We start from the raw sequence: 56658 nt of genomic DNA on the forward strand, positions 1-56658 counted from the left end.
ACCGCGTTCTACACGACCGGTAACAACGGTACCACGACCGGAGATGGAGAATACGTCTTCGATCGGCAGCAGGAACGGCTTGTCAATCGCACGCTCTGGTTCCGGAATGTAAGAATCCAGGAAGCCAGCCAGTTCCAGGATTTTCGCTTCCCACTCTGCGTCGCCTTCCAGCGCTTTCAGAGCAGAACCACGAACGATCGGAGTGTCGTCGCCCGGGAAATCGTACTGAGACAGAAGTTCACGAACTTCCATTTCAACCAGTTCCAGCAGCTCTTCGTCATCAACCATGTCGCATTTGTTCAGGAACACGATGATGTACGGAACGCCTACCTGACGACCCAGCAGGATGTGCTCACGAGTCTGCGGCATCGGGCCGTCAGTCGCAGCAACTACCAGGATCGCGCCGTCCATCTGAGCAGCACCGGTGATCATGTTTTTAACATAGTCGGCGTGCCCCGGGCAGTCTACGTGTGCGTAGTGACGGGTCGGGGTGTCATATTCAACGTGAGAAGTGTTGATGGTGATACCACGAGCTTTTTCTTCCGGCGCGTTATCGATCTGGTCGAATGCACGAGCAGCACCGCCGTAGGTTTTAGCCAGTACGGTGGTGATTGCAGCGGTCAGAGTAGTTTTACCGTGGTCAACGTGGCCGATAGTACCAACGTTAACGTGCGGTTTTGTACGTTCAAATTTTTCTTTAGACACGGCTATATTCCTTACTATAGTGCTCTCCCCTTCAGGAGAGAGCACGGGACTTTGGTATTAACCCTTAGGCTTATTTACCACGGGCTTCAATTACGGCCTGAGCAACGTTACTCGGCGCTTCATCATACTTCAGGAATTCCATGGTGTATGATGCACGACCTTTGGTCAGAGAACGCAGCTGAGTTGCATATCCGAACATTTCAGACAGCGGTACTTCAGCGTGGATCTTAACGCCAGTAACTTCAGATTCCTGACCTTTGAGCATACCACGACGACGGCTCAAGTCACCGATAACGTCACCGGTGTTCTCTTCCGGAGTTTCTACTTCAACCTTCATGATCGGCTCAAGCAGAACTGGTTTCGCTTTCTTAAAGCCTTCTTTAAAGGCGATAGAAGCAGCCAGTTTAAACGCCAGTTCAGAGGAGTCAACGTCATGGTAAGAACCGAAGTGCAGACGAATACCCATGTCTACTACCGGGTAGCCTGCCAGCGGACCTGCTTTCAGCTGTTCCTGGATACCTTTATCAACGGCCGGGATGTATTCGCCAGGGATTACACCACCTTTAATGTCGTTGATGAACTCGTAGCCTTTCGGGTTTGAACCCGGCTCCAGCGGGTACATGTCGATAACAACATGACCATACTGACCACGACCACCAGACTGTTTCGCGTGTTTACCTTCAACATCGGTAACTTTCTGGCGGATAGTTTCACGGTAAGCAACCTGCGGTTTACCTACGTTCGCTTCAACGTTGAATTCACGCTTCATACGGTCAACGATGATGTCGAGGTGCAGTTCGCCCATACCCGCAATGATGGTCTGGTTAGATTCTTCGTCAGTCCATACACGGAAAGACGGGTCTTCTTTAGCCAGACGGCCCAGAGCCAGACCCATTTTTTCCTGGTCAGCTTTGGTTTTCGGTTCAACTGCGATGGAGATTACCGGCTCAGGGAATTCCATACGTTCCAGAATGATCGGCGCATCCGGGTCACACAGGGTGTCACCAGTGGTTACGTCTTTCAGACCGATAGCAGCAGCGATGTCGCCCGCGCGAACTTCTTTGATCTCTTCACGTTTGTTAGCGTGCATCTGAACGATACGACCGAAACGCTCACGTGCAGCTTTCACGGAGTTCAGTACGGTATCACCAGAGTTAACCACACCGGAGTAAACACGGAAGAAGGTCAGGTTACCAACAAACGGGTCGGTAGCGATTTTGAACGCCAGTGCAGAGAACGGCTCGTCATCACTTGCGTGACGTTCAGCCGGAGTGTCTTTACCGTCGTCCAGGATACCGTTGATCGCAGGTACGTCAACCGGGGATGGCAGGTAATCGATTACCGCATCCAGCATCGCCTGAACACCTTTGTTCTTGAACGCAGAACCACAGGTTACCAGGATGATTTCGTTGTTCAGAACGCGCTGACGCAGAGCACCTTTAATCTCTTCTTCAGTCAGTTCTTCACCACCCAGGTATTTTTCCATCAGCTCTTCAGAAGCTTCAGCTGCGGACTCGATCAGGTTCTGGTGCCATTCGTTAGCCAGTTCAACCATGTCTGCCGGGATATCTTCGTATTCGAAGGTTACGCCCTGGTCAGCGTCGTTCCAGTTGATAGCTTTCATTTTCACCAGGTCAACAACACCGGTGAAATGTTCTTCAGCACCAATCGCCAGCTGCAGCGGAACCGGGTTCGCGCCCAGACGGGTTTTGATCTGGTTAACAACTTTCAGGAAGTTCGCACCCATGCGGTCCATTTTGTTAACGAACGCAATGCGCGGAACTTTATATTTGTTTGCCTGACGCCATACGGTTTCAGACTGCGGCTGAACACCACCAACTGCGCAGTAAACCATTACCGCACCATCGAGAACACGCATGGAACGTTCTACTTCGATTGTGAAGTCAACGTGCCCCGGGGTGTCGATGATGTTGATGCGATGCGGCTCATACTGCTTAGCCATACCAGACCAGAATGCAGTAGTCGCAGCGGAAGTGATGGTAATACCACGTTCCTGCTCCTGCTCCATCCAGTCCATGGTTGCAGCGCCGTCATGAACTTCACCGATTTTATGGTTTACACCGGTGTAGAACAGAATACGTTCGGTAGTAGTGGTTTTACCGGCGTCGATGTGCGCACTGATACCGATGTTACGGTAGCGTGCGATGGGTGTTGTACGAGCCATTTGTTTCCTCGTTTATCTTTTAGGCGTTCAATTTAAGTAGCCCAAAGCGGGCTGCTTACTGGAAGCGCCCGCCTGGTGACTAAAACTCCGAAGGGATTACCAACGGTAGTGTGCGAACGCCTTGTTGGCTTCGGCCATACGGTGAACGTCTTCACGTTTCTTAACTGCAGTACCTTTGTTTTCTGCAGCATCAGAAAGTTCGTTCGCCAGGCGCAGAGCCATGGATTTATCACCGCGTTTACGAGCAGCTTCAACGATCCAACGCATTGCCAGAGCATTACGACGAACCGGACGGACTTCAACTGGTACCTGATAAGTAGAACCACCAACGCGGCGAGACTTAACTTCTACAGTCGGGCGCACGTTTTCGAGAGCTACTTCGAATGCTTCCAGTTCAGATTTACCAGAGCGCTGAGCCAGGGTCTCCAGCGCGCTGTATACGATAGATTCAGCAGTAGATTTTTTACCATCTACCATCAGGATATTTACAAATTTAGCCAGCAGTTCTGATCCGAACTTCGGATCCGGCAGAATTTTACGCTGACCAATGACGCGACGACGTGGCATGGAAATACTCCGTTGTTAATTCAGGATTGTCCAAAACTCTACGAGTTTAGTTTGACATTTAAGTTAAAACGTTTGGCCTTACTTAACGGAGAACCATTAAGCCTTAGGACGCTTCACGCCATACTTGGAACGAGCCTGCTTACGGTCTTTAACGCCGGAGCAGTCAAGCGCACCACGTACGGTGTGGTAACGAACACCCGGGAGGTCTTTAACACGACCGCCACGGATCAGGATCACGGAGTGCTCCTGCAGGTTGTGACCTTCACCACCGATGTAGGAAGTCACTTCGAAACCGTTAGTCAGACGAACACGGCATACTTTACGCAGCGCGGAGTTCGGTTTTTTAGGAGTGGTAGTATATACACGAGTACATACGCCACGTTTTTGCGGGCATGCTTCCAGCGCAGGCACGTTGCTTTTCGCAACTTTGCGAGCACGTGGTTTGCGTACCAGCTGGTTAACTGTTGCCATTAAATAGCTCCTGGTTTTAGCTTTTGCTTCGTAAACACGTAATAAAACGTCCTCACACAATATGAGGACGCCGAATTTTAGGGCGATGCCGAAAAGGTGTCAAGAAATATACAACGATCCCGCCATCACCAGGCCATCTGGCTGGAGTGCTTAACCGTAAGTCTGACGAAATCAGTATAGTCAATGGGAATGATGTCGTTCGAAATTTGACCAGTCAAACCGCGGGCAATAAGGTCTTCGTTCAGGGCATAGACCTTAATGGGGGCATTACGCAGACTTTCAAGGTAGCGGTTACCGTCAACTGCGGCAGTTACACCATCTTGCAATAATAGCAGTTCGTCGCCTTCACTGAGTAGACGCAACAGCGCAGCAAAATCCGTCAGCCAGGGTGAACGATGTAATGTGTGCAGCATAAACGCCTCAAAACCTCAAAATAACATCGTAGTTGGCGAGTTCGCGGCGTAAGGCATCTGCTTCGAGCGGCGTGGCTTCGACAACAAAGGGTGTCTGCGGATCTAACCCGCGTTCGCGCAGTGAAGCCGCACAAACCCAGCACTGTTCAATGTCGTACAGACCCAACAATTTAAAAGTGGCAATGTAATCACGCGCCAGCACTGCATCGGGCTTTTGTCCTGGCAGCAGCTGAAAAACGCCATCAGCAATAAAGAAGACGGCCAGATCGTCAGTTAATGCGGAAGTTGCCAGTAAAGCATCTAAACCTTCCCGACCAGCAGCTGTACCATGAGGTGCAGTAGAAAAAACAAACGCAATTCGTTTCATCAGAACTGTACCACCCTGTCACAGGTCAGCGAGGCTTCCGCCAGCGCGCCAAGTCCGCTTAAGGTAAATCCCGACTGAAGATTTGACGAAGCCAGCCCCAGCCTTCCTGCTTCAGTTTCATCGACGATACCGCGGCGTAACGCTGCCGCTACGCAGATATTCAGCGCCACACCATGTTGCGCATTCAACTGTTGCCAGCCGCGCACAAGGTCAAATTCATCGCTTGCCGGTGAGGTCAATTGGTTAGCGTTATAGACCCCTTCCCGATAAAAAAAGACGCTGCTTAACTCATGGCCTTCTGCAATCAGCGCCTGCGCAAACTGAAAAGCACTACTCGCCTGTTGCGTACCGTATGCTGGCCCGGTCACCACGATGGCAAAACGCATTACTTATCTTGCCCCTGGAAATCACCGCTCTTGAACTGGCGGATGTAGAGATAGACAGTGTGTTTGGAGATGTTCAGGCGGTCAGCAACCTGGTTGATCGCATCTTTAATATCGAAGATCCCTTTCTCGTAGAGATTCAGCACGATCTGACGATTTTTGGCGTTATTAGAAACATTGCGATCGGCATTCACTTCTTCGATGGTGAACTCCAGCGTTTGGGTAACCAGATCTTCAACAGAAGAGGCAAAGTTGACGCTTGAACCGACATCCGGGGTTTCTGGCGGCACAAAAGTGCTCATAATCTGCGAGAAGGGAACATCAAGATTCATATTGATGCACAGCAGACCAATTACACGCTGTTCGCGGTTACGAATCGCGATAGTCAGGGACTTCATTAATACGCCGCTTTTGGCGCGAGTAAAGTAGCATTTAGAAACGCTGCTATCCGCTCCCGTCATATCGTGCAGCATACGTAGCGCCAGGTCAGTAATTGGCGAACCAATCTTCCGGCCTGTATGTTCACCGTTAGCAATGCGAATGGCTGAACATTTTAGATCCTGCAAAGAGTGCAAAACGATTTCACAGTGGGAGCCAATAAGCATCGCTAACCCGTCCACCACCGCTTCGTAGGATTTCAGAATATCAAAATCGGTCTGGTCGAAAGGACGTTGATCCAGTAAATCCAACTCACTGGTTTCGTTGGTTAAAAGCGACCTGGACATGAAAAAAACACTCCTTTTCAGGAGCCTGTCGTTAACTTTTCAGGGCAGGCTCATTAATGATGCGGGTAACTAAATTAATACAGCGGAGGTTCCGCTTTCCAGCACTAATTATATCCGGCCTGTAATAAAAAAACCGCCGCCTGGTCAGGCGGCGGTTCTTAATGCTTATTTTTTAGCAGAATCTGCGGCTTTCGCATCAGCTTCCGGCTTTGCATCAGCCTTCGGCGCTGGTTTCACATCCAGCAGCTCTACGTCAAACACCAGGGTAGAATTCGGTGGGATCCCCGGAACACCCGCTTTGCCGTAAGCCAGTTCTGGTGGAATAACCAGTTTGATCTTACCGCCTTTCTTGATGTTCTTCAGACCTTCTGTCCAACCCGGAATAACACCGTCCAGACGGAAAGAGAGCGGTTCACCACGGGTGTAAGAGTTGTCGAACTCTTTACCGTCGATCAGCGTACCTTTGTAGTTCACGACAACAGTATCGCTGTCTTTCGGTGCTTCGCCTTTACCGGCTTCGACTACCTGATAAACCAGACCAGTTGAAGAGGTTTTCACACCTTTCTCTTTGGCAAATTTCTCGCGGTACTCTTTACCTTTCGCTTCGTTATCTGCCGCGTCTTTTTCCATCTTCGCCTGAGCAGAAGACTTCACGCGAGCTTCGAATGCTTGCAGTGTCTGTTCGATCTCTTGGTCGGAGAGTTTGCTCTTATCAGCAAATGCATCCTGAACACCAGCGATCAGCTGATCTTTATCCAGTTTGATGCCCAGTTTTTCTTGTTCTTTAAGAGAGTTTTCCATGTAACGACCCAGCGAAGCACCCAGTGCATAAGCTGATTTCTGATCGTCATTTTTGAACGCTGCTTTGCTGTCAGCAGTTGTAGCAGGTTTTGCAGCTTCAGCAGCAAAAGTGATCGGTGCATGCAGGGCAACGGCCATTGTGGTCGCCAGCAGCGTTACTTTAAACAGTGATTTCATCCATATCTCCAGGATCGGGGCATCTCACCCCAGGGTTAACTATTATCAGAAGGGTACTATAAAGCGTTGTCGAACAAATCTACATACAGACACGCCCTATTATCATCTATTTTCAGACTCTTTTTGTTTAAATTAGTTTCGATGACCGCGAAATGAGTGCTGTCTCGGGCAGCAAAGTTAAGTAGAATCCGCGGCGACCATTCGACAAAAGAGGTGAATCATGCAGGATTTATCATTGGAAGCACGCCTGGCAGAGCTGGAGAGCCGACTGGCTTTTCAGGAAATCACCATTGAAGAACTGAACGTCACGGTGACCGCTCATGAAATGGAGATGGCGAAACTGCGCGATCATCTGCGTCTGCTGACCGAGAAGCTAAAAGCCAGCCAGCCGTCGAACATCGCGTCGCAGGCTGAAGAAACGCCACCGCCACATTATTGAGGCGTAAAAAAAGCGGGGATTCCCCCGCTTTTTTGTCACTTTTTCGGTATTAGTGGCAACCGCAACCGCCGTTACCTTTACCGCCGCAGCAGCCTTCGCCACCGTGTTCATGACCGTGATCGTGGCCATGACCACCGCAGCAACCGTCGTGGTCGTGATCGTGGTGATGATCGTGCGCACCGTGAACGTGGCCATGAGCCAGTTCTTCTTCAGTCGCTTCGCGAATCGCCACAACTTCAACGTTGAATTTCAGGTTCTGACCGGCCAGCATGTGGTTACCATCAACCACGACGTGATCGTCTTCAACCGCAGTGATTTCAACCGGTACCGGACCCTGGTCAGTTTCAGCCAGGAAACGCATACCTACCTGCAGTTCATCAACGCCCATAAATACGTCTTTAGGAACGCGTTGCACCAGGTTTTCGTCGTACTGACCGTAAGCGTCGTTCGCGCCAACAGCGACATCAAATTTGTCGCCAACTTCGTGACCTTCCAGCGCCGTTTCCAGGCCAGAGATCAGGGAACCGTGACCATGCAGGTAGTCCAGCGGCGCACTCACCGGAGACTCATCAACCAACACACCGTCTTCTGTACGTACCTGATAGGCCAGGCTGACCACCAGGTCTTTTGCTACTTTCATGATATCTCCTGAGCATGGGAAGAATAGTGGCGCAGATTGTAGCGGAATTCTGCAGCCGTGTACTCACTAGCTTAAAAAAACTCGGCGCATATCGCTAGTCCGGATGAAAAATCCCGATCACTTGCTCATCTTTGCGAACGTGATCGCGGGCTTCTTTGTCCGCTTCTCGCATCTGATGTCCGCACTTAACACATTCAACAATATCAATATTATTTTCGCGCCACATCGCCATTGAATCCTGCGCCTGACAGGCCGGGCATTTTGCGCCCGCAATAAAACGTTTTCGGATTGCCATCTTTACCCTCTACTCAAATTCATCCCAGCCGTCCAGCTGGCGTCGTTCTTGTTGCATTTCACGCTGGAAAATCTCTTCCAGTTCGCGTCGGGCTTCCCTGGCGCGAGAAATTTGTACGGTATCGGCATGCATTGGGATGAGCTCTCGCAGCATCCGCATATCCAGGCGGCGAAAATGCAGTTGCGCCCGCTGTGCCTGATGCGGATGCATGCCAAGCGTGACCAGCGTCTTGCGCCCCAGCTCTAACGCACTGGAGAATGTTTCACGGGAAAACTGCGTCACCCCTGCCTGTAATAACTCATGCGCTTCCACACGTCCGCGCGCTCGCGCAAGAATATGCAAATGCGGAAAGTGCTGCTGGCATATTTCCACCAGTTTCATGGTGTCTTCCGGCTCGTTACAGGTAATGACGATAGACTCAGCGGCCTCTGCACCCGCAGAACGTAACAGATCGACCTGCGTGGCGTCGCCGTAATAAACTTTGTAGCCATATTTGCGCATCAGGTTAACGGCGCTGATATCCCGCTCCAGCACAGTAATGCGCATTTTATTTGCCATCAGCAAGCGACCAATCACCTGACCAAAACGCCCAAAGCCCACGACAATGACCTGCGGTTTATCATCGTTGACCCACGGTTTTTCGACTTCTTCTTCCGGTCCGTTAAACTGGCGGGATAGCCATTTATCTACCAGCTTCATCAGCAGCGGCGTGGTCATCATGGAAAGCGTCACCGTCACCAGTAACAGCGCCATCTGGTCGCCATGGAATAAGCGTTGTGAAGAAGCAGTAGAAAAGAGCACAAAGGCAAACTCACCGCCCTGACTCAACACGCCAGCAAACTGCATCCGCTCTGAGCTACGCACGCCATACAATCGCGCCAGCAGATACAGCACGAGAATTTTCACCGCCACCAGCACAACCACAGCTATCACTACCCACAACAGATGGGTATAAAGCACCCCGAGGTTGAGTGACATGCCGACAGAGATAAAGAACAAACCGAGCAGCAAGCCTTTGAAGGGATCGATAGCCGTTTCCAGTTCATGACGATATTCACTTTCCGCCAGCAGCACGCCCGCAATAAACGTACCGAGCGCCATCGACAGCCCCAGCGCATCCATAAACAATGCGGAACCCAACACCAGCAGCAGCGTCGCGGCGGTGAACACTTCCCGCACACCAGAAGCTGCAATAAAACGGAATACCGGACGCAGTAAATAGCGCCCGCCAATCAGCATGCCGACAAACGCCAGCACCTTCATGCCGATCTTCATCCAGTCGAAATGTTCGTCTGCCGAACCCGCCAACAACGGCACTAACGCCAGTGCCGGGATCACCGCCAGATCCTGAAACAGCAGTACCGAGAAACCTAACTGCCCGGATTCGCTGCGATTCATCCCTTTCTCACGCATCAATTGCAACGCCATTGCAGTTGAAGACATCGCAAGGCCAATGCCACCGACCACCGCCGCCTGCCAGGCGAAATCCGTCAGCATCAATAATCCCGCCAGCAACGCCGCGCTTAACAGCACCTGTGCCGCACCTACGCCAAAAATCGAACGCCGCAATTGCCAAAGCTTGGAGGGATTCAACTCCAGGCCGATGATAAACATCAGGAACACCACGCCGAGTTCCGAAAAGTGGAGGATCTCATCGACGTCGCTAATAAAACCCAGCCCCCACGGGCCAATTGCAATCCCTGCCAGCAAATATCCCAACACAGCGCCAATACCCAGCCGCGATGCCAGCGGCACCGCAGCCACCGCCGCGAAGAGAAACAACACTCCTGCGAGTAAAAAATCGGAACCTTCCATCAGCGGCCTCCTGGAGACAGCGGATTTGCCAGCCAGTCACCGTAGGCTCTGGCGTGACTCGCCAGCTCCTGTGCGCTTTGCCGTCTCGCCCAGTAAATAATGATGGGACTCAACCAATGCATCCGGCACATGCCCGCCGCTAGTTCAAAGGGGCGCAGAACATCGCTCATCGGGTAGCGATTCAAGGCGTCATAACGGTAAGCACTTTCCGGCTCGCCGGTGGTAATCACGCTACGCCAGTACTTTCCCGCCAGTTGGTTTCCTCCCGGCCCGCTGGCAAAACCACGGCTTAATACCCGGTCCAGCCACTCTTTCAGTAGCGCCGGGCAGCTATAGGTATAAAGAGGATGCTGAAAGACAATCACCTCGTGCTCGCGCAGTAATGCCTGCTCACGGGGGATATCAATAAAAAAATCGGGATAGTGCGCGTAAAGGTCGTGCACGGTAACATTGCTGAGCTGCGTGGCCGGTTTAAGCAGTACCCGGTTTGCCACCGAGTCCTGAGATTCCGGATGGGCATACAGCAGCAAAACTTTCGCTGGCTGAGACATCATCCCCCTCCCGGTATGGTTTTTGTGTATAGTCGCTGTTTTGGGCTACCATTGCGCCCGGTGCGGCAGCTCGCCCATACATTACATTATCATAATGATAAGTTAACATAGTCTGAACATACGGCACCTTATGATTGTTTTCTCCTCGTTACAAATTCGTCGCGGCGTGCGCGTCCTGCTGGATAATGCCACCGCCACCATCAACCCCGGGCAGAAAGTCGGCCTGGTGGGTAAAAACGGCTGTGGTAAATCTACCCTGCTGGCATTGCTGAAAAATGAAATCAGCGCCGACGGCGGCAGCTACACCTTTCCGGGAAGCTGGCAACTGGCGTGGGTGAATCAGGAAACGCCGGCGTTACCGCAAGCGGCGCTGGAATATGTCATTGACGGCGACCGTGAATATCGTCAACTGGAAGCGCAGCTACACGACGCCAACGAACGTAACGACGGGCACGCCATCGCCACCATTCATGGCAAGCTGGATGCTATCGACGCATGGAGTATTCGCTCCCGTGCCGCCAGCCTGCTGCACGGCCTCGGTTTCAGCAATGAACAACTGGAGCGCCCGGTGAGTGATTTCTCCGGTGGCTGGCGTATGCGTCTTAACCTTGCCCAGGCGCTGATTTGCCGTTCAGACTTGCTGCTGCTCGACGAACCGACTAACCACCTCGATCTCGATGCCGTTATCTGGCTGGAAAAATGGCTGAAGAGCTATCAGGGCACGCTGATCCTGATCTCTCACGACCGCGACTTCCTCGATCCGATCGTTGATAAAATTATTCATATCGAACAACAAAGCATGTTCGAGTACACCGGCAACTACAGTTCGTTTGAAGTGCAGCGCGCCACCCGTCTGGCGCAGCAACAAGCGATGTACGAAAGCCAGCAGGAACGCGTGGCGCATCTGCAAAGTTATATCGACCGTTTCCGTGCCAAAGCCACCAAAGCGAAGCAGGCCCAGAGCCGCATTAAGATGCTGGAGCGTATGGAGCTGATTGCCCCCGCGCACGTCGACAACCCGTTCCGTTTTAGCTTCCGCGCGCCGGAAAGCCTGCCAAATCCGTTACTGAAGATGGAAAAGGTCAGCGCAGGCTATGGCGATCGCATTATTCTCGACTCGATTAAACTGAACCTGGTGCCCGGCTCGCGCATTGGTCTGTTAGGCCGCAATGGCGCGGGTAAATCGACATTAATCAAACTGTTAGCCGGTGAACTTGAGCCAGTCAGCGGTGAAATTGGTCTGGCGAAAGGGATCAAGCTCGGCTACTTCGCCCAGCATCAACTGGAATACCTGCGCGCCGACGAATCGCCTATTCAACATCTGGCACGTTTAGCGCCGCAGGAGCTGGAGCAAAAACTGCGTGATTACCTCGGCGGCTTTGGTTTCCAGGGCGATAAAGTGACGGAAGAAACGCGCCGCTTCTCCGGTGGGGAAAAAGCCCGCCTGGTGCTGGCATTAATTGTCTGGCAGCGTCCGAATCTGCTGCTGCTCGACGAACCGACTAACCACCTTGACCTCGACATGCGTCAGGCACTGACTGAAGCATTAATCGAGTTCGAAGGCGCGCTGGTTGTCGTCTCGCACGACCGTCATTTGCTGCGTTCCACCACTGACGATCTCTACCTGGTTCACGATCGTAAAGTCGAACCGTTCGACGGCGATCTGGAAGATTATCAACAGTGGTTGAGCGACGTACAAAAACAGGAAAACCAGACCGACGAAGCGCCAAAAGAGAACGCAAACAGCGCCCAGGCACGTAAAGATCAGAAGCGTCGGGAAGCGGAGCTGCGTGCGCAAACCCAACCGCTGCGTAAAGAGATCGCCCGTCTGGAAAAAGAGATGGAAAAGCTGAACGCACAGCTGGCACAGGCGGAAGAGAAACTCGGTGACAGCGAACTGTACGATCAAAGCCGTAAAGCAGAACTGACCGCCTGCCTGCAACAGCAAGCCAGCGCCAAATCCGGCCTGGAAGAGTGCGAAATGGCGTGGCTGGAAGCCCAGGAGCAGCTTGAGCAGATGCTGCTGGAAGGCCAAAGCAACTGATGGCGCAGATAACGACGACCGATGCCAATGAATTCAGCAGCAGTGCTGAATTCACCCCTATGCGCGGCTTTAGCAATTGTCATCTACAAACCATGCTGCCGCGTCTGTTTCGTCGCAAGGTGAAATTCACCCCGCACTGGCAGCGACTGGAGTTGCCCGACGGCGATTTTGTCGATCTCGCGTGGAGTGAAGACCCTGCACAGGCGCGTCATAAACCGCGTTTAGTGGTATTTCACGGGCTGGAAGGCAGTCTCAATAGCCCTTACGCTCACGGTCTGGTTGAGGCGGCGCAAAAGCGCGGCTGGCTGGGCGTGGTGATGCATTTTCGCGGATGCAGCGGTGAACCAAACCGTATGCACCGCATTTACCATTCGGGCGAAACCGAAGACGCCAGTTGGTTTTTACGCTGGCTGCAACGCGAGTCTGGTCATGCGCCAACGGCTGCCGTCGGCTATTCGCTCGGCGGTAATATGCTGGCCTGTTTGCTGGCAAAAGAAGGCAATGATCTCCCGATTGATGCGGCGGTGATTGTCTCTGCGCCGTTTATGCTGGAAGCCTGTAGCTATCATATGGAAAAGGGCTTTTCCCGCGTCTATCAGCGTTACTTGCTGAACCTGTTAAAAGCCAATGCCGCACGCAAGCTGGCTGCCTACCCCGGAACGCTGCCGATTAATCTCGCGCAGTTAAAATCGGTACGTCGCATCCGTGAATTTGACGATCTCATCACCGCCAGAATTCACGGCTACGCCGACGCTATCGACTATTATCGTCAGTGTAGCGCCATGCCGATGCTGAACCGGATCGCCAAACCGACGCTGATTATTCACGCCAAAGACGATCCGTTTATGGATCATCAGGTGATCCCGAAACCGGAAAGTCTCCCCCCGCAGGTGGAGTATCAACTGACTGAACATGGCGGTCATGTTGGCTTTATTGGCGGTACATTACTTCATCCGCAAATGTGGCTGGAGTCACGCATTCCTGACTGGTTAACAACGTATCTGGAGGCGAAATCATGTTGATTCCGTGGCAAGACCTCTCCCCCGAAACGCTGGAAAATTTAATTGAAAGCTTTGTGTTACGTGAAGGCACCGATTATGGTGAACATGAGCGTACACTTGAACAGAAAGTCGCCGACGTCAAACGCCAGCTACAGTGCGGAGAAGCGGTGCTGGTATGGTCGGAGCTGCACGAAACGGTCAATATTATGCCGCGCAGTCAGTTTCGCGAATAACCTGCAACCGTCGGCGGACGAGATAATAATGATAGCTAAGTCATGGAGTTACTATGTCTGCCAAACATCCGGTCATTGCGGTAACAGGATCCAGCGGCGCGGGGACCACCACCACCAGCCTCGCGTTTCGTAAAATATTCGCGCAGTTAAATCTGCATGCAGCTGAGGTGGAAGGCGACAGTTTTCACCGTTACACCCGCCCGGAAATGGACATGGCGATCCGCAAAGCGCGCGACGCCGGGCGGCATATCAGCTACTTCGGCCCCGAAGCGAACGACTTTGGCCTGCTGGAACAAACCTTCATTGAATATGGTCAGAGCGGCAAAGGGAAATCTCGCAAATATCTGCATACCTACGACGAAGCCGTACCGTGGAATCAGGTACCGGGGACATTCACCCCATGGCAACCTTTACCGGAACCCACTGATGTACTGTTTTATGAAGGTTTACACGGCGGCGTCGTCACGCCACAGCATAACGTTGCGCAGCATGTGGACTTACTGGTCGGCGTGGTGCCTATCGTTAACCTTGAGTGGATTCAAAAACTGATCCGCGACACCAGCGAGCGCGGGCACTCACGAGAAGCAGTGATGGACTCGGTAGTGCGTTCAATGGAAGACTATATCAACTACATCACACCGCAGTTTTCCCGCACCCATCTTAACTTCCAGCGCGTTCCCACCGTCGACACTTCAAACCCGTTCGCGGCAAAAGGTATCCCGTCGCTGGATGAAAGCTTTGTGGTGATCCATTTTCGTAATCTGGAAGGGATCGATTTTCCCTGGCTGCTGGCGATGTTGCAAGGCTCATTCATTTCCCACATCAATACGTTAGTGGTGCCTGGCGGCAAAATGGGTCTGGCAATGGAATTAATTATGCTGCCGCTGGTGCAACGATTGATGGAAGGGAAGAAAATCGAGTAACTCTGCTATTACGCCGGATAAAATACTATCCGGCTTCACAACGGGATAGTTAAATCACGCGGCAACCACTTCATACGAGTGAGTAATATTCACCGCTTTTTCCAGCATCAACGCCACTGAACAATATTTCTCGGCAGAGAGATCTACCGCACGCGCAACCGCTGCGTCTTTCAGGTCGCGACCGGTGACGATAAAATGCAGATTAATGTGCGTAAACAGGCGTGGTGCCTCTTCGCGGCGTTCAGAGGTCAATTTTACTTCACAATCGACCACATCCTGACGCCCTTTTTGCAGAATAGAAACCACATCGATGGCACTGCAACCACCCGCCGCCATCAACACCATTTCCATCGGACTTGGTGCTTTATCGCCTGAGTTGCCGTCCATTAAAATCTGGTGACCAGAGGCGGATTCGCCCAGAAAAGTTAACCCTTCGACCCACTTCACTCGCGCTTGCATTTTTGCTACTCCACTGCGTCAATTTTCCTGACAGAGTACGCGTACTAACCAAATCGCGCAACGGAAGGCGACCTGGGTCATGCTGAAGCGAGACACCAGGAGACACAAAGCGAAAGCTATGCTAAAACAGTCAGGATGCTACAGTAATACATTGATGTACTGCATGTATGCAAAGGACGTCACATTACCGTGCAGTACAGTTGATAGCCCCTTCCCAGGTAGCGGGAAGCATATTTCGGCAATCCAGAGACAGCGGCGTTATCTGGCTCTGGAGAAAGCTTATAACAGAGGATAACCGCGCATGGTGCTTGGCAAACCGCAAACAGACCCGACTCTCGAATGGTTCTTGTCTCATTGCCACATTCATAAGTACCCATCCAAGAGCACGCTTATTCACCAGGGTGAAAAAGCGGAAACGCTGTACTACATCGTTAAAGGCTCTGTGGCAGTGCTGATCAAAGACGAAGAGGGTAAAGAAATGATCCTCTCCTATCTGAATCAGGGTGATTTTATTGGCGAACTGGGCCTGTTTGAAGAGGGCCAGGAACGTAGCGCATGGGTACGTGCGAAAACCGCCTGTGAAGTGGCTGAAATTTCGTACAAAAAATTTCGCCAATTGATTCAGGTAAACCCGGACATTCTGATGCGTCTGTCTGCACAGATGGCGCGTCGCCTGCAAGTCACTTCAGAGAAAGTGGGCAACCTGGCGTTCCTCGACGTGACGGGCCGCATTGCACAGACTCTGCTGAACCTGGCAAAACAACCGGATGCTATGACTCACCCGGACGGTATGCAAATCAAAATTACCCGTCAGGAAATTGGTCAGATAGTCGGCTGTTCTCGTGAAACCGTGGGACGCATTCTGAAGATGCTGGAAGATCAGAACCTGATCTCCGCACACGGTAAAACCATCGTCGTTTACGGCACTCGTTAATCCCGTCGGAGTGGCGCGTTACTGAGTAGCGCGCCATTTTGTTTCCCCCGATGTGGTGCAGACTGATTTATCACCCCGATATCAACTATGCACTGCGACAAACGCTGGTGCTATGTTTGCCCGTGGCCGTTGGGTTAATGCTTGGCGAATTACGATTCGGTCTGCTCTTCTCCCTCGTTCCTGCCTGTTGCAATATTGCGGGCCTTGATACGCCTCATAAACGTTTTTTCAAACGCTTAATCATTGGTGCGTCGCTGTTTGCCACCTGTAGCTTGCTGACACAGCTTCTACTGGCAAAAGATGTTCCCCTGCCCTTTTTGCTGACCGGATTAACGCTGGTACTTGGCGTCACTGCTGAGCTGGGGCCATTGCACGCAAAATTGCTTCCCGCATCGCTGCTCGCCGCCATTTTTACCCTCAGTCTGGCGGGATACATGCCGGTCTGGGAACCGTTGCTCATCTATGCGTTGGGCACTCTCTGGTACGGATTGTTTAACTGGTTTTGGTTCTGGATCTGGCGCGAACAACCGCTGCGCGAGTCACTAAGTCTGCTGTACCGTGAACTGGCAGATTATTGTGAAGCCAAATACAGCCTGCTTACCCAGCACACCGACCCTGAAAAAGCGCTGCCGCCGCTGCTGGTGCGCCAGCAAAAAGCGGTCGATCTAATTACCCAGTGCTATCAGCAAATGCATATGCTTTCCGCGCAAAATAATACCGATTACAAGCGGATGCTGCGTATTTTCCAGGAGGCGCTGGATTTGCAGGAACATATTTCGGTCAGTTTGCATCAGCCGGAAGAGGTGCAAAAACTGGTCGAGCGTAGCCATGCGGAGGAAGTTATCCGCTGGAATGCGCAAACCGTCGCCGCTCGCCTGCGCGTGCTGGCTGATGACATTCTTTACCATCGCCTGCCGACGCGTTTTACGATGGAAAAGCAAATTGGCGCACTGGAAAAAATCGCCCGCCAGCATCCGGATAATCCGGTTGGGCAATTCTGCTATTGGCACTTCAGCCGCATTGCCCGCGTGCTGCGCACCCAAAAACCGCTCTATGCGCGTGACTTACTGGCCGATAAACAGCGGCGAATGCCGTTACTTCCGGCGCTGAAAAGTTATCTGTCACTAAAGTCTCCGGCGCTACGCAATGCCGGACGACTCAGTGTGATGTTAAGCGTTGCCAGCCTGATGGGCACCGCGCTACATCTGCCGAAGTCGTACTGGATCCTGATGACGGTATTGCTGGTGACGCAAAATGGCTATGGCGCAACCCGTCTGAGGATTGTGAATCGCTCCGTGGGAACCGTGGTTGGGTTAATCATTGCGGGCGTGGCGCTGCACTTTAAAATTCCCGAAGGTTACACCCTGACCTTGATGCTGATTACCACCCTCGCCAGCTACCTGATATTGCGCAAAAACTACGGCTGGGCGACGGTCGGTTTTACCATTACCGCAGTGTATACCCTGCAACTGTTGTGGCTGAACGGTGAGCAGTACATCCTTCCACGTCTTATCGATACCATTATTGGTTGTTTAATTGCTTTCGGCGGTACTGTCTGGCTGTGGCCGCAGTGGCAGAGCGGGTTATTGCGTAAGAACGCCCATGACGCTTTAGAAGCCTATCAGGAAGCGATTCGCTTGATTCTGAGCGAGGACCCGCAACCTACGCCACTGGCCTGGCAGCGAATGCGGGTAAATCAGGCGCATAACACTCTGTATAACTCATTGAATCAGGCGATGCAGGAACCGGCGTTTAACAGCCATTATCTGGCAGATATGAAACTGTGGGTAACGCACAGCCAGTTTATTGTTGAGCATATTAATGCCATGACCACGCTGGCGCGGGAACACCGGGCATTGCCACCTGAACTGGCACAAGAGTATTTACAGTCTTGTGAAATCGCCATTCAGCGTTGTCAGCAGCGACTGGAGTATGACGAACCGGGTAGTTCTGGCGATGCCAATATCATGGATGCGCCGGAGATGCAGCCGCACGAAGGCGCGGCAGGTACGCTGGAGCAGCATTTACAGCGGGTTATTGGTCATCTGAACACCATGCACACCATTTCGTCGATGGCATGGCGTCAGCGACCGCATCACGGGATTTGGCTGAGTCGCAAGTTGCGGGATTCGAAGGCGTAATGCAGGCTAAACCATCGGATACAGCGTTCGCGCCGCATCCGACATCTTTTGCCTGATGCGTCGTATTTACGCCCCAATTACCTTCGCCACTGCGTGGGCGAAACGTTGCATCCCTTCATCGATATCCGCATCTTCCACCACCAGCGACGGTGCAAAACGCATCACATCCGGTCCGGCATTCAGCACCATTACGCCAGCCTCTGCGCCCGCATACAGGAAATCACGCGCCCGACCTTTGTACTGTGGTTTCAGCTCCGCGCCAATTAACAGCCCCATACCGCGAATATCGCTAAACACATCGTACTGCTGATCGATCTTCTGCAAATGGTCAACAAAACGCTGGCGTTTCGCCTGAATGCCTTCCAGCACTTCAGGGGTATTGATGATATCAAACGCCGCGCCCGCTACTGCACAGGCCAGAGGATTACCGCCGTAGGTGGAACCGTGAGAACCAGGATGAAATGCAGAAGCAATTTCCGCCGTGGTCAGCATGGCGCTAATCGGGAAGCCGCCGCCTAACGCTTTCGCAGAGGTCAGAATATCCGGCGTCACGCCGTAGTGCATGTAAGCAAACAGATCGCCGGTCCGCCCCATCCCGCACTGCACTTCATCAAACACTAATAATGCCTGATGTTGATCGCACAGCTCGCGCAAGCCCTGCAAAAACTCTGGCGTCGCTGCCGTCACGCCGCCCTCGCCCTGGATCGGCTCAACCACCACCGCACAGGTGTGATCATCCATCACCGCTTTCACTGCGTGGATATCGTTAAAAGGCACGTGGATGATGTCTGCCGGTTTTGGCCCAAAGCCGTCGGAATATTTTGGCTGCCCACCCACCGAAACGGTAAACAGCGAGCGACCATGAAAAGCGTTATGGAAGGCAATAATTTTGGTTTTGAACGGGCTATGACGCACACAGGCGTAATGACGCGCCAGTTTGAAGGCGGTTTCGTTAGCTTCCGTGCCGGAGTTCATAAACACCACGCGTTCGGCAAACGTCGCCTCAATCAGTTTACGCCCAAGACGCAGCGCCGGTTCATTGGTGAAAACGTTACTGATATGCCACAGAGTTTCGCCCTGGGTTTTTAACGCATTCACCAGCGCAGGATGGCAATGGCCCAACGCCGTAACTGCAATGCCACCCGCGAAATCGACATACTCCTTGCCTTGCTGATCCCAGATTCGGCTGCCCTGACCTTTTACCGGAATAAACTCTGCCGGAGCATAAATCGGCAGGATCACTTCATCGAAAGTCGCGCGTGTAATTGCTGTTTGTTCAATTGCCATCTCATGATCACCCTGTTACGCATAAACCAATATGAAATTATAATCACAAAATATGCATAAAAAATCACTTAATAGCAATCAGAAATCAGCGATGCAGGAAATTAGCCAGCAGTTGATGTCCTTGTTCGCTGAGAATACTTTCCGGGTGGAACTGCACACCTTCCAGATCCCACTGGCGATGGCGAATCCCCATAATCTCGCGGGTTTCGCTCCAGGCCGTCACTTCAAAGCACACAGGTAATGAGTCAGGTTCCACCACCAGCGAATGGTAGCGTGTCACGGTAAGTGGATTTGCCAGCCCCTTAAATACGCCCACACCGTTATGTGTAATCGGCGAGGTTTTGCCGTGCATGACCTTTGCGGCGCGCACAACTTTACCGCCAAATGCTTGCGCCATTGCCTGATGACCGAGGCAAACGCCAAGAATCGGCAAGCACCCGGCATAGTGGCGAATAACGTCAAGGGAGATCCCGGCTTCATCTGGCGTACAGGGTCCGGGTGAGATGACAATTTTTTGTGGTTTAAGGGCGTCGATATCCGCCAGCGTCAACGCATCGTTGCGCTTAACCAGCACATCCGCCCCCAGTTCACAAAAGTACTGATAGAGGTTCCAGGTAAAAGAATCGTAGTTATCTATAAGCAGGATCATGGCGGCTCCGGTACGAAAGAACCGCGCTATTTTACTCAGATTCCCCGGCTTCGCTTACCACTTTGCTAAATATCATCTGCAGCGCGGTGAGATCCCCCATTGCCCCACTCTGATTTGCCTGATTCCAGGCCTCTTTTTCGATACCCTGCCAGCTCAGTTGATATCCGGCATGAATCGCCAGCTGCTCGAAGAAGATCCGCTGTGCCAAACCACTTCCCACCCGGAAGGGATGCAGCACGTTGATTTCACAATAGTAATGCGCCAGCCGCTCGACGAACTTCGCTTTCTCCAGGCCAACCAGATAACCTTCTTCCTCCAGATCCTGCATCAGGGCATTGCCCTCTTTTTCGATATAAGCAAAGTGGCAGAACGGCGTATCACCCTGATAAATATCAACTTCACGCAGTTGCCCCGCCCAGTCAAAAATATCCTGATACAGCTGGCGATGGATAGTGCGCAAATGCGGTAAACCGCGCACCAGCGGACCAAGCTCAATGGTCGCAGCACGCAGCGCCGTCATTTCGTAAGCGGCCTGTTCCAGCCGCTGTTGCTGGCGGATGTTCAGCCGGTTACGCATGATATCAAGGCCAGGATAAAGATACGGATCGCGCCCTTCGCCGAATTTATCGCTCATAGTGCCTCCTCAGCTCTTCAAGGCGCGCTAAAGCCTCTGCGGCAGTAAGAGTGACTAAAGGCATCTCGACGCCTTCAAGACGGCGACTGGCCTGGAAATTACGATTACGCTGAAGCTCCCAGAGACGGGACTTTTGCTTATCGGTGAGTTTCTTCACTTGATGCCTCCCTGAACGTGTCCATTTGCCACAAGTATAAGCGGCAAATCTGGGTTACGCCGGGAGAGCAGAAGCGCGGGCAAGATTGCCCGCGCGAGAAATCATTACGGCAGGACTTTAGCGGAAAGGATAACTACCGGTTTTGACGGCACATTCTGGTACGGACCAACGTCATGAGTCGGCACCTGGGAAATCTTATCGGCAACGTCCATGCCTTTCACCACTTTACCAAATACCGCGTAACCGAAATCACGCTGACCATGGTCAAGGAAGGCGTTATCGGCAACGTTGATAAAGAACTGGCTGGTGGCGCTGTCTTTGTCAGCGGTACGCGCCATCGCGATGGTGCCACGCGTGTTGCGCAGGCCGTTATCGGCTTCATTTTTGATTGGCGGGTTTGGTTTTTTCTGCTGCATCTGCTCGGTGAAACCGCCGCCCTGAATCATAAAGCCAGGAATGACGCGGTGAAAGGTAGTGTTGTTATAAAAACCGCTGTTCACATAATCGACAAAGTTTTGCACAGACACTGGCGCTTTTTGTTTATCCAGCTCCAGTTCGATGTTACCAGCTGAGGTTGTCAACAATACGTGCGGGTCCCCTTTCGCTGCCATTGCTGCGGGAGAAAGAGCAGAAAGAGCGAAAACAGCAGCCATCGCCGCCAGGGTCGATTTGAACATGAGATTTCCTTAACAAACAGAGCAGAAAAAAAGCAAGTGAAGAGATTCTAAATAGCCTTCAAGAACAAGGCCATCCCTTTACCTAATTTTACGTATCTGAAATATATGTAACCTGACGATCACTTTTTATTCCGTGATCAAAATCACCTCTTAAAATGCAATTTAGCAACCGATTGCAATAAAACATTTAAACAGATCACAAAATCACCTAAAATCGCCCGCTCGCGGCATATCCCGCTATGCCATTTTATTTTTGAACGCAGGCCAATCATGACTAACAGCAATCGCATCAAGCTCACATGGATTAGCTTTCTCTCCTACGCACTGACCGGTGCGTTGGTTATTGTCACCGGGATGGTGATGGGAAATATCGCCGATTATTTCAATCTGCCTGTTTCCAGTATGAGTAACACCTTCACCTTCCTCAACGCCGGCATTTTAATCTCTATCTTCCTCAACGCCTGGCTGATGGAAATCGTCCCGTTGAAAACGCAGTTACGTTTTGGCTTTCTCCTGATGGTGCTGGCGGTTGCCGGTTTGATGTTCAGCCACAGCCTGGCGCTGTTCTCGGCGGCAATGTTCATTCTCGGGGTGGTCAGCGGCATTACTATGTCGATTGGTACATTCCTGATAACACAAATGTATGAAGGGCGTCAGCGCGGTTCCCGCCTGTTATTTACTGACTCCTTCTTCAGTATGGCTGGGATGATTTTCCCAATGATCGCCGCGTTTCTACTGGCGCGCAGCATTGAGTGGTACTGGGTTTATGCCTGCATCGGGCTGGTGTATGTCGCTATTTTTATTCTGACCTTCGGCTGTGAGTTCCCGGCACTGGGCAAACATGCACCAAAAACGGATGCTCCGGTAGCGAAAGAAAAGTGGGGGATCGGCGTACTGTTTCTCTCAGTTGCGGCGCTGTGCTACATCCTCGGTCAGTTAGGTTTTATCTCCTGGGTGCCTGAGTATGCCAAAGGCCTGGGCATGAGCCTGAATGATGCTGGCACGCTGGTGAGTAACTTCTGGATGTCATATATGGTCGGCATGTGGGCGTTCAGCTTTATTCTTCGCTTCTTTGATTTGCAACGTATTCTGACCGTACTGGCTGGTCTGGCTGCGATTCTGATGTACGTCTTTAACACCGGAACACCAGCACATATGGCTTGGTCAATTCTCGCTCTGGGCTTCTTCTCCAGCGCGATCTATACCACCATCATCACCCTGGGTTCACAGCAGACCAAAGTACCGTCGCCAAAACTGGTTAACTTTGTCCTGACCTGCGGAACCATCGGTACTATGTTGACCTTTGTGGTTACCGGCCCGATTGTTGAACATAGCGGTCCGCAGGCGGCACTGCTTACAGCAAACGGTCTGTACGCTGTCGTCTTTGTGATGTGCTTCCTGTTAGGTTTCGTCAGCCGTCACCGTCAGCATAACACCCTGACCTCTCATTAATTGCTCATGCCGGGCGGCGCTATCGTCGTCCGGCCTTTTCCTCTCTTACCCTGCTACGTGCATCTATTTCTATAAACCCGTTCAATTTGTCTGTTTTTTGCACAAACATGAAATGTCAGACAATTCCGTGACTTAAGAAAATTTATACAAATCAGCAATATACCACTTAAGGAGTATATAAAGGTGAATTTGATTTACATCAATAAGCGGGGTTGCTGAATCGTTAAGGTAGGCGGTAATAGAAAAGAAATCGAGGCAAAAATGAGCAAAGTCAGACTCGCAATTATCGGTAACGGTATGGTCGGCCATCGCTTTATCGAAGATCTTCTTGATAAATCTGATGCGGCCAACTTTGATATTACCGTTTTCTGTGAAGAACCGCGCATCGCTTATGACCGCGTACACCTCTCGTCTTACTTCTCTCACCACACCGCCGAAGAGCTGTCGCTGGTGCGCGAAGGCTTCTACGAGAAACACGGCATCAAAGTTCTGGTCGGCGAACGCGCTATCACCATCAACCGTCAGGAGAAGGTGATTCACTCCAGCGCCGGGCGCACCGTTTTTTATGACAAGCTGATCATGGCGACCGGTTCCTACCCGTGGATCCCGCCAATCAAAGGTTCTGATACTCAGGACTGCTTTGTCTATCGCACTATTGAAGACCTCAACGCCATTGAATCCTGCGCCCGTCGCAGCAAACGCGGTGCCGTTGTTGGTGGCGGCCTGTTAGGTCTGGAAGCCGCTGGCGCGCTGAAAAACTTAGGTATTGAAACCCACGTTATCGAATTTGCCCCTATGCTGATGGCGGAACAGCTTGATCAGATGGGTGGCGAGCAGCTGCGTCGCAAAATCGAAAGTATGGGCGTGCGCGTTCACACCAGCAAAAACACCCTTGAGATTGTGCAGGAAGGTGTCGAAGCGCGTAAAACCATGCGTTTTGCCGACGGCAGCGAACTGGAAGTCGACTTTATCGTCTTCTCTACCGGTATCCGTCCGCGCGATAAGCTGGCAACCCAGTGTGGTCTGGACGTTGCTCCGCGTGGGGGTATTGTCATTAATGATTCCTGCCAGACTTCCGATCCGGATATCTACGCCATCGGTGAATGCGCAAGCTGGAACAACCGTGTATTTGGTCTGGTAGCACCAGGCTACAAAATGGCGCAGGTCGCCGTTGACCATATTCTCGGTAGCGAAAACGCCTTTGAAGGTGCTGACCTTAGCGCCAAGCTGAAACTGCTGGGCGTAGACGTAGGCGGTATTGGTGATGCGCACGGTCGCACACCTGGCGCACGTAGCTACGTTTACCTCGACGAAAGCAAAGAGATCTACAAACGCCTTATTGTCAGCGAAGACAACAAAACCCTGCTCGGTGCGGTACTGGTGGGCGATACCAGCGACTACGGCAACCTGCTGCAACTGGTGCTGAATGCTATCGAGCTGCCGGAAAACCCGGATTCTCTGATTCTGCCGGCGCACTCTGGTAGCGGTAAGCCGTCTATCGGTGTTGATAAACTGCCGGACAGCGCGCAAATCTGCTCCTGCTTCGACGTCACCAAAGGCGACCTGATTGCTGCCATCAACAAAGGCTGCCACACCGTTGCGGCGCTGAAAGCCGAAACCAAAGCGGGTACTGGCTGCGGTGGCTGTATCCCGCTGGTCACTCAGGTACTGAACGCGGAACTGGCGAAACAGGGCATCGAAGTTAACAACAACCTGTGCGAACACTTTGCTTATTCGCGTCAGGAACTGTTCCATTTGATCCGCGTTGAAGGCATTAAAACCTTCGAAGAGCTGCTGGCGAAACACGGCAAAGGCTACGGTTGTGAAGTTTGTAAACCGACCGTCGGTTCGCTGCTGGCCTCCTGCTGGAACGAATACATTCTGAAGCCGGAACATACTCCTCTGCAGGATTCTAACGATAACTTCCTCGCTAACATCCAGAAAGACGGCACCTACTCGGTGATCCCGCGTTCTCCGGGCGGTGAAATCACCCCGGAAGGGCTGATGGCAGTGGGTCGTATCGCGCGTGAATTTAATCTCTACACCAAAATCACCGGTTCCCAGCGCCTGGCGATGTTTGGCGCACAGAAAGACGATCTGCCGGAAATCTGGCGTCAGCTGATTGAAGCCGGCTTCGAAACCGGTCATGCCTATGCGAAAGCACTGCGTATGGCGAAAACCTGCGTGGGTAGCACCTGGTGCCGCTACGGTGTTGGTGACAGCGTCGGCCTCGGCGTGGAACTGGAAAACCGCTACAAAGGCATCCGTACGCCGCACAAAATGAAGTTCGGTGTCTCCGGCTGTACCCGTGAATGTTCAGAAGCTCAGGGTAAAGACGTGGGTATTATCGCCACCGAAAAAGGCTGGAACCTGTACGTTTGCGGCAACGGCGGCATGAAACCGCGTCATGCGGATCTGCTGGCGGCGGATATCGATCGCGAAACGCTGATCAAATATCTCGACCGCTTCATGATGTTCTACATCCGTACTGCCGACAAACTGACGCGTACCGCGCCGTGGTTAGAAAACCTCGAAGGCGGCATCGATTACCTGAAAGCGGTGATCATTGACGACAAACTGGGGCTGAACGCTCATCTGGAAGAAGAGATGGCGCGCCTGCGTGAAGCGGTAGTGTGTGAGTGGACTGAAACGGTCAATACACCGTCCGCGCAGACTCGCTTCAAACACTTCATCAACAGCGACAAGCGTGACCCGAACGTGCAGATGGTGCCAGAGCGCGAACAGCACCGTCCGGCAACGCCGTATGAACGTATCCCGGTAACTCTGGTGGAGGACAACGCATGAGCCAGTGGAAAGACATCTGCAAAATCGATGACATCCTGCCTGAAACCGGCGTCTGCGCGCTGTTAGGTGACGAGCAGGTAGCAATTTTCCGCCCGTATCACAGCGACCAGGTGTTTGCGATCAGCAACATCGACCCGTTCTTCGAGTCCAGCGTGCTGTCACGCGGGCTGATTGCGGAACACCAGGGCGAGCTGTGGGTCGCCAGCCCGCTGAAAAAACAGCGTTTTCGCTTAAGCGACGGCTTGTGCATGGAAGACGAACAGTTTTCCGTCAAGCATTACGACGCGCGAGTGAAAGACGGCGTGGTGCAGCTACGCGGTTAATGTTTTAACGGGAGGCGCAATGCCTCCCCTTTTTGCATGGTCCTGTAATAACCTTCGGTATATTGCAGGACATTTTTTAAACTTTTTGTTTTATTTTTTGTTTTTATTTTTTAAAGGATAATCAAATGTTTACAGACACTATTAATAAGTGTGCGGCTAACGCTGCGCGCATTGCACGCCTGTCGGCAAATAACCCGCTCGGCTTCTGGGTCAGCTCCGCCATGGCGGGCGCGTATGTGGGTCTTGGGATCATCCTGATCTTCACGCTCGGTAATTTGCTCGACCCGTCCGTACGTCCTCTGGTGATGGGCGCGACCTTTGGTATCGCCTTAACGTTGGTCATTATTGCTGGTTCTGAGCTGTTCACCGGACACACCATGTTCCTCACCTTTGGAGTGAAAGCGGGCACTATCAGCCACGGGCAAATGTGGGCAATCCTGCCGCAAACCTGGCTGGGTAACCTGGTCGGTTCCGTCTTCGTTGCCATGCTCTATAGCTGGGGTGGCGGTAGCCTGCTGCCGGTAGATACCAGCATCGTTCACTCCGTCGCGCTGGCTAAAACCACTGCACCGGCAATGGTACTGTTCTTCAAAGGTGCATTGTGTAACTGGCTGGTTTGCCTGGCTATCTGGATGGCGCTGCGCACTGAAGGGGCGGCGAAATTTATCGCTATCTGGTGGTGTCTGCTGGCATTTATCGCGTCCGGCTACGAGCACTCCATCGCTAACATGACGCTGTTCGCCCTCTCCTGGTTTGGCAACCACAGCGAAGCCTACACGCTGGCGGGTATTGGTCATAACCTGCTGTGGGTGACGCTGGGTAATACTTTATCAGGTGCCGTATTCATGGGATTGGGTTATTGGTATGCTACGCCGAAAGCGAATCGTCCGGTTGCGGACAAATTTAATCAAACTGAAACAGCTGCCGGTTAATTACTAAGGGGTTTTTACGTGGATCATTTGCCTATATTTTGCCAATTACGCGATCGCGACTGTCTGATTGTCGGCGGTGGTGATGTCGCGGAACGCAAAGCAAGGTTGCTGTTAGACGCAGGCGCTCGCTTAACGGTGAATGCATTAGCGTTTATTCCACAGTTCACCGCATGGGCAGATGCAGGCATGTTAACCCTCGTCGAAGGGCCATTTGATGAAAGCCTTCTCGACACCTGCTGGCTGGCGATTGCAGCGACGGATGATGACGCGCTTAACCAGCGCGTCAGTGAAGCCGCTGAAGCTCGTCGCATCTTCTGTAACGTGGTCGATGCGCCGAAAGCCGCCAGCTTTATTATGCCGTCGATTATTGACCGCTCACCGCTCATGGTCGCGGTCTCCTCTGGCGGCACCTCTCCGGTTCTGGCACGCCTGTTGCGCGAAAAACTCGAATCACTGCTGCCGTTGCATCTGGGCCAGGTGGCGAAATACGCCGGGCAATTACGCGGGCGAGTGAAACAACAGTTCGCCACAATGGGTGAACGTCGCCGTTTCTGGGAAAAACTGTTCGTTAATGACCGCCTGGCGCAGTCGCTGGCAAACAACGATCAGAAAGCCATTACTGAAACCACCGAACAGTTAATCAACGAACCGCTCGACCATCGCGGTGAAGTGGTGCTGGTTGGTGCAGGTCCGGGCGATGCCGGGCTGCTGACACTGAAAGGTCTGCAACAAATTCAGCAGGCAGATGTGGTGGTCTACGACCGTCTGGTTTCTGACGATATTATGAATCTGGTACGCCGCGATGCTGATCGCGTTTTCGTCGGCAAACGCGCGGGATACCACTGCGTACCGCAGGAAGAGATAAACCAGATCCTGCTACGGGAAGCGCAAAAAGGCAAACGCGTGGTGCGGCTGAAAGGCGGCGATCCGTTTATTTTTGGCCGTGGTGGCGAAGAGCTGGAAACACTGTGCAACGCGGGTATTCCGTTCTCGGTGGTTCCGGGTATTACCGCAGCTTCTGGTTGCTCTGCCTATTCGGGTATTCCGCTCACGCATCGCGATTATGCCCAGAGCGTACGCTTAATTACCGGACACTTAAAAACCGGTGGCGAACTGGACTGGGAAAACCTGGCGGCAGAAAAACAAACGCTGGTGTTCTATATGGGGCTGAATCAGGCTGCGACTATTCAGCAAAAGCTGATTGAACACGGTATGCCTGGCGAAATGCCGGTGGCAATTGTCGAAAACGGAACAGCAGTCACGCAGCGCGTGATTGACGGTACGCTCACACAGCTGGGCGAACTGGCGCAGCAAATGAACAGTCCATCGCTAATTATTATTGGTCGGGTTGTTGGCCTGCGCGATAAACTGAACTGGTTCTCCAACCATTAATGTAACCCGGGCCAGAGAATTCTGGCCTTCTTAATGACTCTTTTTATATATTCAGCAAATAAAACATAACCCCTTAATAAATATTATCTGCTAATGGGTTATATTCACCGTTACAGCGACTTACAAAATTAAGCCATTCACTCACTGACGCTAATTAAATATTCCTGTATCGTTCTTAATGAGCAGTCTGCTTATATTCATATAATCAATGAATATTAATTAATATATAATACATAGGGAATGTAAATGAACAAATTTATTAAAGTTGCACTGGTAGGCGCAGTACTGGCTACGTTAACTGCATGTACTGGTCATATTGAAAACCGTGATAAGAACTGCTCTTACGACTACCTGCTGCACCCGGCAATTTCTATTTCTAAAATCATTGGCGGTTGCGGTCCTACTGCACAGTAAGTCTCTGACAGAAATCGGCTAACACCGGTTTAATTGCCTGACGCCCTCGGGGTTACCCGAGGGCGTATTTATTTCTGCATTCTTTTCGAAAACATCATGCACAAGATTAAATACTGGCAATACTCTCACGCAAAATCCGCAGCACCGTCTCTTCACCGCTGCGATTTGGGTTAATGCGAATCGCGCAATGTTCGAGTTGCGGATTCGCCTGGCGAAACGTTCCGGAAAGACGGTAAAAGAGCGGCGGGATTTCATATTTCGACTCTGCACCGACCGGGTAAGGCAAGGCACCGAGCTTTTGCGCCTCTTCCAGTACTCTGGCGGCAATCGGCTGATGAAACTCCACAATCAACACCTTCGACTGCGCATTGGCAATGACGGCGCTTTTCACTTCCGGAACTGCACCACCGTTGAGCAAGGCCAGCAACCGTTCAGATACCCCCGCCTGCACCGCGTGCATCACTGGCGCAAACACCAGCCCACGCAAGACTTCCAGCGCCTGAGCGCCCTGAATCTGGCTGCCGCCGGAATAGAGCGTGGCGCGAATCCGACTAATAACATCGGCATCACCTACCACCGCGCCAACACCCTCCGGCCCAAACAGCTTGAAGCAGGAAAAAGTCGAGACATTTGCTCCGCATTCGCAGCCAATTCGCGCCACTTTCATCACCGCATAGTTGTCATCGGTTAATGCAGGAACGCCAGCCGAGCGCAACGTTGCCAGCACATCTGCCAGAATGTACCCGTCCTGCGGCTGCTGGCGCGTATGCTGCACCAGCGCGGCATCTGGTTGTTGCTCGTCGACAACCTGCTTCAGTGCCAACAGGTCATTGAAATCAGCAGTGATAAGCGTCAGCCCCATCTGCGCAATAATGACCTGAGTCGTCGGGTAAACAGGCGCGTCATGCACCAGAAGACGCTGCCCCGGTTTGAGCAAAGCCGCCAACGCCGCACGAATCGCTCCAGTACCCGCACCCTGTACCAGCGCCGCAGCCTGTGCGTGAAATGCATCAGCCAGCACCTGTTCCACTCGCTGGGTAATGCGCGGTTGATTCAGCCCCGGCGTTAAGCCCAAATCCCCGCGGGTAAGAAACTCGCTGCCGGGAAAATGGCGGCAAATCGTGTCCACCAGCGCAAACTGCTTTTGCTGCGCCTCAATAAGCGTCAGGCTTTGCAAAGGATACGTCTTCATAGGTGCCTTCCTTAAGCCGGAACGAACAGGCCAAACCAGTAAAGAACATTCAGCAGAATACCGGTGATCATTACTGCCACGACCGGTGCCGCCATTTTCTGTACCGGACGGCCCAGGGATTCGTTGAGGAAGTAAATGGCAACTGCGATAGAAAATCCGGTATAACCCGCCATTTTAATTGCTGCGAAAATCGAACCGACCAGCAACGCCACTTCCATCAGCATATTCATGGCGTTACGGATGTTATCTGACGCATTACGCACCGACGGATAGCGCCCCAGCCATTTGCCGATCGAACGAAGCAGCAGGACTTCCGCCGAAATAACCACTGCGCCTAATACCGCTGCAACCATCGGATTCGGCGAGAGATAGCCCACCGCATAAACAAAGGTAAAGCCCGCAACTGCATACACACCAGTGGCTAACGCGGTGGTGGCAATCAACGGTACAAAACCCAGCCCGCGCATAAATTCCGCCAGAGCGGCCTGGTTAATCAGCGTTTGTGATTGTTCCGGCGTTACGCCTGCGGAATATGCTTTCTCCAGTGTGAAGATCGACACTTCACTGCCAGCAAAAATCTTCATGCTGGCAACGGCGGCAATCAGCGCCCCGACAATAGCGATATACGGTAAGTTTTTGATAATCCGCGACGTGCGTTCTTCAAACACCGAAAGCCCGCTGGCATCAATATCATTTTCATCACGATGACGCAGGTCGTGAGTTATCGCGATCCCCAGCAGCATCACCATGCCAATAAAGATTTCGATGGATTCCGGATTGAGATGCGGGAAATAGCGCACTACCACCACACGGGTCATCAGTACCACCACGGCGGCGATCAGACTTTGCTTCCAGCCAAACTGGTAGAAAATCGCCACCAACGGGAACAGTGCAAAAGCTGAAACCACCGGCGAGCTTAATTCCCCCAGGCTACCTAATACATCCACCGGTAGCGCGGTCAGCAGCTGGTTTACCGGTAACAGGCAAGTAAGGATCAACACGCCCCAGATAGCGCCAAGACCAAACGCCATCAGGCTGTTTATCGCCAGTACGCCGAGGATATCGGTAGGAAGAAAGAGTAACCATGCGTTGAGCAGTCCGGTTTTCAGGGTAAAAGAGATCCCCACCGAAGCCACAAAACCAATGCTCAGACCAAAAGCGATACTCCCCGCCTCGCGACGGTTCATATAGCCTTCAATCAGTTGCGGCAGGATCGGGCGGATACCGTCATGAAAAACGGCCGCCGAGCGATGCGCCAGAAGCGATGTCATACCCGTCAGGCACGCCACCACGATAATCTGAATATACAGATCCATAGTCGTGCCTTTTATTTCAGATGGTTAATCAGCATCGGAATCGCGTGTTCGACGTGCTCAACGGAAAGCCCAAACGCCACTTTCCCTTCGGCGATCATTTTGGCGATATGTTCGTCTTTCGCTTTAATGCCTGGTTTGGCAATGGTGCAACTTTTGTTATAGCCAATCACCGCGATGGCAATCGACAATGCCGCGCCCGCACCGGTATTACACGCGCCGATGTAGTAATCCAGTTGCCCGGATTTGACTTTCATTGCCGCTTCCATGTCGTTGTGAATGAAAACTTCAAAACAGCCAGGAGCCGTCGCTTCAATGGTTTTTTTAATCTGCTCACGCTGTAAGCCTGCAACACCAATCTTTTTCATGAGTCTGTCCTTATTGGAAAAATTGAGAGGGAGTTTCACGTAACATCACATCCACATCGGCCTGACTGAATCCTGACTGGCGCAATTGCGGAATAAAGGTGGTCAATAAATAGTCATAGCCATAACCACCGTTGGCTTTTAAATGGGAGCGGCGCGTAATATCCATCGACAGCATGACGCGGTTCAGCAAACCACGGTCACGTAGCGCGTGGAGCATCGCAATGCGCCTTTCGTCCGGGTAGTAACTGTTCTTGCCGATGGTGTCGAACTGCACATACGCGCCGAGATCGATCATCTTCAAAATGTTGTCGAGGTTGTCTTTCAGATCGCAGTGACCAACGGTGACGCGCGAAAGATCAACTCCGTGGGCTTGCAACAGAGCCAGTTGTTCCAGCCCCATCGTGCTGAACGACGTATGCGTGGAGATCGGGCGTCCGGTCTGGTTATGTGCCAGCGCGGCGGCAATAAACACCTTCTCTTCCAGCGGCGTAATCTTCCCTTCGCTGGAGCCGATCTCCGCGATAATCCCGGCTTTCAGCTCCGTGCCATCGATACCCTGCTCAATTTCATTGACCATCTCTTGCGCCAGTTCCTGCACACTGCGGGTCGCCACATGTTGCGGGAAAAACGCGTCCTGGTAATAACCGGTGCAGGCCACCACGTTGATCCCCGTCTCGTGCATTACATCGAGCATAAATTGCGCATTGCGCCCCATATAACGGTTGGTCATCTCAATCACATTACGCACGCCCTGGGCCATCAGGTCGTTCATCTCCTGGCAAATGAACCCATACTGATCAAGGCGGCAGTCCACGTTGTTTTTAAAGCCGGAGAGATCAATATGCAGATGCTCATGGGCGAGGGTGTAGCCCGTCGGATCAAAACTCATAGGGTGTCTCCTGCAAACCGGAGGGAGGAAAGAAAAGAGCGACCATTTTGTGGCGGTGGCGCACGGAAAAATTCACACACGGTAGCCCCCACATCAGAAAGCGTGGTGCGCACACCAAGCTGCGTAGCGACCAGCCCTTGCTGATAAACCAGCACTGGCACCACTTCACGGGTATGGTGGCTGTGACCAATGGTCGGATCGTTACCGTGATCCGCCATCACGACCAGGCAATCATCTGGCTGCATCGCCTCAATAAGCCGGGCAAGGTTACGGTCAACGACCTGCAAACGTTCGGCATAACGTGCGACGTCTTCCGCGTGACCAGCGAGGTCGGTTTCCTGGATATTGGTGCAAATAAACGCCGTCGGATGCGTGTTAAATTCGTCGAGGGTGATATCCATAATCCGCTGGCTATCCACCAGGTTTTGCCAGCTCACGCCATAAGGATTACTGGCAATATCCGCCACTTTCCCCACCAGCACGGTTGGTACGCCCACTTCATACAGTTTTTGTGGCACCTGCACTTTATCATCGACACCGTAGCCCATATGCACGACCTGGAAGCCGTTGTCATAAGCGCCTGAACGCGGCGCATTGATACCAATAAAGCGCCCTTCTTTACTTTCTGCGGCATCGAGAATGCGTTGACTGTCAGTTAACAGGCCGCCAAATGTAATGACCCGACCGACCTGTACCTGGTCACGCACGATACGACCAATTTTGATTGCGTCGTCAAAAGAGATCACAGAGAGATTGGCGGTAATGTTATAGACCTGGCCTAAATCCGCCTCGAGATTATCGCCAATCGCAACCGCCTGATTGACCCACAGAAATTGCAGATCATCGCCACGGCGCTCCACCTGCCAACCGGCGGATACTAATACCTGCTCAACACGGTCAATCACATCGCGAAAGGGCATCCGCAGCGGCGGTAACGGGCGCGTGCCTAAAATTTCCTGATGCCCCATAAAGGTATCGCCACCTTCATGTTGCAGCTCTGCCACGCCCCAGGTTGCGGAGTCTGACGGCTGCATATCTCCAGGCGCATAACCTAATGCGTTGATTAGCCCCATTTTCTCCAGCATTGGTAGCTGCAAATGCGGCAGCTGGCTCAGGATGTGACCACAGGTATTTGCCCCGGCATCCTGCGGACGCACCAACGTGACATCTTTCATTGCCCCTACGCCAAAGCTATCAATCACTAACACCACAAATCGCGCCATTTACGCCCCCATAGAGTTTCCAAGACTGTCATAACGACCGACGATTTCTGGTTCGCCACGGTGAATACCGGACAGCAACACCACATCGCTACGGGTGACAAAAATCTGCGTGCGAAAACAGAGCACTACTGCACTGCTTACCGGAAACTCGCCTGCCAGCGGCAGGGTGTAGTCGATACTGCTGTCATCCACAGTTTTGAGATTGGTTTCAGTAATCTTTTGATTTTCTGGCGTAAACACCAGCGCATGTTGCGCGTGACCACGACGGTAATAACCGCCGCCGTAGCAGTAGCTGTCGCCACGGAAATGATGGGAGATTTCACTTAACCAGAGCATCGCGATACGTTCAGGCTGGTCGCCCTGCTGGTTTGCCGGAATCGTCCCCGTCAGCGCATGACCGGGTTCGGCATGAGTCACACCGTATTCCGCCAGCAATGGCAGCGAAGTGCAGCTGGTCGCAGAAGGTGCGTTCAGTTGCTCAATCGCAATACCAGATTTCGCTAGTTGATCCCGTGCCTGTATCAGCGTGTGAAGATTCGGTGTCGGCAAAACTTTCCCGGCAGCCTCATCCCAAAGCAGGCAAGGGAAATGGGTTAGTCCAGCTAAATGCAACCCCGGCAGTTTCTTAATTTCAGCAACCACCTCGTGCAGCGAATGCTGTACAAAACCGCTCTCCTGCCCCGGATAAAGAAAATCATCGTCGCTATAAACTTTGAGCAGCACAGACTGCACACGTCCGGCCTTCACCGCTGCCGCAGAAACTTCCCGCGCTTTGTCGAGAGTAAACACGGTGATGACGTCGGTGCCCTGTGCAACGGCGTCAGCAACCTGATGACAAGGGATTTGTACCAAATGCCCCTGATGCGCCACCGGCAAACCGGCGCGGCGCATGACTCGCGCCTCTTTGTAATCCACCGCCACAATACCGCTGTAGCCCAGCGCCAGCAGTTTTTCCGCCAGCCAAGGATTGCGACCGAACTGCTTGGTCATCAGATACAGTTCAATGCCGTAAAGCCGCGCCGTCTCAATCAGCCGCTTACCGTTTTCCAGTATCTGATCCACGTCGATCACCCAGCTGTCCGGGGCGATCTTGCCCTTTTGCCACAAGCTTAGTGCGGCGGAAATTAGCGCCGGGTTCTGGCGTTTCAATGCTTCTACAAACATCTTGTTGCCTCGTTTCTGTTCCTTGAATTAAATATTCATTTTTTTGAATATTTAGGTTGTGCGACGTGGATTTGTCGGGAGCTTCAAACCTCTTCGTTAGCAGCCATCCATAATCCATAAAGGTTGGCCAGCAAATAGCCTTCTTCACACGGGTTAACTTCCAGTGTAAATTCCTTCAACAACACCTGATGCAATTGCACAACGGCTTGCCAGTGGCTGGATTGCGCCAGTTCTGCCAGCAATTCGGCGTCCAGCGGCTCTATTTCTTCACCACGGCGACTGCGCATCAGTGCGCTCGCCATATGTGTCATCGCCATCATTCCTTGCTCGCTGCGCACCGGTAGATGACACTCTGTTTCCAGTACGTTGACGACCTGCATCATGCCTTTGCAGATGTCCTTATCAATAACGCCTGCATCGCAAAGCAGGTTGAGTCTGGTTTCCATTTCAGATGCCTTTCGTTTAATAACTGGGTTCCTGTTCCCCACTGACCACTCGTTGTTGATGGGCAAGCAGGGCCTGTTTATCAACAACTGCACGCAGCAATTGTTGCATTGGGTAATCATCGACTCGCGTCAAAACCACGGCTTCGGTGGCCTGTAAAAATCGCGAATCGTCTGTGAGCGGCGTCGCTTCTAATCCCAGCATGGTCAGTTCGTTTTCCGCCACCACGTTCCAGATCACCGCATCGACATCGCCTTTAACAATGCGTTGTAAACTCTCGTGATAAGAGAGATCGACACGTTCCACATCACTATCGCCAAAAAAGACATCGGTCATGATTTTCTGATCCGCCGAACGGTTATCCAGCCCCACGCGCTTCACGTTTGCGGACTCGCCTTTACGGCAAATCAACTGGTGCTCGCCAACGTAGGTGTGCGGCCCCAACTCCAGCGCGAGGCATAAGCCTTTTTGCGTGAGATAACTTTCCGCCGCCAGTCGGGAAACAACCGCCATGTCATACACGCCGTTAAGTAAACACTCCACGCGAATATCCGCGCCGCGCATATGCGCATAGTAAAAAGGAATACCATCAAACTGAGCTTTCAATCCGCTCGCCAGGCCTTCGTACAAACGGGTATAGGGCAAGGGCATCGCACATACCACGTTGTTGATATCCACATGAGTCAGCAATGCTTTGTTATCCATCTCGACCAGATAACTGCCATTGCGCCCACGGCGTTCAATCCGTATCGCTCCGCTTGATTCCAGCGTTTTCAATGCGGCCTGCGTCAGGCCAACGGATGAACGGCATTCAGTTGCCAGCTCATCTATGGTTTTCAGTCGATTACCGCACTTTTCACCCAACAAATAACGGGCCAGTGTCGTGATAACGACACCTTCTTTTTTGATAAACGTTCGACGCATAGTAAATTTTCAATAAAGTGAATATTTATATCTTCATAAAAATGAAGATAAGTGGCAACTGCGAGATGTGGAAACGGCGAGGCGCTTCACATTTTTTCGGATTATTGCAAATGAGGATAAAAAAACCGGGTTTCCCCGGTTTTTGGCATTAATGTTAAATTACGGCTTCGCCACAAAACCAATCGCTTCGTACACCGCTTTTAGCGTACGGGAAGCGTGCGCGCTGGCTTTTTCCGCGCCATCTTTCATCACCTGTTGCAGGAAGGCTTCATCGTTGCGGAAACGGTGATAACGTTCCTGCAATTCAGTCAGCATACCGGAAACGGCATCAGCCACTTCGCCTTTCAGATGACCATACATCTTGCCTTCGAACTGTTTTTCCAGTTCCGGGATGCTCTGGCCCGTTACCGCAGAAAGGATATCCAGCAGGTTGGAAACGCCCGCTTTGTTCTGCACATCGTAGCGAACTACCGGCGGCTCGTCGGAGTCGGTGACCGCGCGTTTGATTTTCTTCACTACCGATTTCGGATCTTCCAGCAGGCCGATAACGTTATTGCGGTTATCGTCAGACTTGGACATCTTTTTGGTCGGCTCCAGCAGCGACATTACGCGCGCGCCAGATTTCGGAATAAACGGCTCCGGCACTTTAAAGATCTCGCCATACAGCGCGTTGAAACGCTGGGCGATATCGCGGCTCAGTTCCAGGTGCTGTTTCTGGTCTTCACCCACCGGTACCAGATTAGTTTGATACAGCAGGATGTCCGCAGCCATCAGCACCGGATAGTCAAACAGACCAGCATTGATGTTCTCGGCATAACGCGCAGATTTATCTTTAAACTGCGTCATGCGGCTCAGTTCGCCGAAGTAGGTATAGCAGTTCAGTGCCCAGCCTAACTGCGCATGTTCCGGCACGTGGGACTGAACAAAAATGGTGCTTTTCTCAGGATCGATACCACAAGCCAGATACAAGGCCAGCGTATCCAGCGTCGCTTTACGCAGCTTCTGTGCATCCTGGCGCACGGTGATCGCGTGTTGGTCAACGATACAGTAAATGCAATGGTAGTCATCCTGCATGTTTACCCACTGACGCAGCGCACCCATGTAGTTACCAATGGTCAATTCACCTGAGGGCTGTGCGCCACTAAAAACGATGGGCTTAGTCATTTTTCGATTCCTGATTTTCGCTATGCGGAAGCCCTAATGCGGGCAGAAGGTTATTTATAGACTGATAAATTACATCAGGCTGGCTGAGATCGATAGCCTCGCCGTAGTTATATCCGTAGGTTAAGCCAACTGATGGGCAACCTGCCGCTTTTGCTGCCTGAATATCATTGCGTGAGTCGCCAACAAACAGCATCTGTTGTGGAGCAATTCCCATCCGCTCAGCCACCAGTAACAGCGGGTCCGGATGCGGTTTTTTGTTTTGCACATCATCACCACCAATCACCACGCTGAAGTATTTGGCGATATCTAAGGCTTCGAGCAGCGGCGCGACGAACGGCGTCGGTTTGTTGGTGACCAGGCCTAGCGGCAGGCCTTTAGCCTGCAATGCGCCCAGCGTATCGGCAACGTGCGGGAACAAAAACGTCCCCTCTTCGGCAACCTCGCCATAGTAGCGATCAAACAGTTTACGCAGAATACGTACCTGTTCTTCTGCCGGAATGTCGTCATCAACGGGCGGTTTACCCATTGTTTTACGCAGAGTCGCACGTTCCTGACGCGCCCAGGTCAATGCGCGCTCCATCAGAATATCTGCGCCGTTACCAATCCAGGTAATAACGCGTTCTTCACCTGCGACAGGCAACTCCAGCGCATACAGCGCCATATCTACTGCGGTAGCCAAGCCAGGAGCACTGTCCACCAGCGTACCGTCGAGATCAAAAGCGACGCCGCGAATATCTTCAAACTTACTCATGACTTACCTTTGCCAGTTCACTGCGCATTTCATCAATGACTTTTTTGTAGTCTGGCTGGTCGAAGATTGCCGAACCGGCAACGAACATATCCGCGCCCGCCGCAGCGATTTCGCCAATGTTGTTCACCTTCACGCCACCGTCCACTTCCAGTCGAATGTCAAAGCCAGACTCGTCGATACGACGACGTACTTCGCGCAGTTTATCCAGTGTTTGCGGAATGAAAGACTGACCGCCGAAACCTGGGTTGACGGACATCAGCAGGATCACATCCAGCTTATCCATCACGTAATCCAGATAGCTCAGAGGTGTCGCCGGGTTAAATACCAGACCCGCTTTACAGCCATTTTCTTTAATCAGTTGCAGCGTGCGATCAACATGCTCGGAGGCTTCTGGATGAAAGGTAATGATGCTGGCACCAGCGGCAGCGAAATCAGGCACAATGCGATCGACGGGTTTCACCATCAGATGTACGTCGATAGGGGCGGTAATGCCGTAGTTACGCAAGGATTTCAGCACCATTGGCCCAATCGTCAGATTGGGAACATAGTGGTTATCCATGACGTCAAAATGCACGACATCAGCGCCAGCTGCCAGGGCTTTTGCGGTATCTTCACCCAGGCGGGCAAAATCAGCCGACAGAATTGAGGGGGCAATCAAATACTGTTTCATCCGCTTCTCCTTGAGAATTATTTTTTCGCGGGTGAAACGACTCCTGGTTTGTACAAAGCCAGCAGTTCGTCCACCTTTTTACGTGTGCCGCCGTTGCTGCTTATACTGCGTCGAACTTTGACGACATGCAATTTTGCGCGCTGATACCACTCACGCGTTAACATCGTATCGTGATTGGAGATCAGCACTGGAATATGGCGATCAACCAGACCTTCAGCGATCTCCGCCAGATGCGCTTGTTGTTCAAGCGTAAAACTGTTTGTGTGATACGCCGTAAAGTTGGCGGTCGCAGACAGCGGCGCATAAGGCGGATCGCAATAGACGACGGATGCATCATCTGCGCGCGCCATGCTATCGGCGTAAGACTCACAATAGAAAAAGGCATTCTGCGCTTTTTCAGCGAAGTGATACAACTCTGCTTCCGGGAAATAGGGTTTTTTGTAGCGGCCAAACGGCACATTAAACTCACCGCGCAGATTGTAACGACACAGGCCGTTGTAACCGTAGCGGTTCAAATATAAAAACAGTACCGCCCGACGGAACGGATCCTGGCTTTTGTTGAACTCTTCGCGGAACTGATAGTAAACCTCGGCGCAATTTGTTTCGGGAACAAACAGCTCGCGTGCGGCCTGTACGTACTCATCAGTACGCATCTTCACAATGTTATAGAGACTGATCAGGTCGCTATTGATATCGGCAAGGATATAACGAGAAAAGTCGGTGTTGAGAAACACCGACCCGGCACCTACAAAAGGCTCAACCAGACATTCGCCCTTGGGCAAATGCCGTTTAATATCATCAAGCAGGGGATACTTGCCCCCTGCCCACTTCAAAAAAGCGCGATTTTTCTTCATGCTGACTAACTAATTACACCTTCTCCGGCTGTGGAGAAAGCTCCGACAGCATCCAGCGCTTCAGGCAACTCCCGCGATGATAAACCATTGCGGGAGATAACCTTGATTACTTCAGATCGGCCTGTACCTGACGCAGCGGTTTCGCCCACGGGTTTTTGGCCTGGACATCTGCTGGCAATGTAGATACCGCTTTTTTCGCCTCTTCTTTCGAAGCGTACACGCCAGAAACCAGGACATACCACGGCTGACCATTACGCGTCGTTTCATAGACAACGTAGTTTTTCAGATTCTCTTTCTTCGCCCAACCGTTCAGGTTGTCGTAGTTAGAGGAACTGCTCAGCTGCAGAGTGTAATGGCTGGACGGTGCCGATTTCAACGAACCAACATTACCTGCGGTCTTCCCTCCAGCGGCTGGTGTTGCCGTGGTTTGCGCCGGGGATGCCGTCTGTACTGGAGCCGTAGTTGCGGTCTCTTTTGGTGCTGGCGTAGAGGTCGCAGCCGGTGCCTTCGTGCTTGCCACAGGAGCAGCTGGTTCAGTACGCTTCGGCGTCTGTGCTACCGGCTTCGGCTCCGTTTTCACGGTTGCTTGCGGTTTTTTCGGTTCAATCACCGCCTGCTGGCGAGCTGGACGCGTAGTGGCCGGACGTTCAGCGGTTTGCGTTTTCGCCGTGTCACGCGATGCATTGCCATTGCGAACAGGCGCGACCGTCGCGGGTTCAGTCGGCAACGTGGAATTGACCGCCACATTATTCAACTGTTGCTGATTTTGTGGCTGGGTCAGCGCATTGTTCAGGTCACCCTGCACTTCAACACGTTGTTGACCATCCGTTGCCGCCGGGGTTTGCCCTTGAGTCGGCGTAGAAGAGATCGGCGGCAGAGAAACATCCTGCTGAGTATTTTCCGCAGACGTGGTTCCCGGCGCTGGCTGCACGCCATTCGCCTGATCGGTCGCATTGCCAGCAAGATCAATACTCTTCTCGCCAGACGCGGTTTGATCGCTGGAAGAGGTCGAGGGGGCTTTTAGCGCAGAACCGATACCAATGATCAACAGCAGGAGAACCAGAATGCCGACGCCCATCATCATATACTGACGAGAAGCGGGTTTACTGGCTGCTTTTTTGCGCTTACGCGGACGACGCTCTACGCGCTCTTCATCCACGGTTTCATCTTCGGATTCGTCAATTTCTTCTTCGAGTTCCGGTTCCTCATTGCGCTCTTTTTGCGCACGAGTCGGACGGCGATCGTCAGTGTCATCAAGTTCAATATCATCAAAATTGATCTGCGGTTCGCCACGTTCAGTACGCTCAGAACGTTCAGAAGATTGACGAGAACGACCAGTACGACGATCGCTGGGATCGGGTTTCAGCTCGTCTTCTGGTTTGAATTCATCCATTTAACACCCCACTAAAAGGTTAATGCTTACCACGTTGCAATTAACCTGAAGCTAATAGACCGCTTGATAAGCGGCCTGACCTTTCTTGTTGTTACGCTGATTGACAATCGGCAATGGCGTTAAGAACAAGCTCGTGCGAAACGCCGCTGCGAACTTCACTCTTACCAATTGCCAACGGAAGAATTAAGCGCATCTCTCCCGCAAGGACTTTCTTGTCACGCAGCATATGCGGTAAATACGCCTGCGCAGACATTTCGCGCGGCCCATTGACCGGTAACCCAGCCCGCGTGAGCAGGGTTATAATACGCTGCGTTTCGGCAGAACTAAACTGCCCTAGACGTTCCGACGTCCGCGCCGCCATCACCATACCCGCAGCAACCGCTTCACCGTGTAACCAATTGCCATACCCCATTTCAGCTTCAATGGCATGACCAAAGGTGTGTCCCAGATTCAGTAAAGCACGTAACCCGGTTTCGCGCTCGTCGGCGGCGACAACTTCTGCCTTCAGTTCACAACAACGGCGAATACAGTACGCCATTGCCGGACCGTCCAGACGCAACAACGCATCCAGATTTTCTTCCAGCCAGTTAAAAAACGCACCGTCAAGAATAATGCCGTATTTGATGACTTCTGCCAGCCCCGACGCTAACTCACGCGGGGGAAGCGTTTTCAGACAGTCGAGATCCACCACCACTGAAGCAGGCTGGTAGAACGCGCCAATCATGTTTTTACCGAGGGGATGGTTGACCGCAGTTTTGCCGCCAACGGAGGAATCGACCTGCGACAGCAACGTCGTCGGGACTTGAATGAAACGTACACCGCGCTGATAACTCGCCGCCGCAAAGCCGGTCAGATCGCCCACTACGCCGCCGCCAAGCGCCACCAGCGTAGTATCGCGACCATGCGGCTTTTGTAACAACGCCGTAAAGACGGTATCGAGTACAGCCAGGCTTTTATACTGCTCGCCGTCAGGGAGGATAACGCTATCGACGTTAACACCCGCCTGTTCAAGTACGCCGCGGACCTTATCGAGATACAGAGGAACCAGGGTTTCGTTGGTAACCAACATGACCTGCTCGCCCGATTTCAGCGGTAAGAATGAAGCTGGTTCATTAAACAAACCAGATGCGATGGTAATTGGGTAACTACGTTCCCCGAGAGTAACGACAATCCTCTCCATAACGCGACATCCACCTTAATTACTGTACCCGCAGACGAGTGTATATAAAGCCAGAATTAGTTGCTTTCCAGCATGTGAATAATCTGGTTTGCGACCACTTTAGCGCTTTGATCATCAGTACGAATGGTCACGTCGGCAATCTCTTCATACAGCGGATTGCGTTCATTGGCCAACGCTTCCAGAACTTCACGCGGCGGTGTTTCAACGTGCAGCAACGGGCGTTTTTTATCACGCTGCGTGCGTGCAAGTTGCTTTTCGATGGTCGTTTCAAGATAAACGACAACGCCACGTGCGGAAAGACGGTTACGCGTTTCGCGGGATTTCACAGAGCCGCCGCCAGTAGCCAGCACAATACCCTGTTTCTCGGTCAACTCATTGATGACCTTTTCTTCGCGATCGCGGAAGCCTTCTTCGCCTTCTAAATCGAAAACCCAGCCCACATCAGCTCCGGTTCGTTTCTCAATCTCTTGATCGGAATCGTAAAATTCCATATTGAGTTGTTGAGCTAACTGGCGCCCAATAGTGCTTTTTCCGGCACCCATAGGCCCAACCAGAAAGATATTGCGTTTCTCTGCCATTTTTTCGGTACTACTAAGACTATTCGTTAATGATAAACCCGCTTCGCTCAGAGAGCGCCGCAGGACATGAACTGAAACCTCATAAGATATTGCGAGAGTCAGACTGAAAATTATCTCAATACTCCAGCGGGTTTGGCAACTGAATAAATCACCCATCCCTCTGCATATCTGGTCGCTGCAAGCGCGCTGCCTTGCTACCACCGCTCTGGCGATAAATCACCGGGTAAGATTAGCGTAAAAAAGACAGCAAAATGCCGCCTGAATGATAAATCATCATCATGGAACGCAGGCAGCGAAGAGCACCAACTCTCAAATCGGTACTCCTTGTATGCTAAATACCTGCGCGCGTCAAATAGATGAAACACGTTCAGCGTAAAAACATTACCGCTTTTACGGCTGTTTACTCACTGGAAACCAGTCGTGGCGTGATAAACACCACTAACTCGCGTCGTTCATCTTCTTTTCCGTCATGACGAAATAATTGCCCGAACCAGGGAATGTCGCCAAGCAACGGTACGCTATCCTGACCCGATTTATTTTTACGGGTAAAAATGCCGCCCAGCGCCAACGTTTCTCCGCTTTTGACCTCGACCTGCGTTTCGATCTCCTGCTTATCAATCGCCAACACTTCGCCATCGGCCTGCTGTAGCACCTGCCCCGGAACGTTCTGGCTGATGTGTAATTTCAGCCGGATGCGACCTTTTTGTAACACCGTGGGCGTAACTTCCATCCCCAGGACGGCCTCTTTAAATTCCACCGACGTCGCGCCACTTTCCCCGCTGGAAACCTGATATGGAATTTCGCTCCCCTGTTTAATGCTGGCAGGCTGAAGATGTGAGGCAAGCAGACGCGGACTGGCGATAATATCCAGCTGCTGTTTTTGTTCGAGCGCGGAAAGCTCAAGATCCAGTAAACGTCCGTTGATGCGTCCAATGTTAAAACCGACATGCGTTGTCGCCGTCGCTACGGAGAGGTCGCTGCCAAGCGTGGTGACTTGCCCAACGCCACCAGCTTGTTGCGCATCGGCCAGCGACCATTTCACGCCTAACTCACGCAAACTTTTTTCATTAATGGTGACAATATGCGCCGACAGCTCAACCTGCCCGACCGGCAGATCCATTTGCGCTACCCACTGTTCAAGGGCGCTTAACGCCGTTTTGTTATCTCGCAGCAAAAGGCGATTGGTGCGTTTATCGACGGTCATACTCCCTTTGGCACTCAGTAGCTTCTCCCCAGCTTTCGCCAGCTCTCCGGCGTCGGCGTATTGCAGAGTAATATTGCGATTTTCCAGCGGCAGATTTGCCTGCGCCCGCGCCTGCTCCGCTTCCTGACGGGCGATATTGTCATTCTGCCAGGCAATGGAATGCACTGAGAGAATGTTGCCCTCCTGACGCGTTATCAGTCCGGCGCTTTTCACTACAGTTTGTAGTGCTTGCTTCCAGGGAACATCTGTTAGATGTAACGACACCGTACCGCTGACGTCTGGCGACACCACCAGGTTCAACTTCTCCTGTTCAGCCAGCGCCTGCAACACCTGAGCTACCGGAACGTCATCCACCATCAGCGTCACTTTTTGCGGCTTTGCCGCCTGTACGCCGGGTATCAGCATCAACAGTAGTGCGGCTATCCATTGCTTCATTTGTATCTCCTTGCCGTTGCCACAACCAGTGTGGCGGTTCGCAGTTTGTCCCGGTTCCCAGCGTTAGTGCGTCTGGCGTTAGCTGTAAGATCGTCCAGCCGTTTTCCAGCACATCGTTTTGCTGCACCCGTCGCCATTTTTTTTGCCCGTCTTTTATTACACCGATGATGCGCTCGCCTCGCCCTACCATCCCCTGATAGCGCCACTGGCTAAGTTCGCTAATCCGGCATAGATCTTCCGGCGGTTTAAAAGGGTCACGCATACCGGTTAAAAGGCACAATGCAATACCTGCCAACAACCAGCGTTTACCCCTCATGCGGCGTCTCCAGTTGTAGCGTGAACAAAAGGTCATCACCTTCCACGCTTAACGAAAAACGGCTCACGCTGACGTTGCGCTCTGCCAGCCGTGTAAATGCCAACGGCACTGCTTCCCACAGCGTTTTCAACGCCAACTCACCTCCCTGCGCGGATGGACGCCAGGAAACCAGTTGCGCGCCGGATAACTGAAAATCCAGTGGCGAAAAGGGCAGCGTTTTTTCTTCGCTGAAGGGAGTGGTGTCTACCAGGCGATACAGTGCGGCCCACTGCTGGTGATGACTCGCCCGTAGTCGAATTAATGCGTCGCTCTCTTCCTGGTGTGTCGATGACAGAAAAATGAGCGTAACTAACATCAGCAACCAGAATGCCCAGCAAAGCTGGCGGAGGCGGGGTGATGTGGCGAACCACCAGTCAAAGAGCATGTCCATCGCTAACCTTCCTTGTTAACTGATACTCAAATTGCCAGCGTCCCTGCGCATCCTGCTGCGTGGCCCCCCGCTGATTGAGATGAAAAGATGCATCCTGGCGGAGTGACGTTTCCAGCGCGTTTAACGCGGTAATGCTTGTTGTCAGCCCCTTGATCTCCAGCGTTCCCTGCTGCCAGCTTATCGTTGTCAGCCAGGCATGTTCGGGTAAAAGCGCCGCCAGTGCTTCCAGCGCAGATTGCCAGTCACGGGTAAATTGTCGCTGGAGCTGCCTTTGCAAACGCTGTTCGCGTAACTGCTGGCGTTCCAGCAAACGTGGTTTCGTTATCTGTAAGCTGCGGGCGAGTTGTTGTTCCGCCTGAAGCAAAACGGTGTCTACGCGTGCTTCGGCGTTGCTTGTCAGACGCAGTATTAGCGTTATCCCGACAGCCAGCAGCAGAGGCGCAACGAACATCAGCAACCAGAAACGAAGAAAAGCGGTCCGGCGTTGCTGTCGCCAGGGCAAAAAATTAATTGGCGGGTTCATCAGTACACCTTCCCAAGCGCCAGCCCCAGCGCGATGGCAAAGTCTCCACCTGGCGGCGGTAGCGGCGGCTGACGAACAGAAACCGCCTCCCAGGGGTCAAATCCGCCTTCGCCACATATCGCGACGCTTTCGGGATCAACGGATAACGCTGCCGCCAGCTCCTTCGCGCTAGTTATCCCCACCGCCAGTTTGCGCCCCCAGCTATAGCGCGTCGCCCACAGCCACTGTTCGTTATCACGCCAGGCCAGACATTGCTGATGAGAAGGTAAAAAAGGCAGGAATCGCTGTAATGCACTGGCATCCGGGGTGATCGCGCTAACATGAACACGCAACCTTTCTGCCAGAGTAAGCAGCGTTGCCAACTCTTTGCTTTGCGCGGCAGTCACGTTATAGGCGGGACTGAGTGAGTCTTCGCTGTAATCGAAGCGCAGGGAGTCCGGATCCATATCCAGCTCGCGGGCCATCGTCCCGGACAGCCAGGCCGTTTGCTCCCGCTCACCAAGGGACATCGACGGGCGTGGAAATGACCGCTGTAATGTGCGACTGGCGGGAAACGCCAACATAATGTGATGACGCTGCGGCAGTTCGCGACTCCACGGTAACAACGTGTTAGCCAGCCGCTGCGCATCAACAATCCGCCCATCTTTGATTATGTCGTTCTCCAGCGGCAACCGCCACCAGCGTTGCAAAAAACATTCTTTTGTGCCCCGCACGATAGCAACCGCTACCGCTTCTTGCTGTTGTAAATGCAAACCAATTTGCCAGATCTTAAATGCCATTGTGATGATCTCCTTATCACCCGTCACTCTGACGGGTATATCAATGCGTCTGGCTTGCCTTTATACTACCGCGCGTTTGTTTATAAACTGCCCAAATGAAACTAAATGGGAAATTTCCAGTGAAGTTCGTAAAGTATTTTTTGATCCTTGCAGTCTGTTGCATTCTGCTGGGAGCAGGCTCGATTTATGGCCTATACCGCTACATCGAGCCACAACTGCCGGATGTGGCGACATTAAAAGATGTTCGCCTGCAAATTCCGATGCAGATTTACAGCGCCGATGGCGAGCTGATCGCTCAATACGGTGAGAAACGTCGTATTCCGGTTACGTTGGATCAAATCCCGCCGGAGATGGTGAAAGCCTTTATCGCGACGGAAGACAGCCGCTTCTACGAGCATCACGGCGTTGACCCGGTGGGGATCTTCCGTGCGGCAAGTGTGGCGCTGTTCTCCGGCCACGCGTCACAAGGGGCGAGTACCATTACCCAGCAGCTGGCGAGAAACTTCTTCCTCAGTCCAGAACGCACGCTGATGCGTAAGATTAAGGAAGTCTTCCTCGCGATTCGCATTGAACAATTGCTGACGAAAGACGAGATCCTCGAGCTTTATCTGAACAAGATTTACCTCGGTTACCGCGCCTATGGTGTCGGTGCTGCGGCACAAGTCTATTTCGGTAAAACGGTCGACCAACTGACGCTGAACGAAATGGCGGTGATAGCCGGGCTGCCGAAAGCGCCTTCCACCTTTAATCCGCTCTACTCAATGGATCGTGCCGTCGCGCGGCGTAACGTCGTACTGTCGCGGATGCTGGATGAAGGGTATATCACCCAGCAACAGTTCGATCAGACACGCACTGAGGCGATTAACGCTAACTATCACGCGCCGGAGATTGCTTTCTCTGCGCCGTACCTGAGCGAAATGGTGCGCCAGGAGATGTATAACCGTTATGGCGAAAGTGCCTATGAAGACGGTTATCGCATTTACACCACCATCACCCGCAAAGTGCAGCAGGCCGCACAGCAGGCGGTACGTAATAACGTGCTGGACTACGACATGCGCCACGGCTATCGCGGCCCGGCAAATGTGCTGTGGAAAGTGGGCGAGTCGGCGTGGGATAACAACAAGATTACCGATACGTTGAAGGCGCTGCCGACCTATGGTCCTCTGCTACCTGCCGCAGTCACCAGCGCCAATCCTCAGGAAGCGACGGCGATGCTGGCGGACGGGTCGACCGTCGCATTGAGTATGGAAGGCGTTCGCTGGGCGCGTCCTTACCGTTCGGATACTCAGCAGGGACCGACGCCGCGTAAAGTGACCGATGTTCTGCAAACGGGTCAGCAAATCTGGGTTCGTCAGGTTGGCGATGCTTGGTGGCTGGCACAAGTGCCGGAAGTGAACTCGGCGCTGGTGTCGATCAATCCGCAAAACGGTGCCGTTATGGCGCTGGTCGGTGGCTTTGATTTCAATCAGAGCAAGTTTAACCGCGCCACCCAGGCACTGCGTCAGGTGGGTTCCAACATCAAACCGTTCCTCTACACCGCGGCGATGGATAAAGGTCTGACGCTGGCAAGTATGTTGAACGATGTGCCAATTTCTCGCTGGGACGCAGGTGCCGGTTCTGACTGGCAGCCGAAAAACTCGCCGCTACAATATGCTGGTCCAATTCGCTTACGTCAGGGACTGGGCCAGTCGAAAAACGTGGTGATGGTACGCGCAATGCGGGCGATGGGCGTCGACTACGCTGCAGAATATCTGCAACGCTTCGGCTTCCCGGCGCAAAACATTGTCCACACCGAATCGCTGGCGCTGGGTTCAGCGTCATTCACCCCAATGCAGGTGGCGCGCGGCTACGCGGTCATGGCGAACGGCGGCTTCCTGGTGGACCCGTGGTTTATCAGCAAAATTGAAAACGATCAGGGCGGCGTGATTTTCGAAGCGAAACCGAAAGTAGCCTGCCCGGAATGCGATATTCCGGTAATTTACGGTGATACGCAGAAATCGAACGTGCTGGAAAATAACGATGTTGAAGATGTCGCTATCTCCCGCGAGCAGCAGAATGTTTCTGTGCCAATGCCGCAGCTGGAGCAGGCAAATCAGGCGTTAGTGGCGAAGACTGGCGCGCAGGAGTACGCACCGCACGTCATCAACACTCCGCTGGCATTCCTGATTAAGAGTGCTTTGAACACCAATATCTTTGGTGAGCCAGGCTGGCAGGGTACCGGCTGGCGTGCAGGTCGTGATTTGCAGCGTCGCGATATCGGCGGGAAAACCGGTACCACTAACAGTTCGAAAGATGCGTGGTTTTCGGGTTACGGTCCGGGCGTTGTGACCTCGGTCTGGATTGGCTTTGATGATCACCGTCGTAATCTCGGTCATACAACGGCTTCCGGAGCGATTAAAGATCAGATCTCAGGTTACGAAGGCGGTGCCAAGAGTGCCCAGCCTGCATGGGACGCTTATATGAAAGCCGTTCTTGAAGGTGTGCCGGAGCAGCCGCTGACGCCGCCGCCGGGTATTGTGACGGTGAATATCGATCGCAGCACCGGGCAGTTAGCTAATGGTGGCAACAGCCGCGAAGAGTATTTCATCGAAGGTACGCAGCCGACACAACAGGCGGTGCACGAGGTGGGAACGACCATTATCGATAATGGCGAGGCACAGGAATTGTTCTGATTAAAAAGGCGCTTCAGCGCCTTTTTAAGTTTGCTGACAAAGTGCACTTTGTTTATACCGGATACGGCGTGAACACTTTACCCGTCTAGCAACATCTAGAAAAATCAATATATTGCAGGAGCCGCACAGGCCTGATAAGCATTATGCATCAGGCAAACTTCACGCATTTACAACCGCCCCTGCCCTTTCAACCATTCGCGCACGAGGAACAGCGCGCTGACATTACGCGCTTCGTTGAAGTCAGGGTCTTCCAGCAAATCCATCATATGCGCCAGCGGCCAGCGCACCTGTGGTAGCGGCTCTGGCTCATCGCCTTCCAGCGATTCCGGGTAGAGATCTTGCGCTACCACGATATTCATTTTGCTGGAAAAGTAAGACGGTGCCATGCTGAGCTTCTTCAAAAAAGTCAGATCGTTCGCACCAAATCCCACCTCTTCTTTTAGCTCGCGGTTCGCGGCTTCGAAGACGCTTTCACCCGGATCAATTAATCCTTTCGAAAAACCTAATTCGTAGGATTCAGTTCCCACTGCGTATTCGCGGATCAGGATCAGGTGATCGTCCACAATCGGCACAATCATCACTGCTTCCCGGTTGGTTGGACGCATTCGTTCATAAACACGCCGCACGCCATTGCTGAACTCCAGATCCACGCTTTCGACGGTAAACAGTCGGGAACGGGCTACAGTTTCAACATTCAGAATGGTGGGTTTTTGTAATGATTTGCTCATCGTGGGATCTATGCTGTGAAATCAGCGGTTATTGTGCGATATCGGACACGCTTTCGGCAATGTGAATTGCATGTTATTTACATTTATGTAACTTAATAAATAATCGTCCTCAAATCAAATTAAAAGTCAATAGGTTGAAATAACTCCAGGAATTTGCTGATATTCCGCCTTCAGAGGGTTTGCTATGATCAGCGGTTACTGTGATGTGCTTAATGATGCTCAAGTTAAACTCCACGCTTGCCGATAGCCAACCGCAGAATCATGTATTGTGTCCGGTGCGACTGACCACGCCTGACAGACTAAGTAAGATGGGGAAAGCATGAGCACCATTGTGATTTTTTTAGCTGCTTTGCTGGCCTGCTCACTACTTGCGGGATGGCTGATAAAAGTGCGATCCAGACGGCGTCAGCTGCCCTGGACCAACGCCTTCGCGGATGCGCAAACGCGTAAACTCACACCTGAAGAACATAGCGCCGTTGAAAATTATCTTGAGAGCCTGACGCAGGTATTACAGGTGCCTGGCCCAACGGGAGCCAGCGCGGCACCGATCTCTCTGGCGCTGAATGCCGAAAGCAACAACGTCATGATGCTGACACACGCTATCACGCGTTACGGCATCTCTACCGACGATCCGAATAAATGGCGTTACTACCTCGATTCGGTAGAAGTCCACCTGCCCCCTTTCTGGGAGCAGTACATCAACGATGAGAATACCGTTGAACTGATTCATACCAATTCGCTGCCGCTGGTTATTTCACTCAACGGTCATACGCTGCAGGAGTACATGCAGGAAACTCGCGGCTATGCCTTGCAACCTGTTCCGTCAACACAGGCGTCGATTCGCGGGGAAGAGAGTGAGCAAATCGAGCTACTCAATATTCGCAAAGAAACGCACGAAGAGTATGCGCTAAGTCGTCCGCGCGGGCTGCGTGAAGCGTTGCTGATTGTCGCCTCATTCCTGATGTTCTTTTTCTGCCTGATTACCCCGGATGTATTTGTTCCGTGGCTGGCAGGCGGCGCGTTACTGCTGCTGGGCGCAGGTCTGTGGGGGCTATTCGCGCCCCCGGCAAAATCCTCCCTGCGGGAAATTCATTGTCTGCGCGGTACACCCCGTCGTTGGGGATTGTTTGGCGAAAACGATCAGGAACAGATCAACAATATTTCACTCGGTATTATCGACCTGGTCTACCCCGCACACTGGCAGCCATACATTGCTCAGGATCTCGGTCAACAAACCGATATCGATATCTATCTCGACCGCCACGTAGTGCGTCAGGGGCGATATCTTTCGCTCCATGATGAAGTAAAAAACTTTCCGTTACAGCACTGGCTGCGCAGTACGATTATCGCTGCGGGCTCGCTACTGGTGCTGTTTATGCTGTTATTCTGGATCCCGCTGGATATGCCGCTGAAATTCACCCTCTCGTGGATGAAAGGCGCGCAGACCATTGAAGCCACCAGCGTGAAACAACTGGCTGACGCTGGCGTGCGGGTTGGCGATACATTGCGTATTAGCGGTACGGGAATGTGTAATATTCGCACTTCCGGTACCTGGAGCGCGAAAACCAACTCACCTTTTTTACCGTTTGACTGCTCGCAGATCATCTGGAATGACGCCCGCTCATTGCCATTACCAGAATCTGAATTGGTCAACAAAGCGACGGCATTGACCGAAGCAGTTAATCGCCAGCTGCACCCTAAACCGGAAGATGAATCTCGCGTCAGCGCCTCATTACGTTCAGCAATTCAAAAATCCGGCATGGTATTGCTTGATGATTTTGGCGACATAGTACTGAAGACAGCGGATCTGTGTTCTGCCAAAGATGACTGTGTGCGACTGAAAAATGCGCTGGTCAATCTCGGTAACAGTAAAGACTGGGACGCGCTGGTAAAACGCGCCAACGCCGGGAAACTCGATGGCGTGAATGTGTTATTACGCCCGGTGAGTGCGGAATCGCTGGATAACCTGGTGGCCACCTCTACCGCGCCGTTTATCACGCATGAAACGGCGCGAGCGGCACAATCACTAAACAGTCCGGCCCCCGGCGGGTTCCTGATTGTCAGCGACGAAGGCAGCGATTTTGTTGATCAGCCCTGGCCTTCGGCATCACTTTACGACTATCCGCCGCAAGAACAGTGGAACGCTTTCCAGAAACTGGCACAAATGCTGATGCATACGCCGTTTAACGCCGAAGGTATCGTCACAAAAATCTTCACTGACGCCAATGGTACGCAGCATATTGGCCTTCATCCGATCCCGGATCGTTCCGGCCTGTGGCGCTATCTCAGCACCACGCTGCTGCTACTGACGATGCTGGGTAGCGCCATTTATAATGGCGTACAGGCCTGGCGTCGTTACCAGCGTCATCGTACTCGCATGATGAAGATTCAGGCCTATTATGAAAGCTGCCTGAACCCACAACTGATCACCCCTTCAGAAAGCCTTATCGAATAACACGTTTGCGCGGCAGGTTATGCTACCCTGTCGCGCAAATTGCTTCACTCTGGAGATTTCCCTCATGCATATCAACATTGCCTGGCAGGACGTAGATACCGTTCTGCTGGATATGGACGGCACGTTGCTCGACCTCGCCTTCGATAACTATTTCTGGCAAAAGCTGGTGCCTGAAACATGGGGCGCGAAAAACGGGGTTACGCCACAGGAAGCGAGGGAATATATGCGCCAGCAATATCACGACGTACAGCATACGCTAAACTGGTACTGTCTTGATTACTGGAGTGAGCAACTGGGTCTGGATATCTGTGCGATGACCACCGAGATGGGACCGCGCGCCGTACTGCGTGAAGATACCATTCCGTTTCTTGAGGCACTGAAAGCCAGCGGTAAGCAGCGAATTTTGCTCACCAATGCTCATCCGCACAACCTGGCGGTAAAACTTGAGCATACCGGTCTGGACGCACACCTTGATTTATTACTTTCCACCCACACATTTGGTTATCCGAAAGAGGATCAGCGGTTATGGCATGCGGTGGCCGAAGCTACGGGACTGAAAGCTGAAAGAACGCTGTTTATTGATGACAGCGAAGCGATTCTCGATGCTGCCGCGCAATTTGGTATTCGTTACTGCCTCGGCGTGACTAATCCTGACTCAGGGATTGCCGAGAAACAGTATCAACGCCATCCGTCACTGAATGACTACCGCCGCCTGATCCCCTCGCTAATGTGAAGGAGATGCCATGAAAGAAAAACCTGCTGTTGAGGTTCGACTGGATAAATGGCTATGGGCTGCCCGTTTTTATAAAACCCGCGCGCTGGCCCGTGAAATGATTGAAGGCGGTAAGGTGCATTACAACGGGCAGCGCAGCAAGCCGAGCAAAATCGTCGAGCTGAATGCCACGCTCACTCTGCGCCAGGGAAATGACGAACGCACGGTGATTGTAAAGGCGATTACTGAACAGCGTCGCCCCGCCAGCGAGGCAGCCTTGCTGTATGAAGAGACTGCGGAAAGTGTAGAGAAACGCGAAAAAATGGCGCTGGCACGTAAACTTAATGCCTTAACCATGCCGCACCCGGACCGACGCCCGGACAAAAAAGAGCGCCGCGACCTGTTACGATTTAAACACGGCGACAGTGAATAACTGTCACCTGCAAGAGAGATGATTATGCCGCAACATGACCAATTACATCGCTATCTGTTTGAAAACTTTGCCGTGCGCGGCGAACTGGTAACCGTTTCGGAAACCCTGCAACAGATCCTTGAGAATCACGATTATCCGCAGCCCGTTAAAAACGTGCTGGCAGAACTGCTGGTTGCGACCAGCCTGTTAACCGCTACGCTGAAATTTGATGGTGATATCACCGTACAGCTGCAAGGCGACGGCCCGATGAATCTGGCAGTCATCAACGGAAACAACAAACAGCAGATGCGTGGCGTCGCGCGCGTACAGGGCGAAATTCCAGAAAATGCCGACCTGAAAACGCTGGTCGGCAATGGTTACGTGGTGATCACCATCACCCCGAGCGAAGGTGAACGCTATCAGGGCGTGGTGGGTCTGGAAGGTGATACCCTGGCGGCCTGCCTGGAAGATTACTTTATGCGTTCTGAACAGCTGCCGACGCGCCTTTTTATTCGCACCGGCGACGTAGACGGCAAACCGGCTGCAGGCGGTATGTTGTTGCAGGTAATGCCTGCGCAAAATGCCCAGCAGGACGACTTTGACCACCTGGCGACGCTAACCGAAACCATCAAAACCGAAGAACTGCTGACCTTACCGGCAAACGAAGTGTTGTGGCGTTTGTATCACGAAGAAGAGGTGACGGTTTACGATCCGCAGGATGTGGAGTTCAAATGCACCTGCTCGCGTGAACGTTGCGCCGACGCGCTAAAAACGCTGCCGGATGAAGAAGTCGATAGCATCCTGGCGGAAGATGGCGAAATTGACATGCATTGTGATTACTGCGGTAACCACTATCTGTTCAATGCGATGGATATTGCTGAAATCCGCAACAACGCGTCTCCGGCAGATCCGCAAGTTCATTAATGAGTATGTCCGGCAGAGAGGGCTCTGCCGGATTTTACGACTAATACACCTGATGCGCTTTGTCACTCATTCAGATTCACATCCAGCCTTTCACCATCCACTACAAGATCGCGCCACGCTTTAGGCTTCGTTCCCAGTTTTCCATCCTTCGCAGCTGTGAGTAATTTTTCTTTCGTTATATCACGCGGAAGTAAACTCATCGTAAGCTCTTGCCATTCTTTCTTGTCAGGATCAAAGCCATAGACAATGTATCTTTCATCATCAAAGGCAAAGAGGATCCGCTCTGCCCTGCCATCACTATTCAGATCTTGCTCGACCAGTACGCAGGCGTCTTTTCCAATACAGGTCATCACGTTATAGCGATCCTGGATTAAGGCCGACCAGAATGTCGCATCCGGTTTACCAGAACCAGGGGCAATTAACACATTTTCGGCTAATACTTTTTCCGATATCTGTTGCTGAAGATGTTGCTCTCCATCTAACGCCATCAACAGATCCCGCGCGCGTTTCGGGTCTTTCATAAACCCGGCATCGCTTTTCAGCGACTCAAGCGCCGCACGTCCATAGCGACCGCTCTGTTCGAGCATATAGAGACTTACCTGGTCTGGCGTGTTTTTGCCGCTCTGATAACGCGCCATATGACTGTTCACGCTAATGCGCATACTGTCCAGCACCGGAGAATTAAGAAGCACCAGTATTACCAACACCAATAACGAAACCGCAAGGTTCACTTTGCCCTGAAGAACAAGGGGGTTTTGCCCTTTACGCCAGACGATACTGACAAAATACCCCAGCGACCATACCAGTAACACCAGCACCGCCAGCGCACCCTGCAAGCGGTCGACAGTCCAGCCGTACTGAGCGACCCGCAGCCATAACGCCCAGGCGGCGACGAACACATACAGCGGAGCAACCAGCAGAGCGGTTTTAATCAGGCAACGCAACGGCCCCGTCCAGGGAAGTGACGATTTTTGCGGATCGCGGACAATAGCCATTAAGATCAATTGCAAAAAGGCCAGCGTCAACAGCAGCCCGGCGGCGGAGATGTGGCGAGAAATCGCGCTCAGGCCCGTAAACGGCAGGGTGATGATAAACATCAGGGTTAGCAATGATACTAACGGCAGCAACCCCGTGGCGATTAACGTTAACAACTTTTGAATAGAGTCGATTAAACGTGACTGTGTTCGCGCGAGGATCACCGCCAGCGCGGTAACCAGACCTAACGTGAGATAAATAAACCAGTCGGTTGCAAAAAAGAGCGTTTTGAAAAACGTGATGCCAACAAGTTTAAACAACTCGCCCCACAGTAAAAGCACCAGCCACGTCAGGCCATTGGCGAGAAAAATCACCAGTAATATAAGTACGTTATGCCATACTGACTGGTAAAAATAGCGATAGCGGTTACTGTCATTGCGGATGCGAAGGCTTTGTTGTATCCACGGTAGCAACAACATTGCCATCAGCAGCAGATAGCAGCCAAAATCCCAAAGCGCCTTTTCTGCTCTCCAGGGGTTCATGCCATCAGTTTGCCACTTCAGCCAGCCGCTCATTCCCAGCGTGGCAATAAACACCAGCGCCAGCCATCCCCAAAGGCGCTTCTGTTTAAAGGAGATCACGGAGAAGAGTAAAACGGATGAAAACGCGACGGTCGCAGGCACGCCATAAACAATCCAACTGAGATTTTTTCCGGCAAGCCAGGCGATCAGTAGGTAGCAAACCAGACCCTGAAGTAATCCGGTAGCAATCATCCCCCAGCGTGTTGCGGGTGAAAGTTCAACGTTATCCATGTTAGTTATCCAGAATCAAAACGTGGGTTAATTATCGCATCCGGGCCGTAGTATTTTGCTTTTTTCAGAAAATAATCAAAAAAAGTTAGCGTGGTGAATCGATACTTTACCGATTGAATTTGCATCAATTTCATTCAGGAATGCGATTCCACTCACAATATTCCCGCCATATAAACCAAGATT

59 protein-coding genes are annotated in these 56658 nt (G+C 52.3%); 18 read left to right on the forward strand and 41 right to left on the reverse strand.

All coding sequences use genetic code 11. The features are described 5' to 3' along the window. The 9 genes from ACJHWK_RS15485 to fkpA form a co-directional block, all read right to left on the reverse strand. Window positions 1–705 (reverse strand): elongation factor Tu (locus ACJHWK_RS15485; RefSeq protein ID WP_094284229.1); only part of this gene is annotated, 705 nt, incomplete at its 3' end. A 70-nt stretch (window positions 706–775) separates the two neighbouring features. Beyond that, complete coding sequence (fusA, locus tag ACJHWK_RS15490) at window positions 776–2890, reverse strand: elongation factor G (protein ID WP_000124703.1); 2115 nt, start codon at window positions 2888–2890, stop codon at window positions 776–778. 96 nt (window positions 2891–2986) lie between these two features. Then, window positions 2987–3457, reverse strand: coding sequence for a 30S ribosomal protein S7 (gene rpsG / locus ACJHWK_RS15495; protein WP_001138043.1), 471 nt, complete (start codon window positions 3455–3457; stop codon window positions 2987–2989). 96 nt (window positions 3458–3553) lie between these two features. Continuing rightward, entirely contained in the window at window positions 3554–3928 is a 375-nt protein-coding gene (gene rpsL / locus ACJHWK_RS15500) for a 30S ribosomal protein S12 (protein ID WP_000246815.1), read from the reverse strand. Window positions 3929–4053: 125 nt separating this feature from the next. Beyond that, a complete protein-coding gene (gene tusB / locus ACJHWK_RS15505) occupies window positions 4054–4341 on the reverse strand; it encodes a sulfurtransferase complex subunit TusB (RefSeq protein WP_000903377.1) in 288 nt (95 codons plus the stop codon). A gap of 7 nt (window positions 4342–4348) precedes the next feature. Then, complete coding sequence (gene tusC / locus ACJHWK_RS15510) at window positions 4349–4708, reverse strand: sulfurtransferase complex subunit TusC (RefSeq protein ID WP_000820714.1); 360 nt, start codon at window positions 4706–4708, stop codon at window positions 4349–4351. Then, a complete protein-coding gene (tusD, locus tag ACJHWK_RS15515; RefSeq protein WP_001209690.1) occupies window positions 4708–5094 on the reverse strand; it encodes a sulfurtransferase complex subunit TusD in 387 nt (128 codons plus the stop codon). The genes tusC and tusD overlap by 1 nt, the downstream gene beginning before the upstream one ends. Continuing rightward, window positions 5094–5816, reverse strand: coding sequence for a transcriptional regulator (locus tag ACJHWK_RS15520; RefSeq protein WP_000091466.1), 723 nt, complete (start codon window positions 5814–5816; stop codon window positions 5094–5096). The genes tusD and ACJHWK_RS15520 overlap by 1 nt, the downstream gene beginning before the upstream one ends. A 165-nt stretch (window positions 5817–5981) precedes the next feature. Beyond that, window positions 5982–6794 carry an FKBP-type peptidyl-prolyl cis-trans isomerase gene (gene fkpA / locus ACJHWK_RS15525; protein WP_000838261.1) on the reverse strand — a complete coding sequence of 271 codons (813 nt, stop codon included), beginning with the start codon at window positions 6792–6794 and terminating at the stop codon, window positions 5982–5984. 220 nt (window positions 6795–7014) lie between these two features. On the opposite strand from fkpA, the gene ACJHWK_RS15530 reads away from it, so the two are divergent. Then, window positions 7015–7233, forward strand: a complete 219-nt coding sequence (locus tag ACJHWK_RS15530) for a protein SlyX (protein WP_001153615.1) — start codon at window positions 7015–7017, stop codon at window positions 7231–7233. Window positions 7234–7282: 49 nt separating this feature from the next. On the opposite strand, the gene slyD is transcribed toward ACJHWK_RS15530, so the two are convergent. From slyD to kefG, 4 genes are all read right to left on the reverse strand, one after another. Then, on the reverse strand, window positions 7283–7873 hold the full coding sequence (gene slyD, locus ACJHWK_RS15535; RefSeq protein ID WP_000861334.1) for a peptidylprolyl isomerase: 591 nt from the start codon (window positions 7871–7873) through the stop codon (window positions 7283–7285). Between the two features lie 94 nt (window positions 7874–7967). Continuing rightward, window positions 7968–8168: a YheV family putative zinc ribbon protein gene (locus tag ACJHWK_RS15540; protein ID WP_001007730.1), complete on the reverse strand. Its 201-nt coding sequence runs from the start codon at window positions 8166–8168 to the stop codon at window positions 7968–7970. Window positions 8169–8177: 9 nt separating this feature from the next. Next, entirely contained in the window at window positions 8178–9983 is a 1806-nt protein-coding gene (gene kefB, locus ACJHWK_RS15545; RefSeq protein ID WP_000399109.1) for a glutathione-regulated potassium-efflux system protein KefB, read from the reverse strand. Then, window positions 9983–10534, reverse strand: coding sequence for a glutathione-regulated potassium-efflux system ancillary protein KefG (gene kefG / locus ACJHWK_RS15550; protein WP_001297514.1), 552 nt, complete (start codon window positions 10532–10534; stop codon window positions 9983–9985). The genes kefB and kefG overlap by 1 nt, the downstream gene beginning before the upstream one ends. 130 nt (window positions 10535–10664) lie before the next feature. Here kefG and ACJHWK_RS15555 point away from each other — a divergent pair, with 130 nt between their 5' ends. Genes ACJHWK_RS15555 through ACJHWK_RS15570 form a run of 4 tightly spaced genes read left to right on the forward strand, consistent with a single transcriptional unit; the run spans window position 10665 to window position 14735 of the window. Further along, the gene (locus ACJHWK_RS15555) at window positions 10665–12578 is read left to right on the forward strand and encodes an ABC transporter ATP-binding protein (protein WP_020232893.1); all 1914 of its coding nucleotides are present in this window, start codon (window positions 10665–10667) and stop codon (window positions 12576–12578) included. Then, window positions 12578–13600, forward strand: a complete 1023-nt coding sequence (locus ACJHWK_RS15560; RefSeq protein ID WP_001521449.1) for a hydrolase — start codon at window positions 12578–12580, stop codon at window positions 13598–13600. Before ACJHWK_RS15555 ends, ACJHWK_RS15560 begins: the two co-directional genes overlap by 1 nt. After that, window positions 13594–13812, forward strand: a complete 219-nt coding sequence (locus ACJHWK_RS15565) for a YheU family protein (RefSeq protein WP_000907085.1) — start codon at window positions 13594–13596, stop codon at window positions 13810–13812. Before ACJHWK_RS15560 ends, ACJHWK_RS15565 begins: the two co-directional genes overlap by 7 nt. Before the next feature lie 53 nt (window positions 13813–13865). Continuing rightward, window positions 13866–14735 carry a phosphoribulokinase gene (locus ACJHWK_RS15570; protein WP_001274680.1) on the forward strand — a complete coding sequence of 290 codons (870 nt, stop codon included), beginning with the start codon at window positions 13866–13868 and terminating at the stop codon, window positions 14733–14735. 54 nt (window positions 14736–14789) lie between these two features. Here the strand turns inward: ACJHWK_RS15570 and ACJHWK_RS15575 are convergent, their stop codons facing one another. Beyond that, on the reverse strand, window positions 14790–15194 hold the full coding sequence (locus tag ACJHWK_RS15575) for an OsmC family protein (protein WP_001148908.1): 405 nt from the start codon (window positions 15192–15194) through the stop codon (window positions 14790–14792). Window positions 15195–15495: 301 nt separating this feature from the next. Here ACJHWK_RS15575 and crp point away from each other — a divergent pair, with 301 nt between their 5' ends. Both crp and ACJHWK_RS15585 read left to right on the forward strand, forming a co-directional pair. Further along, a complete protein-coding gene (gene crp / locus ACJHWK_RS15580; protein WP_000242755.1) occupies window positions 15496–16128 on the forward strand; it encodes a cAMP-activated global transcriptional regulator CRP in 633 nt (210 codons plus the stop codon). A gap of 50 nt (window positions 16129–16178) precedes the next feature. Further along, the gene (locus ACJHWK_RS15585) at window positions 16179–18269 is read left to right on the forward strand and encodes a YccS/YhfK family membrane protein (RefSeq protein WP_170886103.1); all 2091 of its coding nucleotides are present in this window, start codon (window positions 16179–16181) and stop codon (window positions 18267–18269) included. Between the two features lie 66 nt (window positions 18270–18335). Here ACJHWK_RS15585 and argD read toward each other — a convergent pair whose 3' ends face one another. The 5 genes from argD to ppiA form a co-directional block, all read right to left on the reverse strand. Beyond that, entirely contained in the window at window positions 18336–19556 is a 1221-nt protein-coding gene (gene argD, locus ACJHWK_RS15590; RefSeq protein ID WP_000963771.1) for a bifunctional acetylornithine/succinyldiaminopimelate transaminase, read from the reverse strand. 85 nt (window positions 19557–19641) lie between these two features. Continuing rightward, window positions 19642–20205 carry an aminodeoxychorismate synthase component 2 gene (gene pabA, locus ACJHWK_RS15595; RefSeq protein WP_001521451.1) on the reverse strand — a complete coding sequence of 188 codons (564 nt, stop codon included), beginning with the start codon at window positions 20203–20205 and terminating at the stop codon, window positions 19642–19644. A 31-nt stretch (window positions 20206–20236) separates the two neighbouring features. Then, window positions 20237–20839 (reverse strand): putative adenosine monophosphate-protein transferase Fic, encoded by a 603-nt coding sequence (locus ACJHWK_RS15600; RefSeq protein WP_001280641.1) that lies wholly within the window; start codon window positions 20837–20839, stop codon window positions 20237–20239. Then, window positions 20829–20996, reverse strand: a complete 168-nt coding sequence (locus ACJHWK_RS15605; protein ID WP_000736860.1) for a YhfG family protein — start codon at window positions 20994–20996, stop codon at window positions 20829–20831. The genes ACJHWK_RS15600 and ACJHWK_RS15605 overlap by 11 nt, the downstream gene beginning before the upstream one ends. A 104-nt stretch (window positions 20997–21100) precedes the next feature. Beyond that, window positions 21101–21673 carry a peptidylprolyl isomerase A gene (gene ppiA, locus ACJHWK_RS15610; RefSeq protein WP_000477225.1) on the reverse strand — a complete coding sequence of 191 codons (573 nt, stop codon included), beginning with the start codon at window positions 21671–21673 and terminating at the stop codon, window positions 21101–21103. A 270-nt stretch (window positions 21674–21943) separates the two neighbouring features. Between ppiA and tsgA the strand changes: the two genes are divergently transcribed. The 6 genes from tsgA (at window position 21944) to ACJHWK_RS15640 (ending at window position 28991) form a co-directional block, all read left to right on the forward strand. Next, window positions 21944–23125: an MFS transporter TsgA gene (gene tsgA / locus ACJHWK_RS15615; RefSeq protein ID WP_000185229.1), complete on the forward strand. Its 1182-nt coding sequence runs from the start codon at window positions 21944–21946 to the stop codon at window positions 23123–23125. 261 nt (window positions 23126–23386) lie between these two features. Further along, a complete protein-coding gene (gene nirB, locus ACJHWK_RS15620; RefSeq protein ID WP_000049213.1) occupies window positions 23387–25930 on the forward strand; it encodes an NADPH-nitrite reductase large subunit in 2544 nt (847 codons plus the stop codon). Beyond that, entirely contained in the window at window positions 25927–26253 is a 327-nt protein-coding gene (gene nirD / locus ACJHWK_RS15625; protein WP_000084762.1) for a nitrite reductase small subunit NirD, read from the forward strand. Before nirB ends, nirD begins: the two co-directional genes overlap by 4 nt. 125 nt (window positions 26254–26378) lie before the next feature. Next, the gene (gene nirC, locus ACJHWK_RS15630) at window positions 26379–27185 is read left to right on the forward strand and encodes a nitrite transporter NirC (RefSeq protein ID WP_000493563.1); all 807 of its coding nucleotides are present in this window, start codon (window positions 26379–26381) and stop codon (window positions 27183–27185) included. A gap of 18 nt (window positions 27186–27203) precedes the next feature. Further along, a complete protein-coding gene (cysG, locus tag ACJHWK_RS15635; RefSeq protein ID WP_000349855.1) occupies window positions 27204–28577 on the forward strand; it encodes a siroheme synthase CysG in 1374 nt (457 codons plus the stop codon). Window positions 28578–28823: 246 nt separating this feature from the next. Further along, window positions 28824–28991, forward strand: a complete 168-nt coding sequence (locus ACJHWK_RS15640) for a YhfL family protein (protein ID WP_001031834.1) — start codon at window positions 28824–28826, stop codon at window positions 28989–28991. A 106-nt stretch (window positions 28992–29097) separates the two neighbouring features. Here the strand turns inward: ACJHWK_RS15640 and ACJHWK_RS15645 are convergent, their stop codons facing one another. From ACJHWK_RS15645 to hofM, 20 genes are all read right to left on the reverse strand, one after another. Further along, window positions 29098–30183 carry an aminotransferase class I/II-fold pyridoxal phosphate-dependent enzyme gene (locus ACJHWK_RS15645; protein ID WP_001521453.1) on the reverse strand — a complete coding sequence of 362 codons (1086 nt, stop codon included), beginning with the start codon at window positions 30181–30183 and terminating at the stop codon, window positions 29098–29100. Between the two features lie 11 nt (window positions 30184–30194). Then, window positions 30195–31499 carry a YhfT family protein gene (locus ACJHWK_RS15650; protein WP_000366861.1) on the reverse strand — a complete coding sequence of 435 codons (1305 nt, stop codon included), beginning with the start codon at window positions 31497–31499 and terminating at the stop codon, window positions 30195–30197. Window positions 31500–31510: 11 nt separating this feature from the next. Next, window positions 31511–31864, reverse strand: coding sequence for a DUF2620 domain-containing protein (locus ACJHWK_RS15655; RefSeq protein ID WP_000719728.1), 354 nt, complete (start codon window positions 31862–31864; stop codon window positions 31511–31513). A gap of 10 nt (window positions 31865–31874) precedes the next feature. Then, window positions 31875–32753, reverse strand: coding sequence for a phosphotriesterase-related protein (locus ACJHWK_RS15660; RefSeq protein WP_001521454.1), 879 nt, complete (start codon window positions 32751–32753; stop codon window positions 31875–31877). Then, window positions 32750–33976, reverse strand: coding sequence for a phosphopentomutase (locus ACJHWK_RS15665; protein WP_001521456.1), 1227 nt, complete (start codon window positions 33974–33976; stop codon window positions 32750–32752). Before ACJHWK_RS15665 ends, ACJHWK_RS15660 begins: the two co-directional genes overlap by 4 nt. Beyond that, window positions 33977–35140: a YhfX family PLP-dependent enzyme gene (locus ACJHWK_RS15670; RefSeq protein ID WP_001521457.1), complete on the reverse strand. Its 1164-nt coding sequence runs from the start codon at window positions 35138–35140 to the stop codon at window positions 33977–33979. It abuts the gene before it with no gap. An 83-nt stretch (window positions 35141–35223) separates the two neighbouring features. Beyond that, window positions 35224–35586 (reverse strand): hypothetical protein, encoded by a 363-nt coding sequence (locus tag ACJHWK_RS15675; protein WP_001469389.1) that lies wholly within the window; start codon window positions 35584–35586, stop codon window positions 35224–35226. Window positions 35587–35602: 16 nt separating this feature from the next. Then, complete coding sequence (gene yhfZ, locus ACJHWK_RS15680; protein ID WP_001521458.1) at window positions 35603–36508, reverse strand: GntR family transcriptional regulator YhfZ; 906 nt, start codon at window positions 36506–36508, stop codon at window positions 35603–35605. 159 nt (window positions 36509–36667) lie between these two features. Next, the gene (gene trpS, locus ACJHWK_RS15685) at window positions 36668–37672 is read right to left on the reverse strand and encodes a tryptophan--tRNA ligase (protein WP_000165552.1); all 1005 of its coding nucleotides are present in this window, start codon (window positions 37670–37672) and stop codon (window positions 36668–36670) included. Then, window positions 37665–38423: a phosphoglycolate phosphatase gene (gene gph / locus ACJHWK_RS15690; protein ID WP_001521459.1), complete on the reverse strand. Its 759-nt coding sequence runs from the start codon at window positions 38421–38423 to the stop codon at window positions 37665–37667. Before gph ends, trpS begins: the two co-directional genes overlap by 8 nt. Continuing rightward, window positions 38416–39093 carry a ribulose-phosphate 3-epimerase gene (rpe, locus tag ACJHWK_RS15695; protein ID WP_000816280.1) on the reverse strand — a complete coding sequence of 226 codons (678 nt, stop codon included), beginning with the start codon at window positions 39091–39093 and terminating at the stop codon, window positions 38416–38418. The genes gph and rpe overlap by 8 nt, the downstream gene beginning before the upstream one ends. A 17-nt stretch (window positions 39094–39110) precedes the next feature. After that, a complete protein-coding gene (dam, locus tag ACJHWK_RS15700) occupies window positions 39111–39947 on the reverse strand; it encodes an adenine-specific DNA-methyltransferase (RefSeq protein ID WP_000742141.1) in 837 nt (278 codons plus the stop codon). 106 nt (window positions 39948–40053) lie between these two features. Beyond that, on the reverse strand, window positions 40054–41340 hold the full coding sequence (gene damX, locus ACJHWK_RS15705; RefSeq protein ID WP_000343222.1) for a cell division protein DamX: 1287 nt from the start codon (window positions 41338–41340) through the stop codon (window positions 40054–40056). Between the two features lie 91 nt (window positions 41341–41431). After that, window positions 41432–42520 (reverse strand): 3-dehydroquinate synthase, encoded by a 1089-nt coding sequence (aroB, locus tag ACJHWK_RS15710; protein ID WP_020232886.1) that lies wholly within the window; start codon window positions 42518–42520, stop codon window positions 41432–41434. Window positions 42521–42576: 56 nt separating this feature from the next. Further along, window positions 42577–43098: a shikimate kinase AroK gene (aroK, locus tag ACJHWK_RS15715; RefSeq protein WP_000818618.1), complete on the reverse strand. Its 522-nt coding sequence runs from the start codon at window positions 43096–43098 to the stop codon at window positions 42577–42579. A 400-nt stretch (window positions 43099–43498) separates the two neighbouring features. Then, window positions 43499–44737 (reverse strand): DNA uptake porin HofQ, encoded by a 1239-nt coding sequence (hofQ, locus tag ACJHWK_RS15720; RefSeq protein WP_170886102.1) that lies wholly within the window; start codon window positions 44735–44737, stop codon window positions 43499–43501. Next, window positions 44649–45053: a DNA utilization protein HofP gene (gene hofP, locus ACJHWK_RS15725; RefSeq protein ID WP_001521465.1), complete on the reverse strand. Its 405-nt coding sequence runs from the start codon at window positions 45051–45053 to the stop codon at window positions 44649–44651. The genes hofQ and hofP overlap by 89 nt, the downstream gene beginning before the upstream one ends. Further along, a complete protein-coding gene (hofO, locus tag ACJHWK_RS15730; RefSeq protein WP_000367366.1) occupies window positions 45043–45483 on the reverse strand; it encodes a DNA utilization protein HofO in 441 nt (146 codons plus the stop codon). Before hofO ends, hofP begins: the two co-directional genes overlap by 11 nt. Further along, window positions 45467–46006, reverse strand: a complete 540-nt coding sequence (gene hofN, locus ACJHWK_RS15735; RefSeq protein ID WP_001069323.1) for a DNA utilization protein HofN — start codon at window positions 46004–46006, stop codon at window positions 45467–45469. The genes hofO and hofN overlap by 17 nt, the downstream gene beginning before the upstream one ends. Continuing rightward, window positions 46006–46785, reverse strand: coding sequence for a DNA utilization protein HofM (gene hofM, locus ACJHWK_RS15740; RefSeq protein WP_001445781.1), 780 nt, complete (start codon window positions 46783–46785; stop codon window positions 46006–46008). Before hofM ends, hofN begins: the two co-directional genes overlap by 1 nt. A gap of 119 nt (window positions 46786–46904) precedes the next feature. Here hofM and mrcA point away from each other — a divergent pair, with 119 nt between their 5' ends. Continuing rightward, the gene (gene mrcA / locus ACJHWK_RS15745; RefSeq protein WP_170886101.1) at window positions 46905–49457 is read left to right on the forward strand and encodes a peptidoglycan glycosyltransferase/peptidoglycan DD-transpeptidase MrcA; all 2553 of its coding nucleotides are present in this window, start codon (window positions 46905–46907) and stop codon (window positions 49455–49457) included. Between the two features lie 167 nt (window positions 49458–49624). On the opposite strand, the gene nudE is transcribed toward mrcA, so the two are convergent. After that, the gene (gene nudE / locus ACJHWK_RS15750; RefSeq protein ID WP_000045738.1) at window positions 49625–50185 is read right to left on the reverse strand and encodes an ADP compounds hydrolase NudE; all 561 of its coding nucleotides are present in this window, start codon (window positions 50183–50185) and stop codon (window positions 49625–49627) included. A 319-nt stretch (window positions 50186–50504) separates the two neighbouring features. Between nudE and igaA the strand changes: the two genes are divergently transcribed. The 4 genes from igaA (at window position 50505) to hslO (ending at window position 54688) form a co-directional block, all read left to right on the forward strand. Continuing rightward, window positions 50505–52640 carry an intracellular growth attenuator protein IgaA gene (gene igaA / locus ACJHWK_RS15755; protein ID WP_000104510.1) on the forward strand — a complete coding sequence of 712 codons (2136 nt, stop codon included), beginning with the start codon at window positions 50505–50507 and terminating at the stop codon, window positions 52638–52640. A 64-nt stretch (window positions 52641–52704) separates the two neighbouring features. Beyond that, on the forward strand, window positions 52705–53373 hold the full coding sequence (yrfG, locus tag ACJHWK_RS15760) for a GMP/IMP nucleotidase (RefSeq protein ID WP_001309802.1): 669 nt from the start codon (window positions 52705–52707) through the stop codon (window positions 53371–53373). 10 nt (window positions 53374–53383) lie between these two features. Beyond that, window positions 53384–53785 carry a ribosome-associated heat shock protein Hsp15 gene (hslR, locus tag ACJHWK_RS15765; RefSeq protein WP_000660483.1) on the forward strand — a complete coding sequence of 134 codons (402 nt, stop codon included), beginning with the start codon at window positions 53384–53386 and terminating at the stop codon, window positions 53783–53785. A 24-nt stretch (window positions 53786–53809) separates the two neighbouring features. Further along, window positions 53810–54688 (forward strand): Hsp33 family molecular chaperone HslO, encoded by an 879-nt coding sequence (gene hslO / locus ACJHWK_RS15770; protein ID WP_001389818.1) that lies wholly within the window; start codon window positions 53810–53812, stop codon window positions 54686–54688. 62 nt (window positions 54689–54750) lie between these two features. Here hslO and ACJHWK_RS15775 read toward each other — a convergent pair whose 3' ends face one another. Next, window positions 54751–56475, reverse strand: coding sequence for a DUF4153 domain-containing protein (locus ACJHWK_RS15775; RefSeq protein WP_001521468.1), 1725 nt, complete (start codon window positions 56473–56475; stop codon window positions 54751–54753). Window positions 56476–56658: the final 183 nt, after the last annotated feature.

The organism is Escherichia sp. WS547 (assembly GCF_046486065.1).
GTDB classification, from domain to species: Bacteria; Pseudomonadota; Gammaproteobacteria; order Enterobacterales; family Enterobacteriaceae; genus Escherichia; species Escherichia coli.

Coding starts and splice junctions, on each gene's coding strand:
- nirD (WP_000084762.1), top strand. CDS start 25,927: ATGAGCCAGTGGAAAGACATCTGCAAAATCGATGACATCCTGCCTGAA.
- ACJHWK_RS15585 (WP_170886103.1), top strand. CDS start 16,179: ATGTGGTGCAGACTGATTTATCACCCCGATATCAACTATGCACTGCGA.
- ACJHWK_RS15560 (WP_001521449.1), top strand. CDS start 12,578: ATGGCGCAGATAACGACGACCGATGCCAATGAATTCAGCAGCAGTGCT.
- ACJHWK_RS15665 (WP_001521456.1), bottom strand. CDS start 33,976: ATGGCGCGATTTGTGGTGTTAGTGATTGATAGCTTTGGCGTAGGGGCA.
- kefB (WP_000399109.1), bottom strand. CDS start 9,983: ATGGAAGGTTCCGATTTTTTACTCGCAGGAGTGTTGTTTCTCTTCGCG.
- ACJHWK_RS15650 (WP_000366861.1), bottom strand. CDS start 31,499: ATGGATCTGTATATTCAGATTATCGTGGTGGCGTGCCTGACGGGTATG.
- ACJHWK_RS15530 (WP_001153615.1), top strand. CDS start 7,015: ATGCAGGATTTATCATTGGAAGCACGCCTGGCAGAGCTGGAGAGCCGA.
- ACJHWK_RS15640 (WP_001031834.1), top strand. CDS start 28,824: ATGAACAAATTTATTAAAGTTGCACTGGTAGGCGCAGTACTGGCTACG.
- nudE (WP_000045738.1), bottom strand. CDS start 50,185: ATGAGCAAATCATTACAAAAACCCACCATTCTGAATGTTGAAACTGTA.
- aroK (WP_000818618.1), bottom strand. CDS start 43,098: ATGGCAGAGAAACGCAATATCTTTCTGGTTGGGCCTATGGGTGCCGGA.
- nirB (WP_000049213.1), top strand. CDS start 23,387: ATGAGCAAAGTCAGACTCGCAATTATCGGTAACGGTATGGTCGGCCAT.
- rpe (WP_000816280.1), bottom strand. CDS start 39,093: ATGAAACAGTATTTGATTGCCCCCTCAATTCTGTCGGCTGATTTTGCC.
- tusD (WP_001209690.1), bottom strand. CDS start 5,094: ATGCGTTTTGCCATCGTGGTGACCGGGCCAGCATACGGTACGCAACAG.
- yhfZ (WP_001521458.1), bottom strand. CDS start 36,508: ATGCGTCGAACGTTTATCAAAAAAGAAGGTGTCGTTATCACGACACTG.
- ACJHWK_RS15660 (WP_001521454.1), bottom strand. CDS start 32,753: ATGAGTTTTGATCCGACGGGCTACACCCTCGCCCATGAGCATCTGCAT.
- ACJHWK_RS15775 (WP_001521468.1), bottom strand. CDS start 56,475: ATGGATAACGTTGAACTTTCACCCGCAACACGCTGGGGGATGATTGCT.
- hslR (WP_000660483.1), top strand. CDS start 53,384: ATGAAAGAAAAACCTGCTGTTGAGGTTCGACTGGATAAATGGCTATGG.
- kefG (WP_001297514.1), bottom strand. CDS start 10,534: ATGTCTCAGCCAGCGAAAGTTTTGCTGCTGTATGCCCATCCGGAATCT.
- rpsG (WP_001138043.1), bottom strand. CDS start 3,457: ATGCCACGTCGTCGCGTCATTGGTCAGCGTAAAATTCTGCCGGATCCG.
- ACJHWK_RS15565 (WP_000907085.1), top strand. CDS start 13,594: ATGTTGATTCCGTGGCAAGACCTCTCCCCCGAAACGCTGGAAAATTTA.
- tsgA (WP_000185229.1), top strand. CDS start 21,944: ATGACTAACAGCAATCGCATCAAGCTCACATGGATTAGCTTTCTCTCC.
- tusB (WP_000903377.1), bottom strand. CDS start 4,341: ATGCTGCACACATTACATCGTTCACCCTGGCTGACGGATTTTGCTGCG.
- trpS (WP_000165552.1), bottom strand. CDS start 37,672: ATGACTAAGCCCATCGTTTTTAGTGGCGCACAGCCCTCAGGTGAATTG.
- ACJHWK_RS15520 (WP_000091466.1), bottom strand. CDS start 5,816: ATGTCCAGGTCGCTTTTAACCAACGAAACCAGTGAGTTGGATTTACTG.
- crp (WP_000242755.1), top strand. CDS start 15,496: ATGGTGCTTGGCAAACCGCAAACAGACCCGACTCTCGAATGGTTCTTG.
- hofN (WP_001069323.1), bottom strand. CDS start 46,006: ATGAACCCGCCAATTAATTTTTTGCCCTGGCGACAGCAACGCCGGACC.
- ACJHWK_RS15600 (WP_001280641.1), bottom strand. CDS start 20,839: ATGAGCGATAAATTCGGCGAAGGGCGCGATCCGTATCTTTATCCTGGC.
- ACJHWK_RS15675 (WP_001469389.1), bottom strand. CDS start 35,586: ATGGAAACCAGACTCAACCTGCTTTGCGATGCAGGCGTTATTGATAAG.
- fkpA (WP_000838261.1), bottom strand. CDS start 6,794: ATGAAATCACTGTTTAAAGTAACGCTGCTGGCGACCACAATGGCCGTT.
- ppiA (WP_000477225.1), bottom strand. CDS start 21,673: ATGTTCAAATCGACCCTGGCGGCGATGGCTGCTGTTTTCGCTCTTTCT.
- aroB (WP_020232886.1), bottom strand. CDS start 42,520: ATGGAGAGGATTGTCGTTACTCTCGGGGAACGTAGTTACCCAATTACC.
- tusC (WP_000820714.1), bottom strand. CDS start 4,708: ATGAAACGAATTGCGTTTGTTTTTTCTACTGCACCTCATGGTACAGCT.
- ACJHWK_RS15575 (WP_001148908.1), bottom strand. CDS start 15,194: ATGCAAGCGCGAGTGAAGTGGGTCGAAGGGTTAACTTTTCTGGGCGAA.
- ACJHWK_RS15570 (WP_001274680.1), top strand. CDS start 13,866: ATGTCTGCCAAACATCCGGTCATTGCGGTAACAGGATCCAGCGGCGCG.
- nirC (WP_000493563.1), top strand. CDS start 26,379: ATGTTTACAGACACTATTAATAAGTGTGCGGCTAACGCTGCGCGCATT.
- hslO (WP_001389818.1), top strand. CDS start 53,810: ATGCCGCAACATGACCAATTACATCGCTATCTGTTTGAAAACTTTGCC.
- igaA (WP_000104510.1), top strand. CDS start 50,505: ATGAGCACCATTGTGATTTTTTTAGCTGCTTTGCTGGCCTGCTCACTA.
- pabA (WP_001521451.1), bottom strand. CDS start 20,205: ATGATCCTGCTTATAGATAACTACGATTCTTTTACCTGGAACCTCTAT.
- hofQ (WP_170886102.1), bottom strand. CDS start 44,737: ATGAAGCAATGGATAGCCGCACTACTGTTGATGCTGATACCCGGCGTA.
- fusA (WP_000124703.1), bottom strand. CDS start 2,890: ATGGCTCGTACAACACCCATCGCACGCTACCGTAACATCGGTATCAGT.
- ACJHWK_RS15655 (WP_000719728.1), bottom strand. CDS start 31,864: ATGAAAAAGATTGGTGTTGCAGGCTTACAGCGTGAGCAGATTAAAAAA.
- ACJHWK_RS15670 (WP_001521457.1), bottom strand. CDS start 35,140: ATGTTTGTAGAAGCATTGAAACGCCAGAACCCGGCGCTAATTTCCGCC.
- hofP (WP_001521465.1), bottom strand. CDS start 45,053: ATGAGGGGTAAACGCTGGTTGTTGGCAGGTATTGCATTGTGCCTTTTA.
- ACJHWK_RS15645 (WP_001521453.1), bottom strand. CDS start 30,183: ATGAAGACGTATCCTTTGCAAAGCCTGACGCTTATTGAGGCGCAGCAA.
- dam (WP_000742141.1), bottom strand. CDS start 39,947: ATGAAGAAAAATCGCGCTTTTTTGAAGTGGGCAGGGGGCAAGTATCCC.
- yrfG (WP_001309802.1), top strand. CDS start 52,705: ATGCATATCAACATTGCCTGGCAGGACGTAGATACCGTTCTGCTGGAT.
- hofO (WP_000367366.1), bottom strand. CDS start 45,483: ATGGACATGCTCTTTGACTGGTGGTTCGCCACATCACCCCGCCTCCGC.
- ACJHWK_RS15540 (WP_001007730.1), bottom strand. CDS start 8,168: ATGGCAATCCGAAAACGTTTTATTGCGGGCGCAAAATGCCCGGCCTGT.
- hofM (WP_001445781.1), bottom strand. CDS start 46,785: ATGGCATTTAAGATCTGGCAAATTGGTTTGCATTTACAACAGCAAGAA.
- ACJHWK_RS15555 (WP_020232893.1), top strand. CDS start 10,665: ATGATTGTTTTCTCCTCGTTACAAATTCGTCGCGGCGTGCGCGTCCTG.
- slyD (WP_000861334.1), bottom strand. CDS start 7,873: ATGAAAGTAGCAAAAGACCTGGTGGTCAGCCTGGCCTATCAGGTACGT.
- gph (WP_001521459.1), bottom strand. CDS start 38,423: ATGAGTAAGTTTGAAGATATTCGCGGCGTCGCTTTTGATCTCGACGGT.
- argD (WP_000963771.1), bottom strand. CDS start 19,556: ATGGCAATTGAACAAACAGCAATTACACGCGCGACTTTCGATGAAGTG.
- damX (WP_000343222.1), bottom strand. CDS start 41,340: ATGGATGAATTCAAACCAGAAGACGAGCTGAAACCCGATCCCAGCGAT.
- rpsL (WP_000246815.1), bottom strand. CDS start 3,928: ATGGCAACAGTTAACCAGCTGGTACGCAAACCACGTGCTCGCAAAGTT.